The sequence below is a fragment of the Streptomyces sp. NPDC050674 genome (genome assembly GCF_040654575.1).
Classification (GTDB): Bacteria; Actinomycetota; Actinomycetes; order Streptomycetales; family Streptomycetaceae; genus Streptomyces.
Genome location: NZ_JBFAIG010000021.1, coordinates 1 through 56,633 on the forward strand (window position 1 = coordinate 1; position 56,633 = coordinate 56,633).

Here is a 56,633-nt window from a genome sequence, read left to right on the forward strand (position 1 = left end):
GCAGGGGCTGGAGGCGGTCGACATCCTGCGGCGCGGACCGGCCGACGCGGTGGGGCCCGTGCTGCACGACGGCGGCGACACCCTCGGTTTCCTGGTGCCGCCGGGGACGGCCGCCGCGTGGGACGTGCCGGGGAGCACGTGCACGCGGACCGAGGGGCACGGACCGGCACGGGCGCCCGAGCCCCCCGTGGAGGGTTCGGACTGGCTGCTGCCGCCCGGCGAGGCGGACCTCGCGACCGACCCGGCGGTGCTCCGTGAGGCCCTGGGGGAGGCGGCCCGGATGATCCAAGCGGCGGACAGCTGCCGCTGAGGCCGCGGCTGCCGTTGGGGCTCGTGATGCCGGGGCGGTGAAGTGTTCGGGGCGGGTGAAGTGGCTGTGGTCGGCGGAGTCTCCCGGGCCGGCGGAGTCTCCCGGGCCGGTGGAGTGTCCCGGGCCGGTGGAGTGTCCCGGGCGGCGGATCGTCCCGGACCGGCGGAGTCTCCCGGGCCGGCGGAGCGGGTGAGGTCGCTAACGCGTCCAGGCTCGCCGACGCGTTCGAGGGCGACGGCGCGTTCGAGGCCACCGGCGTGTCCGAGGCCACCGGCGCGTCCGAAGCCGTCGGCGCGGACGTTCCGCTCAGCCGCCCACCCCGATAATGGCCCCATGGGAAAGTCCAGGGGCGGCCGGCGCCGACAGGCCGGTGCGGAGGCCGTCGTCGAGAGCGTCGACGGCGGGCTCGCCGAGCTGATACCCGACCGCGAGCGGGCCCGGGCCTGGAGCCTGGTGATCGACGGGGCCCCGCAGTCCCACGTCGACCTGGACGACCCGTCCCACCTGTCCTTCGAGTACCAGCGCCGCCTCGGGCACGTCATCGACCTCGCCGCCCCGCCCGGCCGGCCCGTGCACGCGGTGCACCTCGGCGGCGGGGCCCTCACCCTCGCCCGTTACATCGCCGCCACCAGGCCCCGCTCCACCCAGCAGGTCGTCGAACGGGACGGCCCCCTCGTCCAGCTGGTCCGCCGGGAACTGCCGCTGGATCCCCAGGCGCGCATCCGGGTGCGGTCCGCCGACGCCCGCGAGGGCCTCGCCAAGGTGCCCGACGGCTGGGCCGACCTCGTCATCACCGATGTGTTCAGCGGAGCCCGGACACCGGCGCACCTGACCTCGACCGAGTTCCTCGACGACGTGCGCAGGGCCCTCAAGCCCGGCGGTGTGTACGCCGCCAACCTCGCCGACGGGCCGCCGCTCGCCCACCTGCGCGGCCAGGTCGCCACCGCCGCGGCCCGCTTCGAGCAGCTCGCACTGGTCGCGGACCCGGCGGTGCTGCGCGGCAAGCGCTTCGGCAACGCCGTGCTGGTCGCCTGCGACCACCCGCTGCCCGTCGCCGAGCTGACCCGCCTCGCCGCCTCCGACCCGCATCCCGCCCGCGTCGAACACGGCAGGGCGCTCAGGGACTTCACCGGCGGGGCCGCGCCCGTCACGGACCTCGCGGCGGTGGCGTCACCCGCCCCGCCGCCTTCGGTGTTCAGATGACCGCCGACGGCACGGACAGACGCCGACGGGCATCGCTGAGCGCGCAGGGCACTCAGTAGGTCCCGATCTGCACGCGGGGCGGTCCGTCGTGCCAGGTGCAGAACACCGACACCCGGTCCGCGCCCGAGGCGAACTCCACGCGGATCCACGACTCCGTCTTCCACACCTGCATCGACCAGCCCGCCCCGGGCGTCGCAGAGACGAGGGAGGCGGAGGTCTTCCCCAGGTCGAAAACGGCCCGGCCGCCTTCGGTGTCATAGCCCTCGACCCGGCCGGAGGCGGCGGCCGGGGCGGTGCGGGGAGAGGGCGTGGGGGAGGGCGTGGAGGAGGGGCCCGGTCTCGCGGACGCGGACGCCGCAGGCGTGCCCGCCTCGCGCGGCTTCGGCGGACGTGTCCGTTCCGGCGGTGGGGCGGGCGCCTTCGGCTCCTGCGTGGACGACGTGTCGGCGGCCTTGACGGGCAGGGCGCGCGGCGGGTCGTAGGCCGTTCCCGCCATCACCGTGTGGACACCCCACCACGACAGCGTGACCGCCGCGCCCGTGGCGAGCAGCCAGGCCAGTGTGTGGACGAGTCCTCTGCGCATCGCCGGCCATACTGCCTCACGCGTCCCGGGCGTTGTCCACAATCGGGTTCCTCCAAGGGCAAGTTGTCACCAGCCGGGGAGTTGTCCACAGGCCCGCACCCGGCTGTTCGAGATGGCGTACGGTGCGGCGCATGGCAAGTGTGCTCGTGGTCGAGGACGACCCGTTCGTGCGCTCGGCGCTGATCCGGCACCTGACCGACGCCGCCCACACCGTGCGCAGCGTCGGGACGGCGCTGGAGGCGCTGCGCGAGGTCGCCCATGTCCGCTTCGACGTGGTGATCCTGGACCTCGGACTGCCCGATCTCGACGGGTCCGAGGCCCTGAAGATGCTGCGCGGGATCACCGACGTCCCGGTGATCGTCGCCACGGCCCGGGACGACGAGACGGAGATCGTCCGGCTGCTGAACGCCGGAGCGGACGACTACCTCACCAAGCCGTTCTCGGTCGAGCACCTGTCGGCCCGTATGGCGGCCGTGCTGCGCCGCGCCCGCTCCGGCGGCACAGAGGGGGAACCGGCCCCCGCGCTCCGGGTCGGCGGCCTGACGGTCGACCCGCTGCGCCGCCGGGCGGAGCTGGACGGCACGCGCCTGGACCTCACCCGCCGCGAGTTCGACCTGCTCGCCTTCCTGGCCCGCCGGCCCGGCGTCGTCGTCCCGCGCAAGGAACTGCTCGCCGAGGTGTGGCAGCAGTCCTACGGCGACGACCAGACCATCGACGTCCATCTGTCCTGGCTGCGCAGGAAACTGGGCGAGACGGCGGCCGACCCGCGGTATCTGCACACCCTGCGGGGCGTCGGTGTGAAGCTCGAACCACCGGGGGCGGGAGCGCCGCGATGAGGTGGGCCCTGGTCAAGGTGGCGCTGGCGGTGACCACCATGGTCGTGGTCGCCTTCGCCGTGCCGCTCGGGCTCGTCATCCGCGAGATGGCCCGCGACCGCGCCTTCTCGGGCGCCGAGCGGGAGGCCGCGGCCGTCGCCCCCGCCCTGTCCATCACCACCGACCGCGACCAGCTGGAGCGCGTCGTCGCCTCCGCCGGCTCCGACGCAGGGATGGCCGTGCACCTCCCCGCGGGCGACGGCCGGGACGCCCTGCGGCTGGGGCGGCCACGCGCCGCCGATCAGGACGTCGAGACCGTGCGGAAGCTGGGCCGCGCCTCCACCGCCGCAGTCCCCGGCGGCTCGGCCCTGCTCCAGCCGGTCGCGCTCAGCACCGGCAGGATCGCGGTCGTCGAGGTGTACGTGCCGGAGTCCGACGTCACCAACGGCGTCGGCACGGCCTGGGCGGTGCTCGGCGCGGTCGGGGTAGCGCTGATCCTCGGCTCGGTCGCGGTCGCCGACCGGCTGGGCGTCCGCATGGTCCGGCCCGCGCAGCGCCTGGCCGAAGGGGCGCACGACCTGGGGGAGGGCCGCCTGGGCGCCCGGGTGCCGGAGGAGGGACCGCCCGAACTGCGGCTCGCGGCGGTCGCGTTCAACTCGATGGCCGACCAGGTCGTCCAGCTCCTGGCGAACGAGCGGGAGCTGGCGGCCGACCTCTCCCACCGGCTGCGGACACCCCTGACCGTGCTGCGGCTGAACACCGCCTCGCTGGGGCGGGGACCGGCCGCCGACCAGACCCGGAGCGCGGTGGAGCAGCTGGAGCGCGAGGTCGACACCATCATCCGTACGGCGCGCGAGGCCAAGCCCCAGACGGCGGCGGCCGGTCCGGGCGCGGGGTGCGACGCGGCCGAGGTGGTCCGGGAGCGGATGGCGTTCTGGTCCGCGCTCGCGGAGGACGAGGGCCGCACCTGGCGGGTGGCCGGGGCCGACCGGCCGGTGCGCATACCCGTGGCCCGCGGTGACCTGGCCGCCGCGCTCGACGCGCTGCTCGGCAACGTCTTCCGGCACACCCGCGAGGGCACCGCGTTCGCGGTCGACGTGCACAACGGCGAGGACGCGGTGATCGTCCTCGTCTCCGACGCGGGCCCCGGCATAGCCGACCCCGAGGCGGCGATGGCACGGGGCCGCGGTTCCGGCAGCGACGGCTCGACCGGGCTCGGCCTGGACATCGTGCGCCGGCTCGCGGAGTCCACCGGCGGGGACGTGCGGATCGGCTCCTCGGTGCTCGGCGGCACCGAGGTGCGCATCCGGCTCCAGCTGGACGGCCGCGCCCCCGCGCGCGGAGGGCACCGCCAGCTACGACGCCGCCGCCCCCGCGGACTGGCTGCCGTATACAACCGCTCCCGGACCCACTGACCGCTCTCGTGAGGGTCTTCACGTGTCGGTCACGTTTCGACAAATGAAGGGGACGGCTCTTGACGCATGACCGGACATGCGGCTGTCATTGCGCCACCGTGTTCGGTCAAGTTGATTTCTGGTCGATTAAGACGGGAATCACGCCACACCCCCGTGGCCGAACCCTGCCTTCAGGAGCCGTCCATGCACGACCTCTCTCCCTCCGGTTTCTCCCTCACCGCTCCCAGCCGCCGCACCCTGCTGCGCGGCGTGGGCGGCGCGGCCCTGCTCGGCGCGGGGATACCCCTGCTGAGCGCCTGCGGCGGCAGCGGCTCGTCCGCCGACCCGAAGACGGTCAGTCTCGGCTCCAACTCCTCCGACGCCGTGCCGAAGAAGGCGTTCGCCGAGATCTACGCCGCCTTCACGAAGAAGTCCGGCATCAAGGTCGACGTGAACACCAAGGACCACAACACGTTCCAGGAGCAGATCAACTCCTACCTCCAGGGCACCCCGGACGACGTGTTCACCTGGTTCGCCGGCTACCGCATGCAGTTCTTCGCCTCGAAGAAGCTGGCCACGCCGATCGACGACGTGTGGCAGAAGATCGGTGGCAACTTCCCCGAGGCCATGAAGAAGCTCAGCAAGGGCGAGGACGGCAAGTACTACTTCGTGCCGCTGTACACGTACCCGTGGGCGATGTTCTACCGCAAGAGCGTCTTCGCCCAGCACGGCTACAAGGTCCCCACCACCTGGGACGACTTCGTCGCCCTGTGCAAGCGGATGAAGAAGGACGGGCTGGTCCCGATCGCCTTCGGCGACAAGGACGCCTGGCCCGCGATGGGCACCTTCGACCAGATCAACTTCCGCACCAACGGCTACGACTTCCACGTCGAGCTGATGGCCGGCAAGGCCTCCTGGACCGACCCCAAGGTGCGCAAGGTCTTCGACCGCTGGACGGAGATCCTGCCCTACCACCAGGACGGCGCGGTCGGCCGCACCTGGCAGGACGCGGCGCAGACGCTGGTGGCCAAGAAGGCCGGCATGTACCTCCTGGGCACCTTCGTCGGCCAGCAGTTCACCAACAAGGCCGACCTCGACGACCTGGACTTCTTCGCCTTCCCGGAGATCGACCCGCAGTTCGGGCAGGACACCGTCGAGGCCCCGACCGACGGCTTCATGCTCTCCAAGGCCCCGAAGAACCACGACGGCGCCGTCAAGCTCCTGGAGTACCTGGGCACGCCCGAGGCCGAGCAGATCTACCTCAAGGCCGACTCCAGCGTGGTGGCCGCCTCCACCAAGGCCGACACCTCCTCGTACACGGCGCTCCAGAAGAAGTCCTACGAGATGATCTCCGGAGCGAAGAGCCTGACGCAGTTCATGGACCGCGACTCCCGCCCGGACTTCACGTCCACGGTGATGCAGCCCGCGCTGCAGAACTTCGTGCGCAACCCGAAGAACATCGACAGCATCCTCTCGTCGATCGAACGACAGAAGAAGACGATCTTCGCCTCCTCCTGACCGGAAACGGAGACTCGACGACTCGGATCTGACATGACTGCCACCCCCGCGAAGGCTCCGGAGTCGGCCACCCCGCCGGCTCCGGGGCCCGCCCCCACGTCCCGAACCGCCAAGACGCCGCACGGACACCGGCGTCTGCTGACCCGCCGCGACCGGATCACGCTCGGCCTGATGGCCGGGGTGCCGACGATCCTGCACGTGGTCCTGGTGTGGCTGACCGCGCTGGCCTCGATCGCGCTGGCCTTCACCACCTGGGACGGCATCGGCTTCGACTCCATCAGGTGGGTCGGCCTGCAGAACTTCCGGGAGCTGTTCACCAGCAACCCGCAGTTCTGGCCCGCCGTCGAGCACAACGTCATCTGGTTCGTGGTGCTCATCCTGCTGCCCACCCCCTTCGGCCTGTTCCTGGCCGTGCAACTGGACAAGAAGATCCGCTTCAGCCGCGTCTACCAGACCGCGTTCTTCCTGCCGGTCGTCATGTCGCTGGCGGTCATCGGCTTCGTCTGGCAGCTGATCTACAACCCCGACACCGGCCTGATCAACAGCGTCATCGGCGCCAACAAGCCCGGCCACTACATCGACTGGATCGGCGACCCCGACCTCAACCTCTGGGCGATCCTCGTCGCCGCGTCCTGGCGGCACGCCGGCTACATGATGATCCTCTACCTCGCCGGCCTCAAGAGCGTCGACCCGGCCCTGCGCGAGGCGTCCGCCCTGGACGGCGCGAGTGAGTGGCAGACGTTCAAGAACGTCATCTTCCCGACCCTGCGCCCCACCAACACCGTCGTCCTGGTCGTCACCATCATCGAGGCACTGCGCGCCTTCGACCTGGTCTTCGTGTTCAACAAGGGAGCCCAGGGCACCGAGCTGCTGTCGATCCTGGTCACCAACAACATCATCGGCGAGTCCAGCCGCATCGGCTACGGCTCCGCGATCGCCGTGGTCCTGCTGGTGATCTCCCTCGCGGTGATCATCCCCTACCTGATCGCCACCTTCCGGAAGGAGCGGCGCGCATGAGCTCCCCGAGCGCCCTGAGTGCCCCGCGCACGCAGCGCACCCCGATCCGCCCCGCCCGGATCCTGCTGCACACCTTCCTCGTCGTCACCGCGCTGGCCTGGCTCGCCCCCCTGCTGTGGGCGCTGCTCGCGGCGATGCGCCCCTACGGCGAGACCAGCACCAGGGGCTATGTCTCCTGGCCCGACAAGCTGACCTTCGACAACTTCACAGGCGCCTTCCAGCAGTCGGACATGCTGCACTACTTCGGCAACACGCTGATCATCGCGGTCCCGGCCGTGCTGCTGACGCTGCTGCTGTCGTCGATGGTCGCCTTCTACGTCAGCCGCTTCGACTTCCGCCTCAACCTGTTCCTGCTGCTGGTCTTCACCGCCGGCAACCTGCTGCCCCAGCAGGTCATCATCACCCCGCTGTACCGGCTCTACCTGCTGATCGACCTGCCCGGCATCACCATGAGCGGCAAGCTCTACGACTCCGCCCTCGGCCTGGTCCTCATCCACGTCGCCTTCCAGTCCGGCTTCTGCGCCTTCGTGCTCAGCAACTACATGCGCTCCCTGCCCCACGAGCTGACCGAGGCCGCCCTCGTCGACGGCGCCTCCGTGTGGCGGCTGTACTGGCAGATCGTGCTTCCCCTGTGCAAGCCGGCCATGGCCGCCCTCGCCACCCTGCTCTCGATCTGGATCTACAACGACTTCTTCTGGGCCATCGTGCTCATCTCCACCGGCGAGAACATGCCCATCACCTCGGCGCTGAACAACCTCTCCGGCCAGTACTTCACCGACCCCAACCTGGTCGCCGCCGGAGCCCTCCTCACCGCGATCCCGACCCTGATCGTCTACTTCGCGCTCCAGCGCCAGTTCGTCAGCGGTCTCACCCTCGGCGCCAACAAGGGCTGAGCCGTCCCGGACGGAGTGGGGCGCGGCGCTCCCCCCGAGCGTGCCGCGCCCCCTTCCCCCGTCGGTCAGACGGCCTCCACCTCGGGCAGCGAGCCGGTCCGCGCCGCCCGGCCGTACCACTGGGCGCTCGTCTTCGGCGTGCGCTCCAGCGTCGCGTAGTCCACGTAGACCGCTCCGAAACGCTTGCCGTAGCCGTACGACCACTCGAAGTTGTCCAGCAGGGACCACAGGTAGTAGCCGCGCACGTCCGCGCCGTCGGCGATCGCCCGGCGGACCGCCGAGAGATGGCCGTGCAGGTAGGCGACCCGCTCCGGGTCGTGCACCCGGCCGTCGGAGTCGACCTTGTCGTCGTAGGCCGCGCCGTTCTCCGTGATGTACAGCGGCAGGCCCGGCGCCTCCCGGGTGTAGCGCATGATCAGCTCGTGCAGGCCGGTCGGGTCGATCGTCCAGCCCATCTCCGTACGGTCGCCGGGCGTCTGGTGGAAGGCGACGTCGTCGGCGGCCGGCCACGGCGAGTGGTCGCTCGCCCCGTGCCCGTCGGCGCGCGGCGCCTTCGCCGACGCGTCCGCGGCCGAGACCAGCGCGGGCGTGTAGTAGTTGAGGCCCAGCGCGTCCAGCGGCTGGTTGATCAGCTCCAGGTCGCCGTCCAGCACGTGGTCCCAGTCCGTCAGGCTCGCCGTCGCCACGTACAGCGACTCCGGGTAGGCGCCGTGCAGCATCGGGCCGTGGAACACGCCGTTGGCCAGGTCGTCGATCCTGCGGGCCGCCGCCAGATCCGCCGGGTCCTGCGAAAGCGGCCGCACCACCGAGGAGTTGAGGCTGATCGCGACCGAGTTGCGGGCCGGCATCACCGACCGCAGCGCGGACGCGCCCAGCCCGTGCGCCAGGTTCAGGTGGTGCGCGGCCCGCAGCGAGGCCGCCGGGTCGGTACGGCCCGGGGCGTGCACCCCGGAGGCATAGCCCAGGAAGGCGCTGCACCACGGCTCGTTGAGCGTGATCCACTGCTCCACCCGGTCGCCCAGCGCCTCGCCGACGATCTGCGCGTACTCCGCGAACCGGTACGCCGTGTCACGCTCCGGCCAGCCGCCCGCGTCCTCCAGCTCCTGCGGCAGGTCCCAGTGGTAGAGCGTGACGGCCGGCTTGATGCCCTTGGACAGCAGCTCGTCCACCAGCCGGCGGTAGAAGTCCAGACCCTTCTGCACGGCCGGGCCCCGGCCGGTCGGCTGCACCCGCGACCAGGAGACGGAGAAGCGGTAGGCCCCCAGGCCCAGCTCCGCCATCAGCGCCACGTCCTCGCGGTAGCGGTGGTAGTGGTCGACAGCGATGTCACCGGTCTCACCACCGGCGGTCTTGCCCGGCGTATGGCTGAAGGTGTCCCAGATCGACGGCGTACGGCCGTCCTCCCGCACCGCGCCCTCGATCTGGTACGCGGACGTCGCCGCGCCCCACAGGAAGGCGGGCGGGAAGGTCACGGGAGTGGCCGGGTTCTCGGAGTCAGGCATGGAAGCGCTCCCAAAAGGGGTCGTGTGGACCGACGAGCGGATGGGGGGAGGAGGAAAGGGGCCGAGGCGGCAATGGCTCGACCCCCGGGAAGCAGGACTCAGCCCTTCACGGCGCCCTGCATGATGCCGCCGACGATCTGCTTGCCGAAGATCGCGAAGACGATCAGCAGCGGCAGCGTGCCCAGCAGCGCGCCGGCCATGATCAGGGACTGGTCGGGCGTATAGCCGCGTCCCAGGCCCGCCACGGCCACCTGCACGGTCGGATTGCCGGTCTGGGTCAGGACCAGGAAGGGCCACAGGAAGTCGTTCCAGGTCTGCACGAACATCAGCATGCCCAGAACGGCCATCGCGGGCCGCGCGGTCGGGAACACCACGTGCCACACCACGCGCCAGCTGCTCGCGCCGTCCACCCGGGCCGCCTCGATGATCTCGTCCGGCAGCGCCTGGATCAGGTACTGCCGCATGAAGAACACACCGAACGCGCTCACCAGCGACGGGAAGATCACCGCCTGGAGCTGATCCGTCCAGTCGAGCTTGGCGACCATCATGTACAGCGGGATGATGCTGAGCTGCGGCGGCACCATCATCGTGCCGATCACGATCAGCATCGCCGCGCCGCGGCCCTTGAAGCGCAGCTTGGCGAAGGCGAAGCCGGCGATCGTCGACAGGAACACGATGGTGAACGACGAGATGCCGGCCACCAGCGTGGTGTTGAGGAACGCCTCGCCCAGATTGGCGTCCGTCCAGGCCACTTCGAGTTTGTCGAAGAGACCGGAGCCGAACCAGAACGGCGGCGGGGTCTGGGCCAGCCGCTGGTTGTCGCGCGAGGCGGCGATCGCCGTCCACACCAGCGGGAACAGCGAGATCACGGTGAACAGGGCGAGGATGACGTAGGCCACCGGGCCGGCGTGCAACTGCCCGCCCGCGCGTGCCGCCTTCATGCCACGTGACCGCTTCGGCGGCTCGGGGACCGCGTCGGCCGGGGGTTTCGTCAGGGTCGTCGTCACGGCCGGTTCTCCTTAGCTACTGGCGCGCAGCCGGCGCGAGATGACGTAGTTGACGACCCCGATCACGATGAGGATCAGGAACATCGTCCAGGCGATGGCGGAGGCGCGGCCCAGGTGCTGGTTGACCCAGCCCTGCTCGTACAGGTACAGGCCGAGCGTCTGGAACTGGTGCTGGGATCCGCCGGAGGCGCCCTTGTTCGCGTCGAACAGCAGCGGCTCACCGAACACCTGTGAGGCGCCGATGGTCGACACCACGACCGTGAACAGGATCGTCGGACGCAGCGAGGGCAGCGTGACGTGGAGGAACTGCCGCCAGCGGCTGGCTCCGTCCAGCGCCGCCGACTCGTACAGGTCCTGGGGGATCGCCTGCATCGCGGCCAGGTAGATCAGCGCGTTGTAGCCCGTCCAGCGCCAGACGATGATGCTGGACACCGCGATCTGGGACGGCCACTTGTCGTTCTGCCAGTCGACGTGGTCGAAGCCCACGGCGTTCAGCACCCAGTTGATCATGCCGTAGTCGCGGCCGAAGAGCAGCACGAAGACCAGCGAGGCGGCGGCGATCGACGTGGCGTAGGGCGCCAGCATCACCACGCGGTAGAAAGTGGAGCCGCGCAGCTTGTAGTTGAGGATGTGCGCCAGGCCCATGGCCATCAGCAGCTGCGGGACCGTGGAGATGATGCCGATGGTCAGGGTGTTCTTCGCCGCGTTCCAGAAGAAGTCGTCGTCGAAGATACGGGTGTAGTTGCGCAGGCCCACCCAGTTCATGTCCGTGGGCGCCGTCAGCTCCACCTGGTGCAGCGAGGCCCAGCCCGTGTACAGCAGCGGGAACAGGCCGAACGCGAGGAAGAGCAGGAAGAACGGCGAGACGAACGCGTACGGGCTCCACCGCATGTCGCGCTGCCAGCGGCGGGAGAGCCGGGCGCGCTTCTTGTTCGCCGCCTCGTCATCGGCCGGCGGGCGGCCCGGGGCCGCGCCCCCCTCCTTCACGGGGGGCGCGGCGGTGTCGTGCCTGGTCGCCATTCCGGTCACTGGTCCAGGTTGTTGTCGATGGTCTTGACGGCCGTGTCCCACGCCTCCTTGGGCGACTTGCCCTGGGTGACGAGGATGACGCCGTTGTCCGTCAGGCCCTGCTGGATGATCTGGTCCTTCGGGCCGATGGTCTGCACCGGGCTGCTCTTGGCGGCCGCGGCGAAGATGGTGCCGATCGGCGCGTCACCGGTCATCTCGTTCTTGGCGTTCTTCACGGCTTCCGACTCGTAGGCGGCCGGGGTGCTCGGGAAGCTTCCCTGCACGGCGAACAGCTTGGCCTGCTGCTCGGGAGCGGTCAGCCAGGCGGCGAGCTTCGCGGCCTCCTCGGCGTTCTTGCCCGACTTGGGAACCGCCAGGAAGGAACCGCCCCAGTTGCCGGACTTCGGCGACGCGGCCACGTCCCACTTGCCCTTGGCCTCCGGCTTCGACTTGCCCTTGATGTAGCCGAGCATCCACGGCGGGCAGGACATCGCGGCGAACTTGCTGTTGGCGATCGTGGTGTCCCAGGCGGGCTGGAACTGTGTCTGGTTTCCGATCAGTCCGTCCTTCGCCGCCTTGGCGGTGAGGTCGAAGGCGGCCTTCACGGCCGGGTTCGACTTGTAGATGACCTTGCCGGAGGAGTCGTAGAAGCGGTCCTTCTCGCTGCTGAGGATCGCCTGGAGCAGACCGCCGGGGGAGTCGAGGAAGGTGGTGCCCTTCGGCGCCTTCTTCTTGTAGTCCTCGCCGACCTCGACCAGCTTGTTCCAGTCACCGGCCCACAGCTTGGCGACCTCCTCGCGGTCGGTGGGCAGACCGGCCTTCTCGAAGAGGTCCTTGCGGTAGCAGATGGCCATCGGGCCGACGTCCGTGCCCAGGCCGACGGTCTGACCGTCCTCGGTGGTGCCCTGCTGCCACTTCCACTCCAGGTAGTCGCTCTTCTTGCCGTACTTGGAGAGGTCCAGCAGCTTCGCGGACTGCGTCTTGACGATCTCGGCGATGTTGCCGACCTCGACGCCCTGGATGTCCTGGAGACCGCTGTTGGTGGTCAGGTGGTTGACCAGCGTCGGGTAGTAGTTTTCGTTCCGCTCGACGACCGTCTGCTGGATGTCGATGTCCGGGTGGAGCTTCTCGTACTCCTTGTAGAGCCCGGCCTCCTCGAACCCGAAGGTGCCGAAGAGCCCCAGGGTGATCTTCGTCTTGCCGCCGCCACCGCCGCTGCCACCCGACGAGGAGCCGTCGTCTTTGCCGTCGTCGGCACAGCCGGCCAGCAGCCCGGCGCCCAGCGACGCGACGGCCGCCACGACCATCGCCTTGCGGGCGGTTCGGATGCGTGCTCGCATGTCGTCCTCCTGTTGCCCTGACGTGCCGACCCCCCGGCCAACTGCATGTGTCGGACCGTTTTACGCGTTTAAGGCTCGGGCGGGGAACGTGCGGGTTGTGTATGTGTCAGGTACTGTGGGAGCGCTCCCACCAGTGATGTGTTGAAGAGTCCCCGGTCCCGGCGGGGGTGTCAAGGGACCGGACAACGACAGACGCGTTCAGTTATCGGGCTGTTAACTGGACCCCGGCCGGGACCGGTTGCTGCCCGCACCGGTGACATCAAGCCGCCCCGGACGCCGGTCACACCGGCTCGCGAGCCGAAGCGGAAGGCCGGGGGCGGCGAGCCGGCGGCGGCGGTCAAGGGGCCTACGGGCCTGTTAAATTCCAGGCCAGTCGCAGAGTGCGGGCGTGGACGGGAAGGCGGAGCCCATGGCAACCCACGGAGCGCGGGGCCGAAGCGGTGGCCGGCCCACCCTCGAAGAGGTGGCGGCGCGCGCAGGTGTCGGGCGTGGCACCGTCTCGCGGGTGATCAACGGTTCGCCCCGGGTCAGCGACGCGACCCGCGCGGCCGTCGAGGCGGCGGTCGCGGAGCTCGGTTACGTCCCCAACACCGCGGCCCGGGCCCTGGCCGCCAACCGTACGGACGCGATCGCGCTGGTCGTGCCCGAGCCGGAGACCAGGTTCTTCGCGGAGCCGTACTTCTCCGACATGCTCAAGGGCGTTGGGGCGGCGCTGTCCGACACGGAGATGCAGCTGCTGCTGATCTTCGCGGGCAGCGACCGCGAGCGCGCCCGCCTGGCCCAGTACCTGGCGGCCCACCGCGTGGACGGCGTCCTGCTGGTCTCGGTGCACGCGGACGACCCGCTGCCCGACCTGCTGGCGCAGCTGGAGATCCCGGCGGTGATCAGCGGCCCGCGCTCGTCCGCCGAGACCCTGCCTTCGGTCGACTCGGACAACTACGGCGGCGCCCGCCAGGCCGTCGAGCATCTGCTGTCCCGGGGCCGCAGCCGCATAGCGCACATCACCGGCCGCCTCGACGTCTACGGTGCCCAGCGCCGTGTCGACGGCTTCCGCGAGGCGCTGAGCGACGCCGGCCGCTGGGTGGACGAGGGGATGATCGAGGCGGGGGACTTCACCGAGGAGGGCGGGCACCGGGCCATGACCGCCCTGCTGGAGCGGCACCCCGACATCGACGCCGTGTTCGCCGCCTCCGACGTCACCGCCTCGGGCGCCCGCCGGGCGCTGCGCGAGGCGGGCCGCCGCATCCCGGAGGACGTGGCGCTCGTCGGTTACGACGACTCCGCCATCGCCCGCCACATGGAGCCGCCCCTCACCAGCGTCCGCCAGCCCATAGAGGAGATGGGCCGCCGGATGATCGACCTGCTGCTTTCGGAGGTCGCCGACCGCCGCCCCCTGGCGTCCCGGGGCCTGGAGCGCCGGCAGATGGTTCTGGCCACGGAGTTGGTGTCCCGGGCGTCGTCGTGAGAACGGGCCACCCGGACCGGCCAGGGTGATCGGTTCACGGAGGCGGGGGAGCCGGCCAGGGCGTGGCGGCGGGCGGTGAGCCGAGGCCGGGATGGCGCCGCAGGGCATCCACCCCGTCGGGCACGAAGAGCCACGTCCCGAGCGCCGCGTGCAACTCCGCCTCCCTCAACCACCCGTGCCAGGCGATCTCCGACGGGTCGGGGGTGAGGGGCTCCCTCACGACGGCCTCGTGCACGCCGAGCCAGTACGGGCTGATCGCCCCGCGGCAGAAGAACGTGAAGAGCGGCCGCACCGGTACCCGGACGCCCAGCTCCTCCGTCAGTTCCCGAGCCGCCGCCTCCTCGTACGACTCGCCGACCCCGACGCCCCCGCCGATCAGCCAGTCGTAGTGCCCCGGGAAGCGCGAGACGTGCTCAGGCCTGCGGTGCACCAGCACGCGCCCCAGCGGATCACGGCACACCGTGGTCGCGACACGGTGCGGCCAGCCGTTGCGGATCGCCTCGTCCCGGTCGACCACCCCCAGCACCCGGTCCTGCTCGTCGACCCGTTCCACCCGCTCGCCCATGGGTCTCACGGTCGCACGTCCTCATACCCGGGCCGGTGTCCGTCGTCGCAGCAGGTACACCGCCGCCGTCACGACCAGGACGGCCATGCACGCGATGAACACCAGCCCCGCACCCTCCAGGCCGATCGGCCCGGTCAGCAGGCCGACGCCGATCACCGGCAGGGAGATGCCCGCGTAGGCCACCACGAACAGGGTCGAGATCACCGCCGCCCGCCGGTGCCCGGGGGAGGCACCGGCCACCTCGGACAGGGCGCCGCGGAACGCCAGGCCCTGGCCGATGCCGCCGACGAGCGCGCTGGCGATCAGCAGCGGCATCCGGTCCCAGCGCAGTGCTCCCGCGAGCAGCGCGAGACCGGCGAGGAGCCCGGCGCAGCCCAGCGGGAGGGAGCGCCGTACACCGACCCGGCCGACCGCGAGCTGTCCGGCCGTCGACGAGAAGAAGGCCAGCGCGACGATCAGCCCGCTCACGGCGTGGTCGTCCACGTCCAGGGACTCCGCGAGGAACGCCGGGCTGACCGAGGTGAACACCCCGAACAGGGCGAACCCGACGAAGGCGGCGGTGGCGGCGGGCCCGAACACCGCCCGCACCTGCGACGGCAGTGCGGGCCGCTGCGGACGTACGGTGCGCAGCGGCTGCCGCTGCCGTACGGTCTCCGCGAGCCGCAGCAGGACGGCGGTCGAGGCGGCGACCAGGGCGAGATGGGTGACGAAGGGCAGATACAGCGGCCAGGGGGCGTACTCCGCGAGGATCCCGGAGAGCAGGGGACCGCAGCCCAGTCCGCCCATGTTGGCGGCCGTCGCCACGAACGTGGCCCGCGAGGCGCCGCCCTCCGGCGCCAGCTCCATCACGTACGCCGTGGCGGCCCCGGTGAACAGCCCGGCGGACAGCCCCGACAGCAGCCGCCCCGCGTAGAGCCAGCCGAGCCCCGTGGCACACAGGAAGCAGACGGCGCTCACCGCGGCGAAGCCCAGCCCGCACAGCAGGACCGGGCGTCTGCCCACGGCGTCCGAGGCGTCACCGACCAGGAGCAGCACACCGATCACGGCGAAGGCGTAGAGGGCGTACACCACGGTGACCGTCAGCTCGGAGAAGCCGAACTCGTCCTGGTAGAGGGGATAGAGCGGAGTCGGCAGCGTGGTGCCGGCCATGCAGACGGCGAAGACCGCCCCGCTGAGCACACACGCGCGCCATCCTGGGCGTCCGTCCATGCCGCCGACCGTAGCCGCGCCCCTGGGGCGTCACCTCGATCGGCGCGCTGGAAACGCTTCAGCCGGTGGCCTCTTTCGAAGCCACCGGCTGAAGACTCAGGGTGAGTGACGGGACTCGAACCCGCGGCATCCTGGACCACAACCAGGTGCTCTACCAGCTGAGCTACACCCACCATGACCGGCGTGGAGATCAGTGTTGTCCCCGACCGGCCGAGAAAAAGTGTACAGGGTCCGAAGGGGTGCTCGCGCCAGGCTTTCGCGGCGCCCCCCGACGGGCCCCTCGCCGGCCTACTGAGCAGGCAGGACGTGCTTGGCGGCGATCGTCCTCGCGGTGTCCGAGTCGGGCCCGGGCTGCGGGACGAAGACGGCCTCGCGGTAGTACCGCAGCTCCGCGATGGACTCGCGGATGTCGGCGAGCGCGCGGTGGTTGCCGTTCTTCTGCGGGCTGTTGAAGTACGCCCGCGGGTACCAGCGGCGCGCCAGCTCCTTGATCGACGACACGTCGACGATCCGGTAGTGGAGGTAGTTCTCCAGCGTGGGCATGTCCCGCAGCAGGAAGCCGCGGTCCGTGCCGACGGAGTTCCCGCACAGCGGGGCCTTGCCCGGCTCCTTGACGAACTCCCGCACGTACGTCAGGACCTGCTCCTCGGCGTCCTTCAGCGTCGTGCCCCCGGCCAGCTCGGTGAGCAGCCCGGAGGCGGTGTGCATCTGACGCACCACGTCCGGCATCGTCTCCAGCGCCTGGTCCGGCGGCCGGATGACGATGTCCACGCCCTCGCCGAGCACGTTCAGCTCGGAGTCGGTCACGAGGGCGGCCACTTCGATGAGCGCGTCGTCCGACAGCGAGAGGCCGGTCATCTCGCAGTCGATCCACACCATGCGATCGTTCATGTGTCTAACCTTACGGCCCGCCGCCATCGGCCGGGCCGTCCGTACCGGGAAAGCCGGAGGGCCCGCGAGGAGACGTGCTCCTCACGGGCCCGGTGCCACCGGATCAGTGCGCGCTGCGCTGCCCGGGCAGGCTCGCCGACAGGGCCGGCGACTGGCCGACCGCGCTCGCCGCCGCCGTACGGCGGGACTGGAGCGGGACCGGGTGCTCCGGGTGCAGCGGGGCCGGCGCCTGGCCGGGCGGGCCCGGGTGATGCCCCGGGCCCGGCATGCCGGACCCGGGAGCGCCGGGTGCGCTCTCGGTGTCCTGGGGCCGCTCGCCCTGCGGGCGCCGGGCACGGTACGCCGCCCGGTACGCGGCCGGGGACGAGCCCAGCTGACGGCGGAAGTGCCCGCGTAGGGCCACCGGCGACCGGAAGCCGCAGCGCCCCGCCACCTCGTCCACCGAGTAGTCGGACGTCTCCAGCAGTCGCTGCGCCTGGAGGACCCGCTGGGTGATCAGCCACTGCAGCGGAGCGCTCCCGGTCAGCGACCGGAACCGGCGGTCGAACGTACGCCGGCTCATGTACGCGCGGGCCGCCAGCGTCTCCACGTCGAACTGTTCGTGGAGGTGCTCCAGCGCCCAGGCGACGACCTCGGCGAGCGGGTCGGCGCCGATCTCCTCAGGTAAAGACCTGTCGAGGTAGCGCTCCTGCCCGCCACTGCGGCGCGGCGGCACGACGAGCCGCCTGGCCAGGGCCCCGGCCGCCTCGTTGCCGTGGTCCGTGCGCACGATGTGCAGGCACAGGTCGATGCCCGCCGCGGTCCCCGCCGAGGTCAGCACGTCGCCGTCGTCGACGAACAGCTCACGCGGGTCCACGTGCACCGACGGATAGCGCTTGGCCAGCGTCGGTGCGTACATCCAGTGTGTCGTCGCCGGGCGGCCGTCCAGCAGGCCGGCCGCCGCGAGGACGAAGGCGCCGGTGCACAGCCCGACGATGCGGGCGCCCTCCTCGTGGGCGCGGCGCAGCGCGTCGAGCGCCTCTTCCGGTGGTGGGGAAGTGATCGAGCGCCAGGCCGGTACGACGACCGTGCCCGCGCGTGAGATCGCTTCCAGGCCATGTGGTGCGGTGAGTTCGAGTCCACCCGTGGTCCTCAGCGGACCGTCCTCGCCCCCGCACACCAATAGGCGGTAGCGCGGTACGCCGGCGTCCTGGCGGTCAACCCCGAACACCGACAGTGGTATGGAACTCTCGAAGATGGGGCCGCCGCTGAACAGCAGCACCGCGACGATCTCCTTGCGGCGTCGCCCGGAAAGCTTCCGGGCCGCGGCTTCCGGCGCGGCAGTGGAGTCGTGGCTCATAACTGCTAAGCCCCCCTCGGTGGTCGCGGCTCCTCGGTTGTGTCGCTCCTGCACGTTTCCCCTTGGTCCTGCACGAGTCCCCCGCCGTAGACAGTCAAGATCGAATCTACTGTGTCCGGTCGCGCCGAAGTGGCCGGTTCGGCACTCGGCACATTGTCGACTTGGCAACTTGGCGTGAAGCATTCGATCACGAAGCGTTGCACTCGTGGGGCGTGCAGGGAAGTGCGCCTTGTCGCGGTGGCCAATCCACGTAGGGTGCGCGGACCCCCGAAGGCCCTTTCCGTGCAGGTCAAACGGGGGTTGGGGGGTAGGAGGACCGGGGGATGCACAGAGTCCGGAAGTTGGCTGAAAAGCAGCGTGCGCGTGCGCGGAAACCGGTCAGCCGACCGGTGTATCCCCTCCGGTGTGCCGTCCACCCCGGTGCGACCCCGTTCCGGTGCGGTGGCGCCTGCCCCGGTGAGGCGCCCGGTCCTCGGCCGCGAGCCGGGCCGCGCCACGCTCGGACTGACGCAGCAGGACCCGGCAGGCGCCCGTGACGGCCGCGAGCCCGAGGGCCGTGCCGGCGGCACCGGCCAGAGAGGTGCCGTAGCCGAGCAGCACCACCGGGACGATCAGGCAGCTGAAGGCGGCCCAGCGCACCACGTCCGTCGCGGTGTCCCGCGGCGGCGGGGTCGCGCGGTCCGCCTCGGCGGCGGTGCGTGGTGCGGACATGCTGACTCCCTGGGGCGTGGTTCACGGGGTTCAACGCGCGGCGGGGGCGTCGGTCACTGGCTGTTCCGCTCACCCTCGCGGGTAAGTGAATCCCGTGCAAACCGCCTGTACAGCGCAGCAACCATTGCGTTACGGGCGGTGCCTCGTGCATGCTCCCTGGAACCCGCACGCACCGTGAGCGGGATCTGGGCTAAGGAGGCGTGCCGCCGTACCCTTGGGGGTATGGGGTTGGGAAGACCATTCCCGGACACAGCTCCGCCGCACACTGTTGTCCCTCCCGTATAAGGATCACAACGCCGAGACAGCCATGGCCGGTCACGAATTCTTCGAACCCGCGGACCGCAAGCGGCCCGTCGCCGATCCCACGGCGGCCGAGCCCCTCGCGGCGGAAGAGCCACGCCATTCCTGCGATCCCGCCTTCAAGCACGGGGTCGTCGTCGGCTTCGACGGCTCCACGTCCAGTGAGCGTGCCCTGGCATACGCGATCGGCATGGCCCATCGCTCCCGGTCGGGCCTGATCATCGTCCACGTCGCCAACCGGCTGCCGACCACGGTGTGGGCGGGTTGCGAGCCGCCCGTCTTCGTGGATGTGCCGGACCACCGCACCGAGGTGCTCGGTCTGGAGCTGGCCTGCGCGGACTACCTCGCCGAAGTGCCCTGGATCCTGGTCGAGCGGGGCGGCGACATCTGCCACGAACTCGAAGAGGTCGGCCGGGAGTACGAGGCCGACGCCATCGTCGTCGGGTCCACCCACGGCATCGTGGGCCGTATCTTCGGCTCGGTCGCCGGGCGGCTCGCCAAGCGGGCGCAGCGGCCCGTCATCGTCATCCCCTGACCGCCACACAGCGGCAACTCCCTTGTGCGCCACGCGAATCTACTCCCGCGTAGAGGTGTTTGTGCCCTTGTGAAGGGCATATACGGAACACCGCACAACTGCACATGCACGAAGGGAGCCCGCCGTGGACAAAGACGTCTCCGCGGGAAGCGGAATCACGACCGTGGCCGGTCGACTCGCCCTCGCCATCACCCTGTTGGCCTTCGGGCTGGGGCACACCGCCCTGATCGACGGTGTGTCAGCCTCTGACGCCGCGTCAATCGCCCAGTACGTGGGCGGAGTCGCCCTCTTCGTCGCCGGCCTTGTGGCCCTGCGCGAGGGCGACGCCGCCGATGGGACGGCGTTCACAGTGCTCGGGGCCCTGTGGTTCACCTGGGCCGTGACCGAGGTCGCCTCCGGTAACGAGGCAGGGTTGTTCCTGCTGTTGTTCGCCCTGGTGGCGCTGTCCCTCACCGTCGCGGGCGGGGACCGGCTCGGACAGGGCGTGTACGGGCTGTTCTTCGTGTCACTGGTCCTGCTCGCGATCGCCGCGTTCGCGGAGAACGGCGGGCCGGCGAAGGCCGGGGGCTGGTTCGCCGTCGCCGCGGGCGCGGTGGCCTGGTACGCGGCGACCGCCGCGTTGGCGCACTGGCCCACGGCACTTCCGCGACGCGCTGCCGGCCGGGGCGTGACGGCCACCGGTTAGCCGCGCCGGCCGGGGAGTTGGGCGGCTTCCCGGTGATGAAACGGACCCCCCGTGCGTGGTGGCAGCACGTGGGGGTCCGTCCTCATGTGGTGGCCTGTGCGGGTGCGTTGTGGTTGCTCGCGCCCACGCGGCGGAGCCGCACATCGCATACGGCCCCGCGCCCCTTGGAAGAGGGCCTCTACTCCACCGTCACCGACTTCGCCAGGTTCCTCGGCTTGTCGATGTCGCGGCCGAGCGCCAGCGCCGTGTGGTAGGCGAGGAGCTGGAGCGGGATCCCCATCAGGATCGGGTCCAGCTCGTCCTCGTTCTTCGGGACGACGATCGTCTCGTCGGCCTTCTCCTGGTGCTGGTGAGCCACCGCGAGGATCTTGCCGCTGCGGGCCTTGATCTCCTCCATGGCGGCGCGGTTCTTCTCCAGCAGGTCGTCGTCGGGGACGATGGCGACCGTCGGGAGGGCCGGCTCGATCAGGGCCAGGGGGCCGTGCTTGAGCTCGGAGGCGGGGTAGGCCTCGGCGTGGATGTACGAGACCTCCTTGAGCTTCAGGGACGCCTCGCGGGCCACCGGGTAGCCCCGGACGCGGCCGATGAAGAGCATCGAGCGGGCGTCGGCGAACTGCTGGGCCAGCTTCTTGACGTCCTCCTCCTGCTCCATGATCTCGGCGATCTGCGCGGGCAGCTTGCGCAGGCCCTCGATGATCCGCTTGCCGTCCCGGACCGAGAGGTCACGGGTGCGGCCGAGGTGCAGGGCGAGCAGGGCGAAGGCGACCGTGGTGTTGGTGAAGCACTTGGTGGACACCACGCAGACCTCGGGCCCGGCGTGCACGTAGATGCCGCCGTCCGCCTCGCGGGCGATCGCCGAACCGACCACGTTGACCACGCCCAGGACGCGGGCGCCCTTGCGCTTGAGCTCCTGCACGGCGGCCAGCACGTCATAGGTCTCACCGGACTGGGAGACCGCCACGTAGAGGGTGTCGGGGTCGACGACCGCGTTGCGGTAGCGGAACTCCGAGGCCGGCTCGGCGTCGGCGGGGATGCGGGCCAGCTCCTCGATCATCTGGGCGCCGATCATGCCCGCGTGGTACGAGGTGCCGCAGCCGAGGATCTTCACACGGCGGATCCGCCGGGCCTCGCGGGCGTCCAGGTTGAGGCCGCCCAGGTGCACGGTGGAGAAGCGGTCGTCGATGCGGCCGCGCAGCACGCGGTCCACGGCGTCGGCCTGCTCGTGGATCTCCTTGTGCATGTAGGTGTCGTGGCCGCCCATGTCGTAGGAGGCGGCCTCCCACTCCACGGTGGTGGGCTCGGCGGTGGTGCGGGTGCCCTCGGTGGTGTAGGTGCGGAAGTCGTCGGCCTTGAGGGTGGCCATCTCGCCGTCGTCGAGGGTGACGATCTGGCGCGTGTGCGCGACCAGGGCGGCGATGTCGGAGGCGACGAACATCTCCTTCTCACCGATGCCGAGGACGACCGGCGAGCCGTTGCGCGCGACGACGATGCGGTCGGGGAAGTCGGCGTGCATCACGGCGATGCCGTAGGTGCCCTCGATCAGCCGGAGGGTCTCGCGGACCTTGTCCTCCAGCTTGGGCGCCTGCGAGCGGGCGATGAGGTGGACCAGGACCTCGGTGTCGGTCTCGGAGAGGAACTCGACGCCGTCCGCCTCCAGCTTGCGGCGCAGGTCGGAGGCGTTGTCGATGATGCCGTTGTGGACGACGGCGACCTTGCCCTCGGCGTCCAGGTGCGGGTGGGCGTTCACGTCGGAGGGGGCGCCGTGGGTGGCCCAGCGGGTGTGGGCGATGCCGGTCGTGCCCTTGAAGCGGGCCGGGACCTTGGCCTCCAGGTCGCGCACGCGGCCCTTGGCCTTGACCATCTTCAGGCCGGACGTCTTCGGGGACGTGACGACGATGCCCGCGGAGTCGTAGCCGCGGTACTCCAGGCGCTGGAGGCCCTCCAGGAGCAGGGGCGCGACGTCACGCTTCCCGATGTAACCGACGATTCCGCACATGTATACGTATTCCTAGCCGTAGACGATGCGCCGCAGCTGCCGGAGCGAGAGCTCCGGCGGGGCCACCGCGCGGTATTTGAGGTCCGCCTCGATCCGCTCGAAGATCGCCGCGTTCACCAGGCCCTGGGCCTGGAGCTCGCGGTGGCGGCGACGGACGTACTCCTCGGTCGTCTCGTCGAAGTAGGCGAGCACGTCCTGGATCACGCGCAGCGCCTCGCCCCGGCTGAGGGCGGTGGACCGCGTCAGATGATCAACGAGTTCGTCGTGCACTCGCTAGATCCTGGGGTACCGGCGGCGCTTTCGCAAGAAATCTGCCCGGTTTCGGGCAGACGCCTGTGGCGAGTCTTTGGGAGAACGTTGAACCCGTCATGAGGGCTTGTTCGTGCGGCGTCCACCGGACGTCCGGCGTCCCGTTGCCCGGGGCGTCGATTTTTGGACGCCATGGACACTCCTCGTATGGGCGTACCCGAGCGGCTCGCCGAGCGCATGAGCATGGCCGAGCAGCACGAGTACCTGCGCGCCCGGTTCTCCCGGCGCACGATGATCAGAGGCGGCGCCGTCACGCTCGGCGCCGTCACGGGTGGCGCGTTCGTGCCGGGCGCCACCGCACAGGCCGCCGTTCCGAGCGGCCGCCCCGGCGGCGAGACCGTCGACGGGGCTCACGTCGCCCCCTTCGGCCGCCACCTCGCCTACGGCGCCGACCCGCGCACGGAGATGACGGTCTCCTGGCAGGTCCCGGTCGCCGTCAGGAAGCCGTTCATCCGGATCGGCGCCCACCCCACGGACCTCTCCCACAAGATCGACGCCGAGGTCCGCACCCTCTTCACGCCCGCCGGTGTCGGCACGAGCGGCAACCACACCCAGTACTACGTCCACGCCAAGCTGACCCACCTGCGCCCGGGCCGGACCTACTACTACGGCGTCGGCCACCAGGGCTTCGACCCGGCCGCACCGCACCTGCTGGGCACCCTCGGCACCTTCACCACCGCCCCCGCGCACAAGAAGCCGTTCACCTTCACCGCCTTCGGCGACGAGGGCGTCAGCTACCACGCGCTGGCCAACAACAGCCTGCTCCTCGGCCAGGACCCGGCCTTCCACCTGCACGCCGGTGACATCGCCTACGGCGACCCGGCCGGCCAGGGCAGGACCGACGACACCGGCTTCGACTCGCGCGTGTGGGACCAGTTCCTCGCCCAGACCGAGTCCGTCGCCAAGTCCGTGCCGTGGATGCCCGCCTACGGCAACCACGACATGGAGGCCTGGTACTCACCCAACGGCTACGGCGGTGAGGAGGCCCGCTGGACCCTTCCGGACAACGGCCCCGACAAGAAGAACCTGCCGGGCGTCTACTCCTTCGTCTACGGCAACACGGCCGTCATCTCGCTCGACGCCAACGACATCTCCTTCGAGATCCCGGCCAACCTCGGCATCTCCGGCGGCACCCAGACGAAGTGGCTGGAGGACCGGCTCAAGAAGTACCGGGCCGCGCACGACATCGACTTCATCGTCGTGTTCTTCCACCACTGCGCCTACTGCACCTCCACCTCCCACGCCTCCGAGGGCGGGGTCCGCCAGGAGTGGGTGCCGCTGTTCGAGAAGTACACCGTGGACCTGGTCATCAACGGCCACAACCACCAGTACGAGCGCACCGACGTGATCAAGGGGAACAAGGTCACCAAGAAGCTCCCCATCGGCGGCACGGCCTACCCCGAGACCGACGGCGTGGTCTATGTGACGGCCGGTGCGGCGGGCCGCAGCCTCTACGCGTTCAGCGCCCCGCTGTCCTACGAGGGCAACGAGCACGAGGTGGACTCCGTGGCCTCGTTCGTCAACCTCAAGGGCGGCAAGCAGAACGAGACCGTCACCTGGTCCCGGGTGCGCTACCTCGACTACTCCTTCCTGCGCGTGGACGTCACCCCCGCGCCGAAGGGGCGTCTGACCACGCTGAAGGTGCGCGGCATCGCCGAGAACGGGGACCAGGTCGACCACTTCACGGTGGCGCGCCGGGCGAAGTAGCACCCCCGGGTGTCACATGCGCTTGAGGACCGCCTGCTTGGCGAGGGCGAACTCCTCGTCCGTCAGTACGCCGGTGCGGTGCAGTTCACCGAGCTCGCGCAGGCGGCGCAGCAGGGCGTCGTGGTCGTCCTCGGCGGACGCGACCGGAGGAGAGGGCAGCTCCGGTCGCGAGTCCACCGGATGGGTGGCGGCGGCCCGGGCCGGGTGCGGAAGCCTCGCCTGGACCGCCGCCGCGACCAGCGCCATCAGCGGGTCCTTCTTGAAGCCCCACAGCTCCACGGCGTTGGGGTCGTACTTGGCCGGGGTCTTGGCCGGTGCGTTCCGCACGATGAAGCGGAGGTGGCCGTTCTCCAGACCGGCCGCCGGGTGCCACTCCACGCCCGTGATGTCGCCGAGCGCGAGGGTGCGGGCGCCGGCGGCGGCCTTGGCGTCCTCGGTCTTCCAGTTCCACTCCAGGTGTATGCGCTCGCCGTCGAAACGGGCGGTGCCGTCCCCGGCGGAGACCGACAGGGGGACGGAGGGGCCGGGAAGCAGATACGTGTCGACCGGCCCGGCGGGGACCTGGTCGAGGAGCAGGGCGCTGCGGACCTCGTCCACGACGTACTCGGCGACGCCGTAGCGGTCGGTCTCCACCATCAGCTGGTACGGGTCGTGGGGCTCGGTGAGCCGGCCGCCCGTGGCCTGGAGCAGCGGATCGGCGCCGTCGCGCAGCCGCAGCCTGAGCCGCCCGGCCTTCTTGCCCTGCTCGAAGGAGACACCGGCCAACGCCCCTAACGGCGCGACCACTTCACCCAGCTCCTTGCGCAGCAGGCTGACGTTCTTGTCCCGTCCCGGAGTCAGCCGCAGCGCGTCGCCGTCGAAGGCCCATGTGCCGTCCCTCTGGATGATTTCCGCCATGGGGTGGATTGTTCCACCCAGGTCACGAGAGAGTGGTCCAGACCTCTTGGAGCTCAACGGCTCGTGAAGGGACAGCTTGTGAGAGATGGCCGTGTGAGACAGCCCCGCGGAACGCTCCGCCTTCTCGGTTCCCTGCTGCTGGTCGCGATGGCCGCCTCGGTGACCGGGGCCGCCCCGGCGCCGGCGGCATCGCCCACCCCCCTGGACCGGGTGGTCCCCGCGCCCGCCTCGGTCACCCCGGGCGGATCCCCGTACCGGATCACCCGCGGCACGCACATCCGCGTCGACGGGTCCCGCGAGACTCGCGCCGTCGGCGAGTACCTCGCCAGGATCCTGCGCCCCTCGACCGGCTACCGCCTCCCCGTCACCGCCCACGGCGCCGGGGGCATTCGACTGCGGCTCGCACAGGGCCCCTTCGGCAGCGAGGGCTACCGGCTCGACAGCGGCCGGGGCGGCGTCACCCTCACCGCCGCCCGGCCCGCCGGTCTCTTCCACGGTGTGCAGACGCTGCGCCAGCTCCTGCCCGCTGCCGTCGAGAAGGACTCCGTCCAGCCCGGCCCCTGGCTCGTCGCGGGCGGCACGATCACGGACACCCCGCGCTACGGCTGGCGCGGCGCCATGCTCGACGTCTCCCGGCACTTCTTCACCGTCGACCAGGTCAAGCGCTACATCGACCAGCTCGCCCTCTACAAGATCAACAAGCTGCATCTGCACCTCAGCGACGACCAGGGCTGGCGCATCGCCGTCGACTCCTGGCCGCGCCTGGCCGCCTACGGCGGTTCCACGCAGGTCGGCGGCGGCCCCGGCGGCTTCTACACCAAGACCGACTACAAGGAGATCGTGCGCTACGCCGCCTCCCGCTACCTGGAGGTCGTGCCCGAGATCGACATGCCCGGCCACACCAACGCGGCGCTGGCCTCGTACGCCGAGCTGAACTGCGACGGCGTCGCGCCCCCGCTCTACACCGGCACCGAGGTCGGCTTCAGCTCGCTGTGCGCGGGCAAGGACGTCACGTACGACTTCGTGGACGACGTGATCCGGGAAGTCGCCGCGCTCACGCCGGGCCGGTACCTCCACATCGGGGGCGACGAGGCGCACTCCACCAGCCATGAGGACTACGTCAGGTTCATGGACCGGGTGCAGCCGGTTGTCGCGAAGTACGGCAAGACGGTCGTGGGCTGGCACCAGCTGACTGGGGCGAACCCGGCGAAGGGCGCCCTCGCGCAGTACTGGGGCCTGGACGGCACGAGCGCCGAGGAGAAGGCCCGGGTCGTGAAGGCCGCGCAGAGCGGCACGGGGCTGATCCTGTCCCCCGCGGACCGGGTGTATCTCGACATGAAGTACACCGAGGAGACGCCACTGGGGCTGTCCTGGGCCGGGTACGTCGAGGTGCGGCGGTCCTACGACTGGGACCCCGGGGCGTATCTGCCGGGGGTGCCGGGCGATGCCGTGCGGGGGGTCGAGGCGCCGATGTGGTCGGAGACGCTGGAGAACTCCGGGCACATCGAGTTCATGGCGTTCCCGCGGTTGCCGGGTGTCGCGGAGCTGGGCTGGTCCCCGGCCGCTTCGCACGACTGGGAGCGGTACAAGGGGCGGCTTGCTGCGCAGGCTGAGCGGTGGAACGCCCTGGGTATTGAGTGGTACCGGTCGCCGCAGGTGCGGTGGGGGGCCGCCGGGTTGTGATTCGTCCGTGGGCCGGTGGGGGCTGGTCGCGCAGTTCCCCGCGCCCCTGAAAAGAGTGCGCAGTTCCCCGCGCCCCTATGTCGATGGGCACCCCGGAGGACCGTACTCCGGGGTGCCCGTCCGTCTTCGGGTTCAGAAGCCCGCGATCGGGTTCTTCAGGGTGCCGACCAGCTGGAGGGCGCCGGACGGGTCCGACAGGTCCACCATCTGCTCGTTGTTGCGGAGCTGGAGGCGGTTGAGGCAGGAGAGGGCGAACTCGGGGGCGAACATGTCGTACTGCGCGAACCGGTCGGCGAGCTCGGGCCTGGACTCCTGGTAGGCGCGGGTGACCTCCGCGACCGTGCGCCAGAAGTCGTCCTCCTCCAGGACGCCCTCCGTGGCGAGGTTCGCCGCGAGGAAGCGGAAGAAGCAGTCGAAGACGTCCGTGAAGATCGACAGGAGCTTCGTGTCCTCCGGGACCTCCACCCGCAGCCGCTCCACCGTCGGCGGCAGCACCGCGTCGGGGTCCATGACCGCGATCTCCTCGGCGATGTCCTTGTAGATCGCCCGCTGCACCACTCCGTCCTTCAGCACCAGGATGACGTTCTCGCCGTGCGGCATGAACACCAGGTCGTAGGCGTAGAAGCTGTGCAGGAGGGGCGTGAAGTAGGCCTGGAGGTAGCGGCGCAGCCACTCCGTCGGGGCGAGGCCCGACTGCTCGATCAGCGCGCCGGCGATCGACGCGCCCTGGTCGTCGACGTGGACCAGGGACGCCATCGTGGCCAGGGACTCGCCCTGCTCGAGCGACGGCACCGGGCTCTCCCGCCACAGCGCGGCGAGCATCTTGCGGTAGGGCGAGTAGCGGTCCGTCGCCTGCTCGTACTCCAGGTGCCGGTAGCCGACCGCCGCGCGCTCCCGGATGATCGACAGGCCCGTGGCCTTCAGCACCGGGTCGCCCTCGATGAGCTGGGCGAGCCAGTCGTTGATGGCGGGAGTGGCCTCCATGTACGCCGCCGACAGACCGCGCATGAAGCCCATGTTGATGACCGACAGGGCGGTCTTGACGTAGTGCTTCCCGGGGCTGGTCCGGTTGAAGAAGGTACGGATGGACTGCTGGGCCAGGTACTCGTCGTCGCCCTCGCCCAGGCACACCAGGTGCCGGCGCGCGACCTCGGCGGCGAAGGTGACGGAGAGCTTGTTCCACCACTGCCAGGGGTGCACCGGGATGAACAGGTAGTCGGCCGGGTCGAGGTCCTGCTCGCGCAGGACGGCCTGGAAGCGCTCGACGGTCTCGCCGCCCAGCTCCTCGCGCAGGAACGACTCGTACTCGATGCCGACCCCGGCCGTGAACGCCGCCCGTGACCGGTGCGCGGCCAGCCACACCAGGCGGACCGGGCTCGCCGTCTCCGGCGCGTACGACAGGTACTCGTGGACACCGAAGCCGAGTCGCCCGTTGTTGGCGACGAAGCAGGGGTGGCCCTCGGTCATCGAGGTCTCGATGGTCTGGAAGTCGCCCCGGGCCAGTTCGGCCGCCGTCGCCTTCGGCTTGGTGAGCTTGTAGCAGGTGCCGGAGAGGGTGGAGGAGATCTCCTCCAGGTAGACCGGCAGGATGTCCTCGCTCAGACCCAGGGACTTCTGGAGCTCGATGAAGAAGTCCAGTGCGGCCAGTTCGAGTTCGGCGCCGTCCCGGTGCCGGGTGATCGAGTCGGCGTCGACCTGCCAGTGGTCCAGGGCCCGGCGGGCGGCCGAGAAGCGGTAGACCGTCAGGCCGTCGTCGCTGCGGACGACGTACTGCTCACCGTCCCGCTCGGGGGTGATCAGCCGCTCGTGCGCGAACTCGGCGAGCGCCTTGCGGATCAGGAGGCGGTTGGCCCGCGCCCAGCGGTGGGGGGACAGATGCGCTACGGCGTCGGACAGGGTCATACGGCTACTCCTCGGGCGGCCAGGAACTGCTCGCGCGTGCAGAAGCTCAGCAGCGCGCGCTTCTCCGGCTTGTCGATCTCGCGCTCGGCCACGAAGCCGACGGCCTCGTTCAGAGCGTGGACTGCCTTGTTGCTCACGTCGGGCTCCACCACGACCCGCCGGGTGCGCGGGTCGGCGAACAGCTCGTCCATCACGGCGGTGATGACGGCCCTGGTGAAGCCGTGGATCGGCCGGTCGGTCGGCGCGACGAGGAAGTGCATGCCGACGTCGCCGGGCTCCGGGTCGTACAGCCCGACCAGCTCCACGTACCGGGGGTCGTACGTCTCCATGAGGAAGGCGGGCACGCCGTCGTGGAGGCCGATGTACGCGTGGTGGTGCTCGTGGGCCGCGATCCGTATGTACTCGCGCTCGACGTCCTGGAGGGCGGCGTCCTGCATCATCCAGTAGGCCGCCTTGGGGTGGGTGACCCAGGAGTGCAGCAGCTCGGCGTCCTTCAGCGGGTCGAGCGGGCGGACGGTGAGCGTTCCGATGCCCGTGATGCTCATACGGCGAACTCCTGGAACGCGATCGTCTTCTCCACCGGGTAGTACTCGCTGCCGAGCAGCTCGCGGATGATGTACGCGTTGCGGTACGGGCCCATGCCCAGGTCGGGGCTGGTGATGCTGTGCGTGTGGACGCCCGCGTTCTGGAGGAAGATCCCCCGGCCGGTGACGTCGATGGCGTAGTTGCGGGCGACGTCGAAGTTGCCCCGGGAGTCGTAGACCAGCCGGTCCTTGACGGGGGCCAGGAACTCCGGCTCGGCGTACTTGTAGCCGGTCGCCAGGACCAGGCCCTGCGACTCCAGCTCGAAGTCCTTGCCCTGCTCCTCCTGGCGGAAGCCGAGGGTGTACGTGCCGTTCTCGTACCGGGCGCTGTTCAGCGAGGAGTTGGTGAGCAGCCGGGTGGGGACGGGGCCGGTCAGGTTCTTCTGGTAGAGCAGGTCGAAGATCTCGTTGATCAGGTCGCCGTCGATGCCCTTGAACAGGCCCTTCTGCTCGGCCGTGAGGCGGTAGCGGGTCGCCTCGGGCAGCTCGCGGAAGTAGTCGACGTACTCCGGGGACGTCATCTCCAGCGTGAGCTTGGTGTACTCCAGCGGGAAGAAGCGCGGGGAGCGGGTGACCCAGTTCAGCCGGTAGCCGTGGACGTCGATCTCGCTGAGCAGGTCCTGGTAGATCTCGGCGGCCGACTGGCCCGAGCCGACCAGGGTGATGGATTCCTTCTTCTGAAGCTCCGCCTTGTGGCTCAGGTAGCGGGAGTTGTGGATGAAGTCGCCGTCCAGGCCCTGGCAGGCCTCGGGTATGTGGGGCGGGGTGCCGGTGCCGAGGACCAGGTGACGGGCTCGGTAGGTGTCTCCGGCGGTCGTCTTCACGACGTAGAGCTCGTCCTCGTACGTCACCCGCGCGACCGTGGTGCCGAAGCGGATGCTGCTCAGTTTGCCCGCGGCCCAGCGGCAGTAGTCGTCGTACTCGACCCGCAGCGGGTAGAAGTTCTCGCGGATGTAGAACGAGTACAGTCGGCCCTTCTCCTTCAGGTAGTTCAGGAAGGAGTACGGGGACGTGGGGTCGGCGAGGGTGACCAGGTCCGACATGAACGGGGTCTGGAGGTGGGCGCCGTCCAGGAACATGCCCGCGTGCCACTCGAAGTCGGGCTTCGACTCCAGGAAGACGCCGTCGAGTTCGTCGATCGGCTCGGTCAGGCAGGCCAGGCCGAGGTTGAAGGGGCCGAGCCCGATCCCCACGAAGTCGTGGGTACTGCTTCGGTTGTCAGGACGCGCGGTCAAGGGACTCTCCCAGGTACTGCTCGGCGTGGCCGGCGATCAGATCGAGGACGGCGGCGATGTCGGACGCCTGCGTCTCGGGGTTGAGCAGGGTGAACTTCAGGAAGTGACGGCCGCCGACCTTGGTGCCCGCGACGATGGCGTCACCGGAGGCGAACAGGGCCTTGCGGGCGTAGAGGTTGGCGCGGTCGATCTCGGCGGGGTCGGTGACGGCCGCCGGGATGTAGCGGAAGACCAGGGTGGACAGGCTCGGCTCCACGACGACGTCGAAGCGCGGGTCGGCCGCGAGGAGCCGCCAGCCTTCCCGGGCCAGCTCGCACACCTCGTCGAAGAGCTGCCCGATGCCGTCGGCACCCATGGTGCGCAGCGTCATCCACAGCTTGAGGGCGTCGAAGCGGCGGGTGGTCTGCAGGGACTTGTCCACCTGGTTGGGGATGCGCTCCTCCACCATGCGGCGCGGGTTGAGGTACTCGGCGTGGTAGGTGGCGTGGCGCAGCGTGGCCGCGTCCCGCACCAGCACGGCCGAGGAACTTACCGGCTGGAAGAAGGACTTGTGGTAGTCGACGGTGACAGAGTCGGCGCGCTCGATGCCGTTGATGCGGTCCCGGTGCTTCAGGGAGGCCAGCAGGCCGCAGCCGTAGGCGGCGTCGACGTGCATCCAGGTGCCGAACTGCTCGCACAGCTCGGCGATCTCGGGCAGCGGGTCGATGGAGCCGAAGTCGGTGGTGCCGGCGGTGGCGACGACGGCCATGGGGACGAGACCGTCCTCGGCGCAGCGCTCCAGCTCACGGGCGAGCGCGACGGTCCGCATGCGCTTGTCCTGGTCGACGGGTATGGAGACCACCGCGTCCGGACCGAGGCCGAGCAGTTTCGCGGACTTCTTCACGCTGAAGTGGCTGACCTCGGAGGCGAAGACGCGCAGCGTGGCCAGATCGTCGGTCTTGGCCTCCTCGCGGGCGAGCAGCAGCGCCTGGAGGTTGGACTGGGTGCCGCCGGAGGTGAACACTCCGTCGGCGGCGGGGCCGAGGCCGATGCGGCCGGTCGTCCAGTCGATCAGTTTCCGCTCGATGAGCGTGCCGCCGGCCGACTGGTCCCAGGTGTCGAGGGAGGAGTTCACGGCGGACAGGACGGCCTCGCCGAGCACCGCGGGGATCACGACAGGGCAGTTGAGGTGCGCCAGGTAACGCGGGTGGTGGAAGTAGATCGCGTCCCGGAGGTAGACGTCCTCCAGTTCGTCGAGCACCGCGGCGGTGTCGTGCAGCGGCCGGTCGAGGTCGATCGCGTCGATGCGGGGGGAGAGGGCGTCGACGGTGATGCCGGTGAACGGCCGGTCGGTGGCGGCGAGTTTGGCGGCCACCCGCTCGACTCCTTCGGTCACGGAGCGGCGGTACTGCTCCGCGGTGGTGTCGTTGAGCAGGTGCGAGCGCATGTGGGGGTCCTCCGGTGGGGACAATCCGGTGTGGGACGGGGCGGGCTGATCTCCGGCGTCCAGAACTTAGGTAAGCCTAACCTAAGTTGATCGAGGTGTGAGCAGAGGGCTGCCGTGACCGTGGTCACTCGTGTCACCCCGGCTCTGGCGAGCGGCTATGCCTCGGCCCGCAGTTGCTCCTCGCTCACGCCACGCCGCCAGTAACCGACGAACGTGACCCGGCGGCGGTCGATGCCGCGCTCGTGCACGAAGTGCCGGCGCAGCTCCTTGACACACCCGGACTCGCCGGCGATCCAGACGTACGGCCGCTCGGCGGGCGGCAACGGGGCGTCCCGGAGGGCGCCGAGGGCCAGGGGAGACCCCTCGGCGCTCCGCTCGTCCCGCACGAGCCAGGTGACCTCTGCGTCGGCCTCGGTCACCAGGTCCTGGATGTCGCCGGCGTGCGGGACCTCCAGCCAGACCCGGGCGCGGGTGCCGGCCGGCAGTGCCTCGACGATCGCGGAGGCGGCCGGTACGGCGGTCTCGTCACCCCAGACGACCACGAGGTCGGTGTCCTCGGGCGGCCGGAAGCGGATCGCCCGGTTGTCGGCGACGGCCGGGCCGAGCAGCAGGACCCGGTCTCCGGCGGTGGCCCGGGCGGCCCAGCGGGAGGCCGGGCCGGCCTGCACGGACGCGCCCGGCCCGATGCCGTGCAGGGCGAAGTCGATGTCGATCTCGTCCGGGTCCCGGCGCAGGCCGCGCAGGGTGTACGAACGCATCACGGCCCGTACGTCGTCCGGCAGTTCACGCCAGCCCTGCCACCAGCCGTCCCCCAGTTCGAGCGGCACGACCGGCTCGCTCTGCCCCGGGTGCGGCAGGAACAGCGACAGCGACTGGTCCTGCCCGGCGGAATGGAAGGCGTGCAGATCGGGCCCCCCGAAGGTGACCCGCACCAGAGACGGCCCGAGCCGCCTCGTCCGCACGACCTGGAGGGAGAAGAAACGGAACGGGGCGGCTACGGCGGTGGTCACGTGCGGCTCCTGGACGTCAGGAAGGGGCGGGGGTCGGACGACCTGCCGGGCGGGGGGCCGGCCGACCATCTCGGTGGGAGGTGGGGCGACTTGCTCGGCAGAGCGTCAGCCTTCTCGGCATGAGGTGGGCCGACCTGCTCGGCAGAGGGTCGGGCGACCTTCTCGGCAGGGGGTCAGGCGACCTTCTTGGCCGACTCGATGGCCTTCGCGAGGTTCTCCACCAGCGGCGTGCACTTGTCGTAGGACAGGATCGGCTCGGGCGAACGCGAGATGACCTGACCGGCCTTGACCGCGGGCAGCTTCTTCCAGGTCGCCTTGGTGATGTCGGCCGGCTGGATGGTCGAGGCGCGGTCGTCCATCATGATGATGTCCGCCGGGTACTTGTCGACGTTCTCCCAGCTGAGGTTCTCGTACCAGCCGCCGTTGGCCTCCTTGGCCTTCTCCGGCGGCTCGACGAGGTTCACGCCGAGGGCCTTGAAGTACTCCAGGTCGATGGAGAAGTTGGAGCCGGAGACGTAGAAGATGGCGTCCGAGGCGGAACCGGCCAGCACCTTGATCTCGGGGCGGGACTTGGCGGCCTTGCGCAGGCGCTCGGAGGCGGCCTCGAAACGCTTCTTGGCCTCGACGACCTTCGCGGCCTTCAGGTCGGCGCCCAGCGACTCGGCGAGGTCGGCCATGCGCTGAAGGGGCTTCGGCATCTGGCGGTCGAAGACCGAGATCGCGACGCTCGGGGCGAGCTTGGCGATCTTGTCCTTGGAGGCCTCCGGGACGTACCAGAGGCTGCCGGCGGCGTCGAAGGTCGTGGTGATGAGCACGTCGGGCTGGAAGGCCGCGTACTGCTCGACGTTGAACTGGTCGAACCGGTTGCCGAAGACGGTCAGCTTGCTGACGTCCATGTCGCCGGCCTGGACATCGGCCTTGCCGTCCTTGGTCTTGGTGGGGCCGAAGACGCCCTTGACCTCGATGCCGTAGTCGAACAGGGCGGCGGCGACACCGGTGAAGGCGGCGATGTTGGCGGGAGCCTTGTCGAGCTTCACGGTCTTGCCGCGGTCGTCCTTGAACGACCAGGGGCCGGACGCGGCGGCGCCCTTGGCGTCCGAGCCGTTGTCCTTGGAGTCTTCACTGCCACACGCGGTCACGAGGGCGCCGAGCCCGAGAGCACCACCGGCGGCGAGCAGGCCGCGACGGGAGAGGCGGGCGGTTCTGGCGTTCGACATGACTGGGTCTGCTTTCGTGCGTACGGAGCCACTGCGGGCACGGCTGAAAGCCGCTTGGCTGGAACGAGGCTTAGGTTAGCCTAACCTCGGTTCATGTCCAGAGGGGGCCTGGGATGTGTGCCCGGGGTGGGAGTGGGAATGCCCGGCTGTGTGGTGACACCCCTCACGGGGTGCGGGCGGACAGCCCTCGGCGTGCCCGCTCCTACGGCTTGAGGCGCCGGGTCACGGCCCGGAGGAGGTCGGTGCGGGCGACACGCAGGGTGAAACGCTCGTCCTGGTCCGTCGCCGGTTTCGCATACCAAGGCAGGCCGTGACGACGCCACTTGGCGGACACGAGGTCCTCGGGAGCCGGCGGCAGGTCCCACGCCCAGTCGCCGAGCCGCAACTGCCCGCTCCACAGGCCGGCCGCCAGTTCGGCGACCGGCACCCGCACGACGAACACGCCGTCGGACGGGGTGATCTGTGCCGGAAAGACGGCGGCGCCGCCCATGCCGTCCTCGAGGCGGACGGCGAGAGCGCCGTCGGGGAAGCCTGCCAGGGCGCAGCGGCCGGCGAACTCCAGCTCGGCGGGAGCGTCCGGCCTCCATCGCACTGTGGAGACGCTGACCTGCGGCGGCACGGCATGCTTGTGCTCGCCGATGTCGAGGGTGAAGTTGCCGTACGGTTTCGTGGCGTAGAGCGTGACGGCCCAGAACTCCCCGTCCCCGTCCACGATGTGTGTGGCGGCCTCTGCCGAGACCGAGCGGTCCCGTTTGCTGCCGATACGGACGGTTCGGCTGAGGCCCTGGGCACCGATGGCGAGGGATATGTCCCAGAGGCCGTCGGGCAGCCGGCCGCCTTCTCCGGCGGTGGTGAGGTCGACGGTGGCCTCGAAGCCCGCCGTCTCGTAGAGGTAGTGGCCTTCGTCGTCCTGCTTGCCGAGCCCGGGTGTCGCGGTGTGGGTGACCGGCAGCCGGTACTCGGTGCCGCTGCCTCGTTCGCGCAGGACCAGCTCGGTGGTGACGTCCTCGGTCGCGATCCGGTGCAGGTAACCGTGACCCGCCAGATCCAAGGACGGTCCCCTCCACTCGGCGCGGGTGACGCGGTGACGCACCCCGAGTTGTTCGGTGACGTCGTAGGAGTCGTCGGGGATGTCGCGGGACGGGTCGCGGAGATACGGGTAACGCGCGTAGGCGCGACCGCCGTCGACGAGGACGGGAGTGGCGACGCCGCTTCGGCCCAGTTCGTTCTCGAAGCGGACCAGTTCGAGTATCTCGTCCAGCATGGTGTGCCGCACGAGGTGGAGGCGCAGGCGTGCCATCGCCGACAGCCGGTCGGCCAGCCCGTCGTGCCACAGCGGGGCGATGACCTCGGCCAGCCGGGCCAGGGCCTTCTCCTGCTCGGAGCGGGGCTCGTGCACCAGATGGGCGAGGAGCTGCTGCACCTCGACCGTCAGGTGACGATGGGCCAGGTGGTCACGACCGGGGCCTGCGGGCACGTGTTCCAGGAGCAGGTCGACCATGCGGGGCAGGAACCGCAGCCGGGGCTCGGAACCGCCGGTGCGCAGCGTGATGTTGCCGCTGTCCTCCCGCTCGACCCAGTACAGGCAGTCGTAGTCCGCGAGGACGGAGATGCCGTCCGCATGCAGATAGGCCGGGCCGACGAACAGCTGGTCCTCGCCTATCTTCAGATCGGTGGGAAACCGCAGCTCCAGCCGTTCCAGCAGCTCGCGACGGAACAGCTTCATGGGGTTGAGCGTCCAGTACACCCGGGACGAGAAGACGTCGGTGCGGGGCTGGTTCCGCCGGAACATCGAGGTGGGAGCCCCGCGCCCGCCGACCCCCACCATCTTGCCGAGCACGATGTCGGTGCCGTTCCGCTCGGCCATGGCCACCATGCGTTCCAGCGCCTCGGGGCCCAGGTAGTCGTCGGCGTCCAGGAAGAAGACGAACTCCCCGCGGGCATGGTCGAGCCCAGTGTTCCGGGGTGTCGATGGCCCGCCGGAATTCGGCTGGTGCAAGACCCGCAGCAGTGTCGGGAATTCCAGGGCGAGTCGTTCGAGTTCTTCGCCCGTTCCATCGGTCGAACCGTCATTGACGGCGATTATCTCCAAGGCCTCCTGGCCGATGCTCTGCCCGGCGACCGAGGTGATGCAGCGTGTGATGTAAGGCATCGCATTATACGCAGCGATGATTACGGAAACGGCAGGGCCGGCCATCTTGATGCTCCCCCGGAGAAACGAGGCACGCTCCCTTTTATGGCTGGATCAGGGCGCACATGGTGGTCAGTCCATGCGCACGGAGGGGTGCCGTATTTGTATGAAGATACCACGGAGTAATTGTGTCTACGAAGTGGCCTCTTGAAGAAGCAGCACATCGGAGCGGTTTTCGGTCAGTTGGCTTGATGGGTGGTTTTCCCATGGACGACAACGTCAGCGGACGGCGGCGCGCTGGAGGTGCAGTCGAACATGGGTGTAGACGGTGGCGGTGACGCCGAAGTGGGCTTACGCCCCTGACCAGAAAGCCCTGCCAGGGAAGACTGGCAGGGCTTTCGAAGCTTCTGTGCTGAAGTGCAGCGGCTCAGGAACGGGAAACCGTCCCACCGGCGGTGGTTCAGCCCACCAAACCCAACTCCCGCGCGATCAGCATCCGCTGGACCTCGCTCGTGCCCTCGCCGATTTCCAGGATCTTGGAGTCGCGCCACATGCGGGCGACCGGGTACTCGTTCATGAAGCCGTAGCCGCCGTGGATTTGGGTGGCCTCTCGGGCGTTGTCCACCGCGACCGTGGAGGAGTGGAGTTTGGCCAGGGCCGCTTCCTTTTTGAAGGGGGCGCCCGTCACCAGGCGGGCCGCCGCGTCGCGCCAGGCCAGGCGGGCCGTGTGGGCCTTCATCTCCATGTCCGCGATCTTGAACTGGATGGCCTGGTTCGACGCGATCGGCCTGCCGAACGCGTGGCGTTCCTTGGCGTACTTGACCGACTCGTCCACGCAGCCCTGTGCCAGGCCCGTCGCCAGGGCCGCGATGGCGATGCGGCCCTCGTCGAGGATGCGCAGGAACTGGGCGTAGCCGCGGCCCTCCTCGCCCAGCAGGTTCTCCGCAGGGACCCGGACGTCCGTGAAGGACAGCTCGCGGGTGTCCGAGGCGTTCCAGCCGACCTTGGAGTACGGAGCCGCGACCGTGAAGCCGGGGGTGCCCGAGGGGACGATGATCGAGGAGATCCGCGGCCGGCCGTCGGGCTTGCGGCCCGTGACCGCCGTGACCGTCACCAGGCCCGTGATGTCCGTGCCCGAGTTGGTGATGAAGCACTTCGTGCCGTTGATGACCCATTCGTTCGTCGACTCGTCCAGGCGGGCCGTCGTGCGGGTCGCGCCCGCGTCGCTGCCGCCGTCCGGCTCCGTCAGGCCGAACGCGCCCAGCATGTCGCCCGAGCAGAGGCGGGGGAGCCACTCCTGCTTCTGCGCCTCGGTGCCGTACAGGTGGATCGGCATCGCGCCGAGCGAGACACCGGCCTCCAGGGTGATGGCGATCGAGGAGTCGACCCGGGCCAACTCCTCCAAGGCCACGCCGAGGGCCAGGTAGTCGCCGCCCATGCCGCCGTACTCCTCCGGGAACGGCAGGCCGAACAGGCCCATGCGGCCCATCTCCCGGACGATCTCGTACGGGAACTCGTGCCGCTCGTAGAAGTCGCCGATCTTCGGCGCCACCACCTCGTGGGCGAACTCCTCGACCGTGCGCCGGAGTTCCTCCAGCTCGGGGGAGAGACGGTAGTCCATGGTGATCAGTGCTCCTCGGTGTCCTCGTGGGACAGGGCTCGGACGGTGCGGGACGGGCTGGGTCGGCCCAGGTGGGCGGCCATCCACGTGCTCGTGGCGACGAGGCGGCCGAGGTCGATTCCGGTGTCGATGCCGAGGCCCCGCAGCATCCACACGAGGTCTTCCGTGGCGAGGTTGCCCGTCGCCGACTTCGCGTACGGGCAGCCACCCAGGCCGCCCGCCGAGGCGTCAATCGTCGTGACGCCCTGCTGGAGCGCCGCGAGGGTGTTGGCCAGGGCCTGGCCGTAGGTGTCGTGGAAGTGGACGCCGAGGGCGGCGGGCGGGACGCCCGCCTCGTCCAGGGCCGCGAGGAGCGCGACCACGTGGCCCGGGGTCGCCACTCCGATCGTGTCGCCCAGGCTCAGTTCGTCGCAGCCCATGTCCAGCAGGGCGCGGCAGACCTTCACCACCTGCGGAATCGGGACCGCGCCCTCCCACGGGTCGCCGAAGCACATGGAGAGGTAGCCGCGGACGTGGACCGACTCCGTCTTCGCCCGGTTCACCACCGGCTCGAACATCGCCAGGGCCTCGTCCACCGTGCGGTTGAGGTTGGCCTTGGCGAACGACTCCGTGGCGCTGGCGAAGACCGCCACCCGGCGGGCGCCGAGGGCCAGGGCTCGGTCCAGGCCCCGTTCATTCGGCACGAGAACCGGGAGGGCCACCGGGAGGTCGCCGACGAGAGGGAACAGCTGCTCCGCGTCGGCCAGTTGGGGGACCCACTTGGGGTGGACGAAGCTCGTCGCCTCGATCGTGGACAGGCCCGCGCCGGCCAGGCGGCGGATGAACTCCGCCTTGACCTCCGTGGGGACCGCGGCCTTCTCGTTCTGCAGGCCGTCGCGTGCGCCGACCTCGTGGATACGGACCCGGGTGGGCACGCCCCCGCTCGGTACGGCCATCGGGAGTCCCGGTGCTGTCATTCCGCCGCCTCCTCGTGCGGTGCGATGACCGCCAGGACCTGGTCCATGGCGACCGTGGTGCCCGGCGAGACGTCCAGTTCGGCGACGGTGCCGGCGTGCGGGGCGGAGATGACGTGCTCCATCTTCATCGCCTCCACCACCAGCAGGCTCTGGCCGGCGCTCACCTCGTCGCCCACGGCGACCTTGACGACGGTCACCGTGCCGGGCATGGGCGCGGTGAGGGAGTCGGCTCCCGCGTGCGCCGACCGGGTGAGGGACGCGGCGACCGGGTCGTGGTCGCGGACGTGCCAGGCGTCGCCGTCGCGGCCGAGCCAGTCGGCGGCGCGGTGGAAGGTGTGCCGGACGCCGTCCAGGGTCACCGCGACCCGGTCGTCGGTGACCGTCGCCGTGCCGCGCGGGGTGTACTCCAGCGGGTCCTGCACCTTCAGGTGGAACGCCGGTGGCTTGCGGGCGCCGCCGAGGCGCCAGCCGCTCGGGACCGAGAACGGGTCAGTCCAGCCGCCCGGTACGGGCTTCAGGGCCTCCAGGCGGACGGCCGCCGCCGCCTCGTACACCTCCTCGGGCACGTCCGTGGGGACCAGGGTGTCCACCTCGCGCTCGACCAGGCCGGTGTCCATGTCGCCGGAGACCACCGCCGGGTGGGCGAGCAGGCGGCGCAGGAAACCGGCGTTGGTCTGCACGCCGAGCGTGACCGTCTCCGCCAGGGCCGCGCGCAGCTTGCGCAGGGCCGTCGCCCGGTCGGGGCCGTATGCGATGACCTTGGAGAGCATCGGGTCGTAGAGGCTGCCGACCTCCGTGCCCTCGGTGAGGCCCGAGTCGGTGCGCACGCCGTCGCCCTGCGGTTCGCGGAGCCTGAGGACCGTGCCGCCCGAGGGCAGGAAGCCGCGGGCCGGGTCCTCGGCGCAGATACGGGCCTCCACCGCGTGCCCGGTCAGGCGTACGTCCTCCTGGGTGAAGGCCAGGGGCTCCCCGGCCGCGACCCGCAGCTGCCACTCGACCAGGTCCAGGCCCGTGATCAGCTCGGTGACCGGGTGCTCGACCTGGAGGCGGGTGTTCATCTCCATGAAGTAGTACGACGACGGGTCGGTGCCGGGGACGATGAACTCCACCGTGCCCGCGCCCCGGTAACCGCAGGAGCGGGCCGCCTGGACCGCCGCCTCGCCCATCGCGGCACGCGTTGCCTCGTCGAGCAGGACGCTCGGCGCCTCCTCGATGACCTTCTGGTGGCGGCGCTGGAGGGAGCACTCGCGCTCGCCGAGGTGGACCACGTTGCCGTGGCCGTCCGCGAGGACCTGGATCTCGATGTGGCGGGGGCGGTCGATCCAGCGCTCCACCAGGAGGGTGTCGTCGCCGAAGGAGGCGCGGGCCTCGCGGCGGGCCGAGGCGATCTCGTCCTCCAGGCGGGTCAGGTCCCGCACCAGGCGCATGCCCTTGCCGCCACCGCCCGCGCTGGGCTTCAGCAGCACCGGCGCGCCCAGCGCGCGGGCCGCCTCCGCCAGCTCCGGGTCACGGCCGCCGGGCACCACCGGCACCCCGGCCTCCTGGACCGTCTCCTTGGCGCGGATCTTGTCGCCCATCAGCGCGATCGCGTCCGCCGGGGGGCCGATGAAGACCAGGCCGGCGTCGGCGCAGGCGCGCGCGAAGGCCGCGTTCTCGGCGAGGAAGCCGTAGCCGGGGTGGACGGCCTGGGCGCCCGTGCGGGCCGCGGCCTCCAGCAGGCGCTCCACCGAGAGGTAGCTCTCGGAGGCGGGGGCCGGGCCGATCCGCACCGCCGTGTCCGCCTCGCGGACGTGCCGGGCGTCGGCGTCCGCGTCGGAGAAGACGGCCACCGAGCGCACGCCCATCGACCGCAGCGTCCGGATGACGCGTACGGCGATCTCGCCTCGATTGGCCACCAGCACTGTCTCGAACATCGTCGTCCGTCCCCTCACATCCGGAAGACGCCGAACTGGGGGTCACCCAGGGGCGCGTTGGCGCAGGCGGTCAGGGCCAGGCCCAGGACCTGACGGGTGTCCATCGGGTCGATGACACCGTCGTCCCAGAGGCGGGCCGTCGCGTAGTAGGCGTTGCCCTGGCGCTCGTACTGGGCGCGGATCGGGGCCTTGAAGGAGTCCTCGTCCTCCGCCGGCCAGGACTCGCCGCGGGCCTCCAGCTGGTCGCGCTTGACCGTGGCGAGGACCGAGGCGGCCTGCTCGCCGCCCATGACCGAGATCTTGGCGTTCGGCCACATCCACAGGAAGCGGGGGGAGTACGCCCGGCCGCACATCGAGTAGTTGCCCGCGCCGTACGAGCCGCCGACCACGACCGTGAGCTTCGGCACGCGGGTGCAGGCCACGGCCGTGACCATCTTGGCGCCGTGCTTGGCGATGCCGCCCGCCTCGTAGTCCTTGCCGACCATGAAGCCCGAGATGTTCTGAAGGAACACCAGCGGGATGCCGCGCTGGTCGCACAGCTCGATGAAGTGGGCGCCCTTCTGGGCGGACTCGGCGAACAGGATGCCGTTGTTGGCGACGATGCCCACCGGGTGGCCGTGGATCCGGGCGAAGCCGGTGACCAGGGTCTGGCCGAACTCGGACTTGAACTCCGCGAAGCGGGAGCCGTCGACGACCCGGGCGATGATCTCGCGCACGTCATAGGGGGTGCGGGAGTCGACCGGGACCGCGCCGTAGAGGCCGTGCGGGTCGACCTTGGGCTCGACGGGGTCGGTGACCTCCCAGGGGAGGGGGCCCCGGGCCGGGAGGGTGGAGACGATCGTGCGGACGATGCGCAGGGCGTGCGCGTCGTTCTCCGCGAGGTGGTCGGTGACGCCCGAGACGCGGGAGTGGACCTCGCCGCCGCCGAGCTCCTCCGCCGTGACGACCTCGCCCGTGGCCGCCTTCACCAGGGGCGGGCCGCCCAGGAAGATCGTGCCCTGGTTGCGGACGATCACGGCCTCGTCGCTCATCGCCGGGACGTACGCCCCGCCGGCCGTGCACGAGCCGAGGACGGCGGCGATCTGGGGGATGCCGGCACCGGACAGGCGGGCCTGGTTGTAGAAGATCCGGCCGAAATGGTCGCGGTCCGGGAAGACCTCGTCCTGCATGGGCAGGAACGCGCCGCCGGAGTCCACCAGGTAGACACAGGGCAGGCGGTTGTCGAGGGCGACCTCCTGGGCGCGGAGGTGCTTCTTGACCGTCATCGGGTAGTAGGTGCCGCCCTTGACCGTGGCGTCGTTGGCGACGATCACGGTCTCACGGCCGCTGACCCGGCCGATGCCGGCGATGACGCCGGCGGCCGGGGCCTGGCCCTCGTACAGCCCGTCGGCCGCGAGCGGGGCGAGCTCCAGGAAGGGTGAGCCGGGGTCGAGGAGGGTGTCTACGCGGTCGCGGGGGAGCAGCTTGCCGCGTGCGGTGTGGCGGGCGCGGGCCTTCTCGCCGCCGCCCCGGGCGGCTGCGGCCAGCTTGGTGCGCAGCTCCTCCACGAGGGTGCGGTGCGCCTCCTCGTTGGCCCGAAAGGCCTCCGACGCGGGGTCTGCCGCGCTCGTGAGCTCCGGTGCCTCGTGCATCCTGCGGGTCCCCTCACCTTGTTAATGAGCGTTAACGCATTTCCTTCAGGTTAACGAGCGCTAACCTCGCTGTCTAGAATTGATTTCATGGCCACCAGAACCGACGCCCCCACCCGCCGCGAGCAGATCCTCAAGGAGGCCGCGCGGCTGTTCGCCGAGCGGGGCTTCCACGGGGTCGGAGTCGACGAGATAGGTGCCGCGGTCGGGATCAGCGGGCCCGGGCTGTACCGGCACTTCGCGGGCAAGGACGCGATGCTCGCGGAGCTGCTGGTGGGGATCAGCGGGCAGTTGCTGACCGGGGCGAAGCGGAGGCTGGCGGAGGCGGACGGGGGTGGGGCGGAGCAGGTGCTCGACTCGCTGATCGAGGGGCATATCGACTTCGCGCTCGATGACCGGCCTCTGATCACCCTGCACGACCGGGAGCTGGATCGCCTCCGGGACAGCGACCGGAAGATGGTGCGGCAGTTGCAGCGGCAGTACGTGGAGCTGTGGGTGGGGGTCGTACGGGAGGTCTACCCGGGGTTGGGTGAGCCTGCGGCCCGGTCGGCCGTGCACTCGGTGTTCGGGTTGCTGAACTCGACGCCGCATCTGGGGAGGGGTGGGGTGTTGCCCGGGCGGGGGGCGACGGCGGAGTTGCTGCATCGGATGGCCCGGGGGGCGTTTGCGGCGGCGGGGGATTAGGGGGGTTTGCCCGCCCACCCGCCCGTAGCGGTTGGCCAGGAGGCCGGGCTCGGTTCGGGGCTCCGCCCCGGACCCCGGCGGGGGCTTCGCCCCCTGCGCCCCCGGAGTTTGCCCGCCCGCCCGCCCGTAGCCTGTTGGCCAGGGGGCCGGGCTCGTTTCGGGGCTCCGCCCCGGGCCCCGGCGGGGGCTTCGCCCCCTGCGCCCCCATGGTGGCTTCGTCCCCTGCGGCGCCCCCACATTGGCTTCGCCCCCCGCACCCCCATGTTTGCGCCATCCGCCTGCCCGTAGCTGTCGGCCGTGGAGTGGGCCCGTTCCGACGCTTCGCCCTCGCCCCCAGCGGGGCTTCCCCCCCGCGTGGGGTATGTGGCACCGGGGCGTTCGGGATGGGGTTCGTTGGGCGGTCGAGGGCCGGGGCCACCCCCAGCGTGACGAGCGTTACCCCACCCCCACCCTGGACCGCCCCAATACTCGCCGGTATCTTTGGCTGAGCAAGCGCTTAGACATGAGGTCGTGGAGGTGGCGGCGTGCGCCGTACGGTTTTCAACGAGGATCACGAGGCGTTCCGGGAGACCCTTCGCGCCTTCATCGAGGCCGAGGTCGTACCGGTGTACGACGAGTGGTTCGCGGCGGGTCAGGCGCCCCGCGACTTCTACTACAAGCTCGGTGAGCTGGGCATCTTCGGCATCAACGTGCCCGAGGAGTTCGGCGGCGCGGGCCTGGAGAGCCACAAGTTCGAGGCCGTGCTGTACGAGGAGACCGCTCGCGCCGGTGTCCAGTTCGGCGGCTCCGGCGTGCACGTGCTGCTCGCGCTGCCCTACATCAAGATGCTCGCCACCGACGAGCAGAAGAAGCGCTTCCTGCCGAAGTTCGTCACCGGCGAGGAGATGTGGGCCATCGCGATGACGGAGCCGGGCACCGGTTCCGACCTCGCGGGCATGAAGTCCACCGCCAAGCTCAGCGAGGACGGCACGCACTACGTCCTCAATGGCGCCAAGACCTTCATCACCGGCGGCGTGCACGCCGACCGTGTGATCGTCTGCGCCCGCACCTCGGCCCCGACCGCCGAGGACCGCCGTCACGGCATCTCCCTGTTCGCCGTGGACACCAAGTCCGAGGGCTACTCCGTCGGCCGCAAGCTCGACAAGCTCGGCCTGAAGACCTCCGACACCGCCGAGCTGGCGTTCGTCGACGTCAAGGTGCCCGTCGAGGACCTCCTCGGCGAGGAGAACAAGGGCTTCTACTACCTCGGCCACAACCTGGCCTCCGAGCGCTGGGGCATCGCCTTCGGCGCCTACGCCCAGGCCAAGGCCGCCGTCCGGTTCGCCAAGCAGTACGTGCAGGAGCGCACCGTCTTCGGCAAGCCGGTCGCGCACTTCCAGAACACCAAGTTCGAGCTGGCCGCCTGCCAGGCCGAGGTGGACGCCGCCGAGGCCGTCGCCGACCGCGCGACCGAGGCCCTCGACGCCGGTGAGCTCACCCCCGCCGAGGCCGCCTCCGCGAAGCTGTTCTGCACCGAGGTCGCCCACCGCGTCATCGACCGCTGCCTCCAGCTGCACGGCGGCTACGGCTACATGAACGAGTACCCGATCGCCCGCCTGTACGCGGACAACCGCGTCAACCGCATCTACGGCGGTACCAGCGAGATCATGAAGTCGATCATCGCCAAGGACATGGGCCTGTAAGGCCCCAGACACCGGCACGCGATCACTGGCCGGTACAACTACCTCATGAGCCAGGCACTTCAGGACCTCCTCGATCTGCTCGACCTGGAGCAGATCGAGGAGGACATCTTCCGCGGCCGGTCCCGGTCCGCCGTCGTCCCCCGGGTCTTCGGCGGACAGGTCGCGGCCCAGGCACTCGTCGCCGCCGGGCGGACGGTCCCCGCCGACCGGCCCGCGCACTCACTGCACGCGTACTTCCTGCGTCCCGGAGACCCCGGCGCGCCCATCGTCTACACCGTCGACCGGATCCGCGACGGCCGCTCCTTCACCACCCGCAGGGTCGTCGCCGTCCAGCACGGCAAGCCGATCTTCCACCTCTCGGCGTCCTTCCAGACGTACGAGGACGGGCTGGACCACCAGGAGCCGATGCCCGCCTCGCCCGACCCCGAGACCCTCCCGACCGGCGAGGAGCGGCTGCACGCGTACGGGCACCTCGACCCCGTCGTGGTGGAGAAGTTCCTCGAGGCCCGCGCCTCCGTCGATCTGCGGTACGTCGACGAGCCGCCGTTCGGCCGCTTCGGCGAGCCGCGCGAGCCGCACTCCCAGGTGTGGTTCCGCACCAACGGCAAACTGGCCGACGACCCGCTGCTGCACGTCGTCCTCGCCACCTACGTCTCCGACATGACCCTGCTCGACTCCGTGCTGCTCGCGCACGGGCGCGGCGGCTGGGCCGTCGGGGACGTCGTGGGGGCCTCGCTCGACCACGCGATGTGGTTCCACCGGCCGTTCCGCGCCGACGAGTGGCTGCTGTACGACCAGGAGTCCCCGTCCGCGTACGGCGGCCGGGGACTGGGGCAGGCGCGGATCTACACGCAGGACGGGCGACTGGCCATCACCGTGATCCAGGAGGGCGTGGTCCGCGTCCCGCACGAGCCGGGTTCTAACTGAGGCCCGCCTGCGCCAGCAGGTACGCCGTCATCGGGTCGTAGTGGCGGGGACTGACCACGTGGTCGTCGAGGGGCACCGTCACCTGCACGGTGCCCTCGGCCTCGGCGATGAACAGGGCCGGGTCGTTGCAGTCGGCGTAGCCGACGGAGTCCACGCCGTGCTGGCCGGCGTATCCCGCCCAGCCGTGGTCGGCGACGACCAGGTCGGGCAGCGGGCGGCCCTCGCGCTCCAGGCCCTTGAGGATCGCCTTCATCGGTTCGCCCGAGTGGGTGTGCCACAAGGTGGCGCCGTGTTCCAGGACGGCCACGTCCGCGAACTGCATGACGTAGCCCTCCTCGGTCGTCAGCCCGTCCGGGATGACGACGATCTCGCAGCCGGCCGCGCGCAGCGCGGACGCGGTGGCGCGGTGCACGTCGAGCAGGCCTCCGGGGTGGCCGGTGGCGAAGAGGACGCGCTGCTGCCCGTCCGCCGCCTTGCGCAGCCGCCCGGCCATCCGCTCCAGGCCGTCGACGGTCAGCTCCGGGTCGATGGTGTCCTGGCCGTACCGGTACTCGGGGTCGTCGTTCACACCGACCCGCTCCGCCATCACCGCGAGGACGTCCTGCTCGTCGTTCCAGCGGTCGCCGAGTTCCAGCCCGAACCAGTAGTGGCGGTCGCTGTTCGCCAGCTTGCGGTAGTGGGAGAGGTTGTTCTCGCGGGGGGTGGCGACGTCGCCCGCGATGCGCGTCCTGACGAGGTGTTCGACGAGTTCGGCGCGGCTGGGTGTCCCGGATATCGGCATGCCATCCATTGTGAGGCAGCCGCCGGGGGGCGTCCCTGGCGTATCGCACGCTGGGATGTGCGTCACGTACTCAGCGGGACCCCGTTCACGTACTCAGCGGAACCGGCCCGCGTACACGGCGGAACCGGCCCGCGCACATGGCGGAACCAAGTCCGCGGACATGGCGGAACCCGGCCCACGTCCTCAGATCCGGCGCAGCGCGAACCAGAGTTCCATCCGTGCGTCCGGGTCGTCCAGGTCCGTCTCCAGCAGGGCCGCGCAGCGGGCGACGCGCTGGCGCACGGTGTTGCGGTGCACGGACAGGGCGACGGCGGTGCGGTCCCAGCTGCCGTGCAGGGAGAGCCAGGTGCGCAGCGTCTCGGTGAGCGCGGGATGGGCCAGGACGGGGGCGAGGAGCGCACGGGCGTGGGCCGCCGCCTCGCCGGGCGGCACCAGGTCGGCCAGAGCGGGGCGTGCGCCGTGCCGGAGCAGCGGGACGCGGGTGGCGCGGGCCCGTGCCAGGGCGCGGGCGGCCTGGGTGCCGGCGACGGGCCAGTCACGCGGTTCCACCGCCGCGCTGACGCCCAGGGTCCAGCCGGGCAGGGGGGCGGCCGGTGCCCGGTCGGCCGGGACGAGGGCCCGTACGACGTCGCCCGCCGGGTCGACCAGGGCGGACCCCAGCGCGGCGCCCAGCGCGGAGGCCGTGACGGGGTCGGGGCTGCCGTCCCCGTCCGGCCGGGCCGCGACGACGACCCACGGCCCGTCGCCGAGCAGCGGCGCGACCTCCTCGGGCGGCACACCCAGCAGCATCCGCACCAGCGCGGAGGAGCGGGCGGCTCCGGTGCCGCTCTGCTGCTCCCCGGTGAGCAGCGACAGCAGCACGGCGGCGACGGAGGCGACGGTGTGGTCACCGGGCGCACGCCGGGCGATGGCGACCCCGAGCACGAAGCCGTGCCCGGCGCCCAGGCCGTACGCGGCGAGGTGCAGCCCGGCGACGGAGTCGGTGGCCGAGGAGGGGGCCGGGCGGCCGGATTCGGCGGTGGTGGAGGAGGGAGCCGGGCGGGCGGGAGCGCCGGGTGCTGCCGCCGTGGGGCGCTGGGGCCGGGCCCGGGGGCCGGGCTCGGGCGGCCGTGGCACGCTCGCGGGTGAGCTGGGGCCGGGCCGCGGCGCCGCGCCGGGCGCCGGCGTCGACGAGGCCGGTCGTACGACCTCCGCCAGCCGGGTCAGTGCCGCCCGGGCGTCGTCCCCGGGCATCCGGCCCGCTGTCGCGATCTCCGTGCCCTCCGGGCCGTACAGCACCGCCCAGCCGCCCAGCCGTTGTGCGAGCTGCCGGAGCACCGACGGGACCGGGTCGGGGCTGGACGCGGCGGCGGCGAGGCTCTGCTGCGCCTCGGTGACGTGGCGGAGTTCGGCCAGGCGGGCCCTGGCCATCAGCTGCCAGACCGCGCGGGCGACGCCCGAGAAGGTGGTCCGGGGCGGTACCTCCAGCAGCGGCAGGCCGTGGGTCTCGCAGGCCGTGACCAGTGCCTGCGGCACGGTGTCGTGCACCGGGGCCACCCCGAAGCCGAGGGCGGCGCCACCCGCCGCCACGATCCGGGAGACGTAGTCGTCGAAGTAGGAGGCCCCCGGACCCGCCGTCTCCGGTCCCGCCGCCGTCCCCGGGCCTGCCGTGCCCGCTCCCGCCGTCCCCGGGTCCGTTTCCGGGCCCGCCGTCCCGGGGCTTGCCGCGTACGGTCCCGCCACTCCCGAGCCAGCCGCCCCCGGGATGTGCACGCCGGCGCTGAGCAGCAGCTCCCCGCCCAGCAGATACGGATACGGGTCCGCCATCTCCGAGGTGTGCACCCAGTGGACGACGACACCCTCCGCGGGCGGCCCCGCGAGCTGGCGCAGACCCAGGTCCTCGCGGGCCAGCAGCGCGGTCAGAGGGACGGGGGGAGTGGGCGGCACCGCCGGGTCCGGCATGGTGTGCGTTTCCTCCATCCAGGCGGGCTCGAATGGATGAAACGTACACTTCGCAGCCGCTCTCCGGCCACCTAAGGTCTGGCGCGAGCGCCTCGCCGGGCGATCATCCGAACGCGCGTCCGAAACGGCCCCGGCACCCCAGTAAAGTCGTACCGCAAGCAGTACATACGCGATGAAGCGTAAGAAAGAAGGCATTACCTCATGAGCAGCAACGAGACCCCGCGCGGGCCCGTCGACTCCTCCCGCGTCCCGCGGTACGCGGGTCCCGCCACCTTCGCCCGGCTGCCCCGGCTGGACGAGGTCGGCCGGGCCGATGTCGCCGTGGTCGGCGTGCCGTTCGACTCCGGTGTCTCGTACCGGCCGGGCGCCCGCTTCGGCGGCAACGCGATCCGCGAGGCGTCCCGGCTGCTGCGCCCGTACAACCCGGCGCAGGACGCCTCCCCCTTCGCCCTCGCCCAGGTCGCGGACGGCGGCGACATCGCCGTGAACCCGTTCAACATCAACGAGGCCGTGGAGACCGTCGAGGCCGCCGCGGACGACCTGCTCGGCACCGGCGCCCGGCTGATGACCCTCGGCGGCGACCACACCATCGCGCTGCCCCTGCTGCGTTCGGTCGCGAAGAAGCACGGCCCCGTCGCCCTGCTGCACTTCGACGCCCACCTCGACACCTGGGACACCTACTTCGGCGCCGAGTACACGCACGGCACCCCGTTCCGCCGCGCGGTCGAGGAGGGCATCCTCGACACCTCCGCCCTGTCCCACGTGGGCACCCGCGGCCCGCTGTACGGCAAGCAGGACCTCACTGACGACGAGAAGATGGGCTTCGGCATCGTCACCTCGGCGGACGTCTACCGGCGCGGCGCCGACGAGGTCGCCGACCAGCTCCGCCAGCGCATCGGCGACCGGCCGCTGTACATCTCCATCGACATCGACTGCCTCGACCCGGCCCACGCCCCGGGCACCGGCACCCCCGAGGCCGGCGGCATGACCTCCCGCGAACTGCTGGAGATCCTGCGCGGCCTGGCATCCTGCAACCTGGTGTCGGCCGACGTCGTCGAGGTGGCCCCCGCGTACGACCACGCGGAGATCACGTCGGTGGCGGCCTCCCACACCGCCTACGAACTGACCACGATCATGTCGCGCCAGATCGCCGCGGCCCGGAAGGACTCGGAAGCCAAGTGACCCACGACCACGACCTGGTGCTCCGCCCCACGCCCGCCCAGACGGAGGCCGCCCTGAACCCTCCTCCCGGCCGCACCGGCGGAGACCTGGTCGTGGAGACGCTGGCCGCTCTCGGCGCGACGACCGTCTTCGGCCTGCCCGGCCAGCACGCCCTCGGCCTGTTCGACGCGTTGCGCCGCTCCGACCTGCGCTACCTCGGTCTGCGGGTGGAGAACAACGCCGGGTTCGCGGCGGACGCCTACGGCCGGATCACCGGAGAGGCCGCGCCGCTGCTGCTGTCGACCGGGCCGGGAGCCCTGACCTCGCTGCCCGCGCTCCAGGAGGCGGCGGCCGCCTCCGCGCCCGTACTGGCGATCAGCAGCCAGGTCCCGGTGGCGGGCCTCGGCGGCGGCCGGCACGGCTACCTCCACGAACTCCCGGACCAGGCCGCCTCGTTCCGGGGCGTGGTCAAGTCCGTCCACACCGTGCGCACCCAGTCGCAGATCCCCTCCGCGATCGAGGCGGCCTGGAAGTCGGCGCTGAGCGCCCCGCACGGCCCGGTGTGGGTGGAGATCCCGCAGGACGTGCTGCTCGCCCAGACGGCGATCCCCGTCGTCACCGGCGGCGACGCCTTCCCCGAGGAACTGGTGCCGCGCCCCGAACTGACCGCCGTCGCCGCCGACCTGCTGTCCAAGGCGGCCCGTCCGGCGATCGTCGCGGGCGGGGGAGTGGTCCGGGCGGACGCCTCCGGCAAGCTGAGGCAACTGGCGGAGCGGCTTCAGGCGCCCGTCGTCACCACCCCCGGCGGCAAGGGCGCGTTCCCCTGGAACCACCCGCTCTCCCTCCAGTCCTGGATCGAGGACCGGCACACCACCGACTTCCTCGAGGACGCCGACGTGCTCCTGGTCGTCGGCTCGGGCCTCGGCGAACTCTCCTCGAACTACCACACGTTCAAGCCGCGCGGCCGGATCGTGCAGATCGAGGCCGACCTCGGCAAGCTGGAGTCCAACCACCCGGCGCTGGGCATCCACGCGGACGCCCGGCTCGCGTTGCAGGCCCTGCTGGAGACGGTGCCCGCCCGCGAGGACGCGACGGCGGCGGACCGGGTCCGGGAGCTGCTCGCGAAGGTCGCCGACCGCATCGCGTCCCAGGAACTCACCCTCGAACAGAGCGTGCTGGCCTCCGTCCGCAGGGCGCTCCCGGCCGACTCCCCGTCCTTCTGGGACATGACGATCCTCGCCTACTGGGCCTGGTCGGCCTTCGACGCCAAGGGCCCCAACCACATGCACTCCGCCCAGGGCGCGGGCGGCCTCGGCTACGCCTTCCCGGCGGCCCTGGGCGCGGCGGCGGCCGACCCGACCCGGCCGGTCCTCGCCGTCTCCGGCGACGGCGGGGCCCTGTACTCCGTCGCCGAGCTGGCGACGGCCCGCCAGTACGGCCTGAACGTCACCTGGCTGATCGTCGACGACGGCGGTTACGGCATCCTGCGCGAGTACATGACCGACGCGTTCGGCGAGGCGACCGCGACGGAACTGACCCGGCCCGACTTCGTGGCCCTCGCCGAGTCCTTCGGTGTCCCCGGGGTGCGGACGACCCCGGAGAACCTGGAGCAGGACCTGGCGAAGGCGCTTGCCGCGCCCGGGCCTTCGGTGGTCCTGCTCCCGGCGGTGCTGCGGATGTTCGCGCCGACGCACCTGGGGTGAGCGCCGGCCGGACCGGCTAGAGACCGTCGCGGACCATCGCGGCGACGATGTGGACGTGACGGTCGGCCGCCGTGCCCGACCACTCGTTGTCGTAGTTCAGGCCGTAGGGCCAGAAGTGGCCGCCACCGGTGGAGATCTTGGCGCCGGAGCCGTCGTACTGCCTCACGAGCGCGGTGGCCTGGCCGCCGGTCCAGGTGCCGCCCCCGCCGAGCCGGGACCAGCCCGCGCTGGTCCCCACGCCGATGGTGTGGGCGATCTCGTGCAGGGCCGTCCGCTCGTTCATGTAGCTGCGGTTGCTGCCGAAGCGGATGGTGCCGTTGATGTTGCCGTCGGCGGTGGGGACGCCCGGCTCGTAGCGGACGGTGAGGGTTTTGCCCAGGTCGCTGAGGTTGTTGTAGCGGGCCACCGCCGCGTTCATCGCCTTGGTGATGAGGTCGTAGGCCGACCTCTGGTCCGCCGTGGGGTTGGCGGCCCGGACGAGGGACCAGGTGATGGTGGCCGCCGCGGCGCGCTCCCGGGCCGGGGCGGGCGGGGCCTGCGCGACGGCGGCCTGGGCGACGCCCGGCCCGGCCAGCAGGACGGCGGTCAGAGCGGCTACGAGTGCCTTGCGTGGACTCATGTGCGGATCCTCCTGTGGGGGGTGCCGTCACGAAACTTGCGAAACTTCGCACGGCGTTCGGGATCTCGGACAAACGGCCCTGCCGTTCACACAAAGTCCTTGTCTGACACGGCAGTTGGCGCGCTGTCGACCGCAAGTATCCCGGTGGGAAAGTCGGCGTCAAGAGGTCCGGCAGGGGTCTGCGAGGTCAGTCCGCGAGGTCAGTGGAACCAGAAGAGCAGCGTGTCAGGATTCGTCCCCCGCGCCCGCGCGCTCTCCCACTCCTCCGCCTCGACCCGCAGGGCGTCGGCGAACCGGCGTGCCGGGCCACGGAATTCGGGGTCGAGACGGTCGAGCACGCGCGTGTAGGCGTCGGCGAGGGCGGCGGCCCGCTGGGCCGGCAGCGTGCCGATCGCGGGCACCGCGTCGCCGGGGTGGGGCAGCCGCAGCGGCGGGCCGCCGAACAGGAACGTGCCGGGGAGCAGGTCGGACGGCACACCGTACCGGGCCAGTTCGTCGTCCATGGCGTGGAACCAGGACGGGCGGCGCCAGGCGCCGAGGTCGGTGGGGTCGGAGAAGTGCGCCGCGACGGCCTGGTAGAAGGCGTAGCTGTAGGCGGGGCACCGGTCGGCGCTCGGGGTGCCCTCGATCAGCTCGTCCAAAGCCCGGCTGATGGAGACGTCGAGGTCGATGCCCTGTTCCCGGAAGCGGGCGTCGGTCCGCTCGCACTCCCTGCGCACCCGGGCCAGCGTGCGCTCCTGCTGTTCGGTCCGCTCCACCGCCGTGAGCAGCCGCACCACCTTTCTCATGTCGCCGGTGCTCATCTCCAGGCAATAGCCCACCGTTCCGCTTCCCTTCACCTGTTCGCCGGACACCGGTGTACATGATCCGGGACGCGGGAACGGCCCCGGACCTGGAAGTCGGGGGCCGTTCGATCGTGCGGGGTTATGGGGATCAGCTGACGTCGGACGGGTCGAGACGGTAGACCGCCGACTGACCGGACCGGCTCGACGGGTTCGACTGGCTCGATCGGCTCGACCGCGTCGAGGATCCAGAGCCGGAAGTCCCGCCGTAGGCGCTCTCCTTCACGGCCGTGCCGTGCTTGCGCACCCACGCCGTGACCTCGGAACTGACGCCGGAGCCGCCGCCCGGGCCGCCGCCGAGCTGGATGTAGTGCAGTTCGCCCTGCCTCACCAGCTCCTTGAGCTTGGCGAGCGTCATCGCCTTGTCGCTGCCGGACCAGCCCCACATGGAGATGACGGGCTCCCCGCTGCTGAGGATCAACTGGGCGGCACCCTGCGAACTCGGCACCGCCAGCAGCCACGTGGCGCCGTCCTGGTGCTTCTTCAGGTAGGCGATCAGCTCACTGCTCGCACCGCCGCCCATGCCGCCGCCTATGCCTCCACCGGCCATGCCTCCGCCACCGGTGCTGGAGCCGGTGCCGGTGCCGCTCGGGGGCGTGCCGCCGGAGCCGCCGGCCCCACCGGGAGCCTGCCCACTCTGCCCGCCAGGAGGCATCCCGCCACCCGGGAAGTCCCCGCCCCCCGGCAAGCCCCCACCGGCCTGGGAGCCCCCACCGCCCGGCAAGCCCCCGCCGGCCTGGGAGTCGCCCCCTCGGCCGCCCCCACCCGGCATCCCCCTGCCGCCCCCGCCGCCCGGGCCGCCGAACCCGCTGCCCGTGGTCGGCCCCGCCGTCGGGTTCGTACCGCCCATGCCACCGCCCGCGCCGGACGACGGAACCGACCAGGCGTATGCGGCCGGACCCGCCACCGCCGCGACCACGGCGGCCGCCACCGACACCGCCAGCAGCCGCAGCCGCCGTGCCGAGCCGCCGGAGCGGAAGACGAGCAGGCCCACGACGGCCAGTGCCATGACGACCAGGACGGACGGCCAGAGCCAGGTGTTCCAGCCGGAGGCCCGGCGCAGCAGCACCGCCGCCCAGACGGCCGTGACGCCCAGCGCGAGGGGCAGTACCCACACCCACCGCCGGTCGGTGCGGAACGCCCGCAGCAGCAGCACTCCGCCGCCCCCGCACAGCGCCGCGACGCCCGGGGCGAGCGCGGTCGTGTAGTACGGGTGCATGGTGCCCTCGGCCAGGGCGAAGGTCAGGTAGTGCAGGACGGTCCAGCCGCCCCACAGCAGCAGCGCGGCCCGGGTGAGGTCCGTGCGCGGGGCCCGGCCGCACAGCACCAGACCGCCGGCGAGCGCGATGCCCGCGAAGGGGATCAGCCAGGAGATCTGGCCGCCGAGAACGTCGTTGAACATCCGGCCGAGGCCCGCGGCACCGGAGAAGCCTCCGCCTCCGCCCCCGCCGTTGCCCTCGCCTCCGAGGATCCGGCCGAGGCCGTTGTAGCCCATGATCAGGTTCCAGGCGGTGCCGTCCGTCGAACCGCCGATGTACGGCCGCTCCGAGGCCGGGACCAGGGACACGGCCGCGGCCCACCAGAAGCTGGAGACGGCCAGCACCACCGTGGCGAGGCACAGGTTCACGATCCGCTTCACCACCGCCGGCCGCGCCGCGAACAGGTAGACCAGGAACACGGCGGGCAGCGCGATGTAACCCTGGAGCATCTTGGTGTTGAAGGCGAGCCCGAAGCAGGCCGCCGAGCCGAGCAGCGGCAGCAGCCGTCCCTCACGTGTCGCGCGCAGGGCGAGAGCCGCACCGGCCACCATCAGGAACACCAGCAGGGTGTCGGGGTTGTTGTCCCGGTTGATGGCGACCGTGATCGGGGTGAGGGCCAGCACGAGGGCCGCCACGGCCGCCGCCGCGTGTCCGGACACCCGCTTCACGCAGGAGTGCAGGATCCAGATGGTGCCCAGGGCGGCCGTGATCATCGGCGCCATCATCTGCCAGGTGCCGTACCCGAAGACCCGGCAGGACAGACCCATGACCATCAGCGCGAGCGGCGGCTTGTCGACGGTGAGGAAGTTCCCGGCGTCCAACGAGCCGAAGAACCAGGCCTTCCAGCTCTCCGTGCCGCTCAGCACGGCGGCGCTGTAGAAGCTGTTGAGGCCGGATCCGGACAGGTTCCAGGAGTAGAGCACCGCCGCCAGGGCGAGGATCGCGAGCAGCGCGGGCAGGGACCAGCGCGGAGCGGCGGCGGTGTCCTCGGGCGGGACCGCAGGGGGCTCGGCGGCGCGGAGCCGGGTTTCGGTGGCAGATGTCACCCGAGCAGGGTGGGCATCCCCGATGGGAGGCCGCTGTGCCGGACCTGGCCGCCGCCTGTGAAACCGGCCGGCCTCCGATAACGACTCGTACAAGCCTTCCCCTGTCCTACAACCATTCGCCCGTGCCCGGGAGTCATGTGATGCATGACTTCTGGGATATCCCGCCGCGCGAGAGTGCTCGCCGTGGCCGTGGGTACGGGCGTCCTCGTGCCGCTCGTCGCCGCCGCCACGCCTGCCGCCGCCGCCCCTCCGGCCGTGACCTGCACGTCCGCCGACGCCGGGCTCGCCACCAAGCTGAAGAAGGACATCACCGCCGCGCTCGCCACCCGCAAGGGCACGGTCGCCGTCGGCCTCCACGACCGCAGCACCAACACCACCTGCACCCTGCGCGCGAGCTCCGCCTACGACTCGGCCAGCGTCGTCAAGGTCACCGTCCTCGCCACGCTGCTGTGGGACGCGAAGAAATCGAACCGGTACCTCACCGACCGCGAGAACACCCTCGCCAAGGCGATGATCACCAAGTCGGACAACGCGGCGACCTCCACCCTGTGGAAGCAGCTCGGCATGACGAAGATCAAGAACTTCCTCGCGGCCGCCGGCATGACGCAGACCAAGCCCGGAGCGAACGGCTACTGGGGCCTGACCCAGATCACCGTCAACGACGAGCAGAAGCTGCTGAAGCTCCTCACCGCCAAGAACGCGGTCCTGAGCGACAACTCCCGGACCTACATCCTCAAGCTGATGGGCCAGGTCGTCTCCTCCCAGCGCTGGGGCACGCCGTACGGAGTGCCCGCGGGCGTCACCGTGGCCGTCAAGAACGGCTGGCTGCAACGCTCCACCAACGGCTGGCGGGTGCACAGCGTCGGCGCGTTCAAGGGCGGCGGCCACGACTACGTGATGACGGTGCTCACCCACGGCAACAGCACGATGAACTACGGCATCGCCACCATCCAGGCCGTGGCCAAGGTCATCCACAAGGACCTGGCGGCCGGCTGACGGGCGGGACCGCCGGCCCGGTCCCACCCGGAAAACCAGCGGCAACTGTTACCGCGGGATGAAATCCGCCCCCGATCGCGTTGGTGCCTTCCGGCAGCTCAGGACGGATGGAAGGCACCGGTGTGACACCGCAACGGGGATGGGCACGGCGGCTGTGGGCCTATGCGTGGCGCCACCCGAAGGACGTCGTACTGGCCCTCGGCTCGTCGCTGGCCGGCATGGCCGTGATGGCCCTGGTCCCACTGATCACCAAGGTGATCATCGACGACGTCATCGGCGGACACACCAGGGACATGACCACCTGGGCCGGGCTGCTCATCGCCGCCGCGCTGATCGTCTACGTGCTGACCTACGTCCGCCGCTACTACGGCGGCCGCCTCGCCCTCGACGTCCAGCACGACCTGCGGACGGAGATGTACGACACGATCACCCGGCTGGACGGCCGGCGTCAGGACGAGCTGTCCACCGGCCAGGTCGTCGGCCGTGC

General features: G+C 70.9%; 48 protein-coding genes and 1 tRNA gene (1 of these 49 running past the window's edge). 19 read left to right on the forward strand and 30 right to left on the reverse strand.

Annotated elements, in window-relative coordinates; translation table 11 throughout:
* Together AB0I06_RS28945 and AB0I06_RS28950 are read left to right on the forward strand one after the other, a co-directional pair.
* On the forward strand, positions 1-310 hold a 310-nt coding region (locus AB0I06_RS28945), incomplete at its 5' end, for a hypothetical protein (protein ID WP_363121778.1).
* Positions 311-643: 333 nt separating this feature from the next.
* Entirely contained in the window at positions 644-1,513 is an 870-nt protein-coding gene (locus AB0I06_RS28950; protein ID WP_363121779.1) for a fused MFS/spermidine synthase, read from the forward strand.
* 52 nt (positions 1,514-1,565) lie between these two features.
* Here the strand turns inward: AB0I06_RS28950 and AB0I06_RS28955 are convergent, their stop codons facing one another.
* The gene (locus AB0I06_RS28955; RefSeq protein ID WP_363121780.1) at positions 1,566-2,096 is read right to left on the reverse strand and encodes a hypothetical protein; all 531 of its coding nucleotides are present in this window, start codon (positions 2,094-2,096) and stop codon (positions 1,566-1,568) included.
* A 131-nt stretch (positions 2,097-2,227) separates the two neighbouring features.
* Here AB0I06_RS28955 and AB0I06_RS28960 point away from each other — a divergent pair, with 131 nt between their 5' ends.
* From AB0I06_RS28960 to AB0I06_RS28980, 5 genes are all read left to right on the forward strand, one after another.
* The gene (locus AB0I06_RS28960) at positions 2,228-2,932 is read left to right on the forward strand and encodes a response regulator transcription factor (RefSeq protein ID WP_363121781.1); all 705 of its coding nucleotides are present in this window, start codon (positions 2,228-2,230) and stop codon (positions 2,930-2,932) included.
* Positions 2,929-4,326 (forward strand): HAMP domain-containing sensor histidine kinase, encoded by a 1,398-nt coding sequence (locus tag AB0I06_RS28965; RefSeq protein WP_363121782.1) that lies wholly within the window; start codon positions 2,929-2,931, stop codon positions 4,324-4,326. Before AB0I06_RS28960 ends, AB0I06_RS28965 begins: the two co-directional genes overlap by 4 nt.
* Before the next feature lie 183 nt (positions 4,327-4,509).
* Positions 4,510-5,823, forward strand: a complete 1,314-nt coding sequence (locus AB0I06_RS28970; RefSeq protein ID WP_363121783.1) for an ABC transporter substrate-binding protein — start codon at positions 4,510-4,512, stop codon at positions 5,821-5,823.
* A gap of 33 nt (positions 5,824-5,856) precedes the next feature.
* Positions 5,857-6,840: a sugar ABC transporter permease gene (locus AB0I06_RS28975; RefSeq protein ID WP_363121784.1), complete on the forward strand. Its 984-nt coding sequence runs from the start codon at positions 5,857-5,859 to the stop codon at positions 6,838-6,840.
* Positions 6,837-7,733, forward strand: coding sequence for a carbohydrate ABC transporter permease (locus tag AB0I06_RS28980; protein WP_363121785.1), 897 nt, complete (start codon positions 6,837-6,839; stop codon positions 7,731-7,733). The genes AB0I06_RS28975 and AB0I06_RS28980 overlap by 4 nt, the downstream gene beginning before the upstream one ends.
* Positions 7,734-7,798: 65 nt before the next feature.
* On the opposite strand, the gene AB0I06_RS28985 is transcribed toward AB0I06_RS28980, so the two are convergent.
* The 4 genes from AB0I06_RS28985 to AB0I06_RS29000 all read right to left on the reverse strand — a co-directional run bounded on the left by AB0I06_RS28985 (position 7,799) and on the right by AB0I06_RS29000 (position 12,590).
* Positions 7,799-9,235 (reverse strand): GH1 family beta-glucosidase, encoded by a 1,437-nt coding sequence (locus AB0I06_RS28985; protein ID WP_363121786.1) that lies wholly within the window; start codon positions 9,233-9,235, stop codon positions 7,799-7,801.
* Between the two features lie 98 nt (positions 9,236-9,333).
* Positions 9,334-10,242 (reverse strand): carbohydrate ABC transporter permease, encoded by a 909-nt coding sequence (locus AB0I06_RS28990; protein ID WP_062927022.1) that lies wholly within the window; start codon positions 10,240-10,242, stop codon positions 9,334-9,336.
* 12 nt (positions 10,243-10,254) lie between these two features.
* On the reverse strand, positions 10,255-11,262 hold the full coding sequence (locus AB0I06_RS28995) for a sugar ABC transporter permease (RefSeq protein ID WP_363121878.1): 1,008 nt from the start codon (positions 11,260-11,262) through the stop codon (positions 10,255-10,257).
* Positions 11,263-11,267: 5 nt separating this feature from the next.
* Positions 11,268-12,590, reverse strand: coding sequence for an extracellular solute-binding protein (locus AB0I06_RS29000; protein ID WP_363121787.1), 1,323 nt, complete (start codon positions 12,588-12,590; stop codon positions 11,268-11,270).
* Between the two features lie 409 nt (positions 12,591-12,999).
* On the opposite strand from AB0I06_RS29000, the gene AB0I06_RS29005 reads away from it, so the two are divergent.
* Positions 13,000-14,055 (forward strand): LacI family DNA-binding transcriptional regulator, encoded by a 1,056-nt coding sequence (locus AB0I06_RS29005; RefSeq protein WP_363121788.1) that lies wholly within the window; start codon positions 13,000-13,002, stop codon positions 14,053-14,055.
* A gap of 34 nt (positions 14,056-14,089) precedes the next feature.
* On the opposite strand, the gene AB0I06_RS29010 is transcribed toward AB0I06_RS29005, so the two are convergent.
* The 6 genes from AB0I06_RS29010 to AB0I06_RS29035 form a co-directional block, all read right to left on the reverse strand.
* A complete protein-coding gene (locus AB0I06_RS29010; protein ID WP_363121789.1) occupies positions 14,090-14,620 on the reverse strand; it encodes an NUDIX domain-containing protein in 531 nt (176 codons plus the stop codon).
* 21 nt (positions 14,621-14,641) lie between these two features.
* Positions 14,642-15,829 (reverse strand): MFS transporter, encoded by a 1,188-nt coding sequence (locus AB0I06_RS29015; protein ID WP_363121790.1) that lies wholly within the window; start codon positions 15,827-15,829, stop codon positions 14,642-14,644.
* A gap of 100 nt (positions 15,830-15,929) precedes the next feature.
* A tRNA-His gene (locus tag AB0I06_RS29020) sits at positions 15,930-16,002 on the reverse strand.
* A 115-nt stretch (positions 16,003-16,117) separates the two neighbouring features.
* Entirely contained in the window at positions 16,118-16,720 is a 603-nt protein-coding gene (orn, locus tag AB0I06_RS29025; RefSeq protein ID WP_363121791.1) for an oligoribonuclease, read from the reverse strand.
* Positions 16,721-16,823: 103 nt separating this feature from the next.
* Positions 16,824-18,059: a helix-turn-helix domain-containing protein gene (locus tag AB0I06_RS29030; RefSeq protein ID WP_363121792.1), complete on the reverse strand. Its 1,236-nt coding sequence runs from the start codon at positions 18,057-18,059 to the stop codon at positions 16,824-16,826.
* A 378-nt stretch (positions 18,060-18,437) separates the two neighbouring features.
* Positions 18,438-18,770, reverse strand: a complete 333-nt coding sequence (locus AB0I06_RS29035) for a hypothetical protein (protein ID WP_363121793.1) — start codon at positions 18,768-18,770, stop codon at positions 18,438-18,440.
* Positions 18,771-19,077: 307 nt separating this feature from the next.
* On the opposite strand from AB0I06_RS29035, the gene AB0I06_RS29040 reads away from it, so the two are divergent.
* Together AB0I06_RS29040 and AB0I06_RS29045 are read left to right on the forward strand one after the other, a co-directional pair.
* The gene (locus AB0I06_RS29040) at positions 19,078-19,605 is read left to right on the forward strand and encodes a universal stress protein (protein WP_363121794.1); all 528 of its coding nucleotides are present in this window, start codon (positions 19,078-19,080) and stop codon (positions 19,603-19,605) included.
* A gap of 124 nt (positions 19,606-19,729) precedes the next feature.
* Entirely contained in the window at positions 19,730-20,290 is a 561-nt protein-coding gene (locus tag AB0I06_RS29045; RefSeq protein ID WP_363121795.1) for a GPR1/FUN34/YaaH family transporter, read from the forward strand.
* A 178-nt stretch (positions 20,291-20,468) separates the two neighbouring features.
* Here AB0I06_RS29045 and glmS read toward each other — a convergent pair whose 3' ends face one another.
* Complete coding sequence (glmS, locus tag AB0I06_RS29050; protein ID WP_363121796.1) at positions 20,469-22,286, reverse strand: glutamine--fructose-6-phosphate transaminase (isomerizing); 1,818 nt, start codon at positions 22,284-22,286, stop codon at positions 20,469-20,471.
* A gap of 12 nt (positions 22,287-22,298) precedes the next feature.
* The gene (locus AB0I06_RS29055; RefSeq protein ID WP_031130491.1) at positions 22,299-22,556 is read right to left on the reverse strand and encodes a hypothetical protein; all 258 of its coding nucleotides are present in this window, start codon (positions 22,554-22,556) and stop codon (positions 22,299-22,301) included.
* A 186-nt stretch (positions 22,557-22,742) separates the two neighbouring features.
* On the opposite strand from AB0I06_RS29055, the gene AB0I06_RS29060 reads away from it, so the two are divergent.
* Positions 22,743-24,302 (forward strand): metallophosphoesterase family protein, encoded by a 1,560-nt coding sequence (locus tag AB0I06_RS29060; RefSeq protein WP_363121797.1) that lies wholly within the window; start codon positions 22,743-22,745, stop codon positions 24,300-24,302.
* Between the two features lie 12 nt (positions 24,303-24,314).
* Here AB0I06_RS29060 and AB0I06_RS29065 read toward each other — a convergent pair whose 3' ends face one another.
* Positions 24,315-25,199 (reverse strand): DUF4429 domain-containing protein, encoded by an 885-nt coding sequence (locus AB0I06_RS29065; RefSeq protein ID WP_363121798.1) that lies wholly within the window; start codon positions 25,197-25,199, stop codon positions 24,315-24,317.
* Between the two features lie 147 nt (positions 25,200-25,346).
* Between AB0I06_RS29065 and AB0I06_RS29070 the strand changes: the two genes are divergently transcribed.
* Positions 25,347-26,882, forward strand: coding sequence for a beta-N-acetylhexosaminidase (locus AB0I06_RS29070; RefSeq protein ID WP_363121879.1), 1,536 nt, complete (start codon positions 25,347-25,349; stop codon positions 26,880-26,882).
* Between the two features lie 132 nt (positions 26,883-27,014).
* Here AB0I06_RS29070 and AB0I06_RS29075 read toward each other — a convergent pair whose 3' ends face one another.
* The 11 genes from AB0I06_RS29075 to AB0I06_RS29125 all read right to left on the reverse strand — a co-directional run bounded on the left by AB0I06_RS29075 (position 27,015) and on the right by AB0I06_RS29125 (position 42,508).
* Positions 27,015-28,784 carry an IucA/IucC family siderophore biosynthesis protein gene (locus AB0I06_RS29075; protein WP_363121799.1) on the reverse strand — a complete coding sequence of 590 codons (1,770 nt, stop codon included), beginning with the start codon at positions 28,782-28,784 and terminating at the stop codon, positions 27,015-27,017.
* Positions 28,781-29,329: a GNAT family N-acetyltransferase gene (locus AB0I06_RS29080; RefSeq protein WP_363121800.1), complete on the reverse strand. Its 549-nt coding sequence runs from the start codon at positions 29,327-29,329 to the stop codon at positions 28,781-28,783. Before AB0I06_RS29080 ends, AB0I06_RS29075 begins: the two co-directional genes overlap by 4 nt.
* The gene (locus AB0I06_RS29085) at positions 29,326-30,603 is read right to left on the reverse strand and encodes a lysine N(6)-hydroxylase/L-ornithine N(5)-oxygenase family protein (protein WP_363121802.1); all 1,278 of its coding nucleotides are present in this window, start codon (positions 30,601-30,603) and stop codon (positions 29,326-29,328) included. The genes AB0I06_RS29080 and AB0I06_RS29085 overlap by 4 nt, the downstream gene beginning before the upstream one ends.
* The gene (desA, locus tag AB0I06_RS29090) at positions 30,587-32,029 is read right to left on the reverse strand and encodes a lysine decarboxylase DesA (RefSeq protein WP_363121803.1); all 1,443 of its coding nucleotides are present in this window, start codon (positions 32,027-32,029) and stop codon (positions 30,587-30,589) included. Before desA ends, AB0I06_RS29085 begins: the two co-directional genes overlap by 17 nt.
* Before the next feature lie 155 nt (positions 32,030-32,184).
* Positions 32,185-33,039, reverse strand: coding sequence for a siderophore-interacting protein (locus tag AB0I06_RS29095; protein ID WP_363121804.1), 855 nt, complete (start codon positions 33,037-33,039; stop codon positions 32,185-32,187).
* Positions 33,040-33,212: 173 nt separating this feature from the next.
* Positions 33,213-34,256 carry an ABC transporter substrate-binding protein gene (locus tag AB0I06_RS29100; RefSeq protein ID WP_363121805.1) on the reverse strand — a complete coding sequence of 348 codons (1,044 nt, stop codon included), beginning with the start codon at positions 34,254-34,256 and terminating at the stop codon, positions 33,213-33,215.
* Positions 34,257-34,458: 202 nt separating this feature from the next.
* Positions 34,459-36,453, reverse strand: coding sequence for a glycosyltransferase family 2 protein (locus AB0I06_RS29105; RefSeq protein WP_363121806.1), 1,995 nt, complete (start codon positions 36,451-36,453; stop codon positions 34,459-34,461).
* A 394-nt stretch (positions 36,454-36,847) separates the two neighbouring features.
* The gene (locus tag AB0I06_RS29110; RefSeq protein WP_363121807.1) at positions 36,848-38,008 is read right to left on the reverse strand and encodes an acyl-CoA dehydrogenase family protein; all 1,161 of its coding nucleotides are present in this window, start codon (positions 38,006-38,008) and stop codon (positions 36,848-36,850) included.
* 5 nt (positions 38,009-38,013) lie between these two features.
* Positions 38,014-38,964 (reverse strand): hydroxymethylglutaryl-CoA lyase, encoded by a 951-nt coding sequence (locus tag AB0I06_RS29115; protein ID WP_363121808.1) that lies wholly within the window; start codon positions 38,962-38,964, stop codon positions 38,014-38,016.
* A complete protein-coding gene (locus AB0I06_RS29120; protein WP_363121809.1) occupies positions 38,961-40,877 on the reverse strand; it encodes an acetyl/propionyl/methylcrotonyl-CoA carboxylase subunit alpha in 1,917 nt (638 codons plus the stop codon). The genes AB0I06_RS29115 and AB0I06_RS29120 overlap by 4 nt, the downstream gene beginning before the upstream one ends.
* Before the next feature lie 14 nt (positions 40,878-40,891).
* Positions 40,892-42,508, reverse strand: a complete 1,617-nt coding sequence (locus AB0I06_RS29125; RefSeq protein ID WP_363121810.1) for a carboxyl transferase domain-containing protein — start codon at positions 42,506-42,508, stop codon at positions 40,892-40,894.
* 87 nt (positions 42,509-42,595) lie between these two features.
* Here AB0I06_RS29125 and AB0I06_RS29130 point away from each other — a divergent pair, with 87 nt between their 5' ends.
* The 3 genes from AB0I06_RS29130 to AB0I06_RS29140 all read left to right on the forward strand — a co-directional run bounded on the left by AB0I06_RS29130 (position 42,596) and on the right by AB0I06_RS29140 (position 45,798).
* Positions 42,596-43,189 carry a TetR/AcrR family transcriptional regulator gene (locus AB0I06_RS29130; protein WP_363121811.1) on the forward strand — a complete coding sequence of 198 codons (594 nt, stop codon included), beginning with the start codon at positions 42,596-42,598 and terminating at the stop codon, positions 43,187-43,189.
* 524 nt (positions 43,190-43,713) lie between these two features.
* The gene (locus AB0I06_RS29135) at positions 43,714-44,871 is read left to right on the forward strand and encodes an acyl-CoA dehydrogenase family protein (protein WP_363121812.1); all 1,158 of its coding nucleotides are present in this window, start codon (positions 43,714-43,716) and stop codon (positions 44,869-44,871) included.
* Between the two features lie 45 nt (positions 44,872-44,916).
* Positions 44,917-45,798, forward strand: coding sequence for an acyl-CoA thioesterase II (locus AB0I06_RS29140; protein WP_363121813.1), 882 nt, complete (start codon positions 44,917-44,919; stop codon positions 45,796-45,798).
* On the opposite strand, the gene AB0I06_RS29145 is transcribed toward AB0I06_RS29140, so the two are convergent.
* Both AB0I06_RS29145 and AB0I06_RS29150 read right to left on the reverse strand, forming a co-directional pair.
* Positions 45,791-46,579 (reverse strand): phosphatase, encoded by a 789-nt coding sequence (locus tag AB0I06_RS29145; protein ID WP_363121814.1) that lies wholly within the window; start codon positions 46,577-46,579, stop codon positions 45,791-45,793. The genes AB0I06_RS29140 and AB0I06_RS29145 overlap by 8 nt on opposite strands.
* A gap of 183 nt (positions 46,580-46,762) precedes the next feature.
* Positions 46,763-48,520, reverse strand: coding sequence for a helix-turn-helix domain-containing protein (locus AB0I06_RS29150; RefSeq protein ID WP_363121815.1), 1,758 nt, complete (start codon positions 48,518-48,520; stop codon positions 46,763-46,765).
* Positions 48,521-48,721: 201 nt separating this feature from the next.
* On the opposite strand from AB0I06_RS29150, the gene speB reads away from it, so the two are divergent.
* Together speB and AB0I06_RS29160 are read left to right on the forward strand one after the other, a co-directional pair.
* Positions 48,722-49,702, forward strand: coding sequence for an agmatinase (gene speB / locus AB0I06_RS29155; protein WP_030838119.1), 981 nt, complete (start codon positions 48,722-48,724; stop codon positions 49,700-49,702).
* On the forward strand, positions 49,699-51,384 hold the full coding sequence (locus tag AB0I06_RS29160) for a thiamine pyrophosphate-binding protein (protein WP_363121816.1): 1,686 nt from the start codon (positions 49,699-49,701) through the stop codon (positions 51,382-51,384). The genes speB and AB0I06_RS29160 overlap by 4 nt, the downstream gene beginning before the upstream one ends.
* Positions 51,385-51,400: 16 nt before the next feature.
* Here the strand turns inward: AB0I06_RS29160 and AB0I06_RS29165 are convergent, their stop codons facing one another.
* The 3 genes from AB0I06_RS29165 to AB0I06_RS29175 all read right to left on the reverse strand — a co-directional run bounded on the left by AB0I06_RS29165 (position 51,401) and on the right by AB0I06_RS29175 (position 55,063).
* Entirely contained in the window at positions 51,401-52,003 is a 603-nt protein-coding gene (locus tag AB0I06_RS29165) for a hypothetical protein (RefSeq protein WP_363121817.1), read from the reverse strand.
* A 200-nt stretch (positions 52,004-52,203) separates the two neighbouring features.
* Positions 52,204-52,791, reverse strand: a complete 588-nt coding sequence (locus tag AB0I06_RS29170) for a hypothetical protein (protein WP_363121818.1) — start codon at positions 52,789-52,791, stop codon at positions 52,204-52,206.
* 145 nt (positions 52,792-52,936) lie between these two features.
* Positions 52,937-55,063, reverse strand: coding sequence for a glycosyltransferase family 39 protein (locus AB0I06_RS29175; protein ID WP_363121880.1), 2,127 nt, complete (start codon positions 55,061-55,063; stop codon positions 52,937-52,939).
* A gap of 231 nt (positions 55,064-55,294) precedes the next feature.
* Between AB0I06_RS29175 and AB0I06_RS29180 the strand changes: the two genes are divergently transcribed.
* Positions 55,295-56,146, forward strand: a complete 852-nt coding sequence (locus tag AB0I06_RS29180; RefSeq protein ID WP_363121819.1) for a serine hydrolase — start codon at positions 55,295-55,297, stop codon at positions 56,144-56,146.
* 122 nt (positions 56,147-56,268) lie between these two features.
* Positions 56,269-56,633: the beginning of an ABC transporter ATP-binding protein gene (locus tag AB0I06_RS29185; RefSeq protein ID WP_363121820.1), read on the forward strand. The gene runs 3,355 nt beyond the window's last position; only the first 365 of its 3,720 coding nucleotides appear in the window; the start codon lies at positions 56,269-56,271; its stop codon lies off the right edge, out of view.

Excerpts from the sequence above, each read along its gene's own strand:
- AB0I06_RS28950 (WP_363121779.1), top strand. The coding sequence starts at position 644 with ATGGGAAAGTCCAGGGGCGGCCGGCGCCGACAGGCCGGTGCGGAGGCC.
- AB0I06_RS28955 (WP_363121780.1), bottom strand. The coding sequence starts at position 2,096 with ATGCGCAGAGGACTCGTCCACACACTGGCCTGGCTGCTCGCCACGGGC.
- AB0I06_RS28960 (WP_363121781.1), top strand. The coding sequence starts at position 2,228 with ATGGCAAGTGTGCTCGTGGTCGAGGACGACCCGTTCGTGCGCTCGGCG.
- AB0I06_RS28965 (WP_363121782.1), top strand. The coding sequence starts at position 2,929 with ATGAGGTGGGCCCTGGTCAAGGTGGCGCTGGCGGTGACCACCATGGTC.
- AB0I06_RS28970 (WP_363121783.1), top strand. The coding sequence starts at position 4,510 with ATGCACGACCTCTCTCCCTCCGGTTTCTCCCTCACCGCTCCCAGCCGC.
- AB0I06_RS28975 (WP_363121784.1), top strand. The coding sequence starts at position 5,857 with ATGACTGCCACCCCCGCGAAGGCTCCGGAGTCGGCCACCCCGCCGGCT.
- AB0I06_RS28980 (WP_363121785.1), top strand. The coding sequence starts at position 6,837 with ATGAGCTCCCCGAGCGCCCTGAGTGCCCCGCGCACGCAGCGCACCCCG.
- AB0I06_RS28985 (WP_363121786.1), bottom strand. The coding sequence starts at position 9,235 with ATGCCTGACTCCGAGAACCCGGCCACTCCCGTGACCTTCCCGCCCGCC.
- AB0I06_RS28995 (WP_363121878.1), bottom strand. The coding sequence starts at position 11,262 with ATGGCGACCAGGCACGACACCGCCGCGCCCCCCGTGAAGGAGGGGGGC.
- AB0I06_RS29000 (WP_363121787.1), bottom strand. The coding sequence starts at position 12,590 with ATGCGAGCACGCATCCGAACCGCCCGCAAGGCGATGGTCGTGGCGGCC.
- AB0I06_RS29005 (WP_363121788.1), top strand. The coding sequence starts at position 13,000 with ATGGCAACCCACGGAGCGCGGGGCCGAAGCGGTGGCCGGCCCACCCTC.
- AB0I06_RS29010 (WP_363121789.1), bottom strand. The coding sequence starts at position 14,620 with ATGGGCGAGCGGGTGGAACGGGTCGACGAGCAGGACCGGGTGCTGGGG.
- AB0I06_RS29015 (WP_363121790.1), bottom strand. The coding sequence starts at position 15,829 with ATGGACGGACGCCCAGGATGGCGCGCGTGTGTGCTCAGCGGGGCGGTC.
- orn (WP_363121791.1), bottom strand. The coding sequence starts at position 16,720 with ATGAACGATCGCATGGTGTGGATCGACTGCGAGATGACCGGCCTCTCG.
- AB0I06_RS29030 (WP_363121792.1), bottom strand. The coding sequence starts at position 18,059 with ATGAGCCACGACTCCACTGCCGCGCCGGAAGCCGCGGCCCGGAAGCTT.
- AB0I06_RS29035 (WP_363121793.1), bottom strand. The coding sequence starts at position 18,770 with ATGTCCGCACCACGCACCGCCGCCGAGGCGGACCGCGCGACCCCGCCG.
- AB0I06_RS29040 (WP_363121794.1), top strand. The coding sequence starts at position 19,078 with ATGGCCGGTCACGAATTCTTCGAACCCGCGGACCGCAAGCGGCCCGTC.
- glmS (WP_363121796.1), bottom strand. The coding sequence starts at position 22,286 with ATGTGCGGAATCGTCGGTTACATCGGGAAGCGTGACGTCGCGCCCCTG.
- AB0I06_RS29060 (WP_363121797.1), top strand. The coding sequence starts at position 22,743 with ATGGGCGTACCCGAGCGGCTCGCCGAGCGCATGAGCATGGCCGAGCAG.
- AB0I06_RS29065 (WP_363121798.1), bottom strand. The coding sequence starts at position 25,199 with ATGGCGGAAATCATCCAGAGGGACGGCACATGGGCCTTCGACGGCGAC.
- AB0I06_RS29070 (WP_363121879.1), top strand. The coding sequence starts at position 25,347 with ATGGCCGCCTCGGTGACCGGGGCCGCCCCGGCGCCGGCGGCATCGCCC.
- AB0I06_RS29075 (WP_363121799.1), bottom strand. The coding sequence starts at position 28,784 with ATGACCCTGTCCGACGCCGTAGCGCATCTGTCCCCCCACCGCTGGGCG.
- AB0I06_RS29080 (WP_363121800.1), bottom strand. The coding sequence starts at position 29,329 with ATGAGCATCACGGGCATCGGAACGCTCACCGTCCGCCCGCTCGACCCG.
- desA (WP_363121803.1), bottom strand. The coding sequence starts at position 32,029 with ATGCGCTCGCACCTGCTCAACGACACCACCGCGGAGCAGTACCGCCGC.
- AB0I06_RS29100 (WP_363121805.1), bottom strand. The coding sequence starts at position 34,256 with ATGTCGAACGCCAGAACCGCCCGCCTCTCCCGTCGCGGCCTGCTCGCC.
- AB0I06_RS29105 (WP_363121806.1), bottom strand. The coding sequence starts at position 36,453 with ATGGCCGGCCCTGCCGTTTCCGTAATCATCGCTGCGTATAATGCGATG.
- AB0I06_RS29110 (WP_363121807.1), bottom strand. The coding sequence starts at position 38,008 with ATGGACTACCGTCTCTCCCCCGAGCTGGAGGAACTCCGGCGCACGGTC.
- AB0I06_RS29115 (WP_363121808.1), bottom strand. The coding sequence starts at position 38,964 with ATGACAGCACCGGGACTCCCGATGGCCGTACCGAGCGGGGGCGTGCCC.
- AB0I06_RS29120 (WP_363121809.1), bottom strand. The coding sequence starts at position 40,877 with ATGTTCGAGACAGTGCTGGTGGCCAATCGAGGCGAGATCGCCGTACGC.
- AB0I06_RS29125 (WP_363121810.1), bottom strand. The coding sequence starts at position 42,508 with ATGCACGAGGCACCGGAGCTCACGAGCGCGGCAGACCCCGCGTCGGAG.
- AB0I06_RS29130 (WP_363121811.1), top strand. The coding sequence starts at position 42,596 with ATGGCCACCAGAACCGACGCCCCCACCCGCCGCGAGCAGATCCTCAAG.
- AB0I06_RS29140 (WP_363121813.1), top strand. The coding sequence starts at position 44,917 with ATGAGCCAGGCACTTCAGGACCTCCTCGATCTGCTCGACCTGGAGCAG.
- AB0I06_RS29145 (WP_363121814.1), bottom strand. The coding sequence starts at position 46,579 with ATGCCGATATCCGGGACACCCAGCCGCGCCGAACTCGTCGAACACCTC.
- AB0I06_RS29150 (WP_363121815.1), bottom strand. The coding sequence starts at position 48,520 with ATGCCGGACCCGGCGGTGCCGCCCACTCCCCCCGTCCCTCTGACCGCG.
- speB (WP_030838119.1), top strand. The coding sequence starts at position 48,722 with ATGAGCAGCAACGAGACCCCGCGCGGGCCCGTCGACTCCTCCCGCGTC.
- AB0I06_RS29165 (WP_363121817.1), bottom strand. The coding sequence starts at position 52,003 with ATGAGTCCACGCAAGGCACTCGTAGCCGCTCTGACCGCCGTCCTGCTG.
- AB0I06_RS29170 (WP_363121818.1), bottom strand. The coding sequence starts at position 52,791 with ATGAGAAAGGTGGTGCGGCTGCTCACGGCGGTGGAGCGGACCGAACAG.
- AB0I06_RS29180 (WP_363121819.1), top strand. The coding sequence starts at position 55,295 with ATGACTTCTGGGATATCCCGCCGCGCGAGAGTGCTCGCCGTGGCCGTG.